A 56,002-nucleotide genomic window follows, 5' to 3' on the forward strand; every position below is an offset into this window, starting at 1 on the left:
AAGGGCGCGAAGGACAAGGTGATCACCGTGAACCTCATCCCCGGACAAACCACGGCGTTCAAGGTCGCGATGCAGACCGAAGCCGAGCGCACCGTGATCCCCGCGAAGGCGCCAGCCCCGCAGCAGCCGCGGCGCTGATCTTCATCCCCTGTCGAGCAGCGCTTCGAGCGCCGTCACGTCCGACACGGGCGCCGAGCAGGTTCGATTCCGACAAACATACGCCACGACGTCGTCGCCCCGCGCGCCCTTGCCCTCGGCGAGCACCTTCACCGCCTCGGCCGTCTCCGGCCGGCGCGGATCCACCCACACCACGTTCCTGTGCGGCAAGTAGCGGCGGAACACGGCCGCCGCGAACGCTCGCGCTCGCTCGCTCGACGGATCTCCCACGAGCACCACGTCCACCGTCCCGCGCACGAGCCGATCGAGCACGGCGACGGCCTTGCCGAGGCCGAGCGGGTTGTCGATCGCGGTGGGGCCGATCGGCTCGATCTGCCGCCGTCCGTGCTCCGTGTACCGTTCGTCCGCGAGCTCGCCGAGCCGCAGGCAAAGCTCCGCGGCCATGGACGCGCCGGACGGCACGGCCTGATCGAAGACGTCCTTCGTGCGAGCGATGAGCGCGTCGCCGTCATCGGGCGCGAAGAAGAAGCCGCCCTCGCGTTTGTCCTCGTGGTGCGCGATCATCGCGTCGGCGATCGCGCGCGCCACCGCCACGTACCGCGGGTTGCCCGTGACCTCGTACAGGTCGAGCGCAGCGCTGCCGACGTAGGCTTGATCGTCGAGGAAGCCGCGCCTCGCCTCCGGCGCCTCGTTCTCGCCCGGCATGTAGTACCGGCGCACGCGGCCGTTCTTCACGAGCCGCTCTTCGATCGCCGCGAACGCGACCTCCGCCGCGCCGATCCACGAAGGCTCGTCGAGCGCGCGGCCGGCCTCGGCGAGCGCGCCGATGAGCAGCGCGTTCCAGCTCGCGAGGATCTTGTCGTCGCGCGTGGGCCGCGGCCGCGTCTCCCGCGCTGCGAGCATCTTCGCCCGCGCCCGTTCGAGCGCGTGTTTCGCCGCATCCGGCGCGAGATCCACGATCGCCGCCGTCCGTTCGATCGAGCGCACCTCCGAGAGCACCGTCGCGCCGGTCTCCTCGAAGTTGCCTTCCTCCGTGATGCCGAAGTGGACGCGCGCGACCTCGTACGCCTCGTGATCGTCGCCCACGGCCGCGCGCAGATCGCCGAGCTTCCACACGAAAAACTTTCCTTCTTGGCCCTCGGAGTCCGCGTCTTGCGTCGCGTAGAACGCGCCCGACGCGTCGCGCATCTCGGCGAAGAGGTAGCCGACGAGCGCGCGCGCCGTGTCTGCGAACCGCGGATTTCCGAGCGCGCGGAAGCCGTCCACGTAGAGGCGGAGCAAGAGCGCGTTGTCGTAGAGCATCTTCTCGAAGTGCGGCACGAGCCAGCGCGCGTCCGTCGAGTAGCGGTGGAAGCCGCCGCGCAGGTGATCCCAGATCCCGCCCTTCTGCATCTTGTCGAGCGCGAGCTCCACGCTCTCCTTCGAGACCGCGTCGCCCTCCAGCGCGCCGCGCAGGAGCAGCACGTCGAGCGACATCGTGTTCGGGAACTTGGGCCGCGCGCCGAAGCCGCCGTTGTGGCTGTCGAAGCGCGCGAGCAGACGCCGGCACGCCTTGCGCAAGAGGTCTTGCCCGAGCGCGACCTCGCCCGCGGGCAGCGCGCCCACCCGCGCGATCTCCTGCGTGATCTCGCCGGCCTGCGCGAGCACCTCGCCGCGGCGTCGCTTGTACGCATCCGCGACCGCTTCGAGGATCGCCGGGAAGCCGGGGACGCCGTACTTGTCCGCCGGCGGGAAGTACGTTCCCGCGAAGAACGGCTTTTGATCCGGCGTCAGGAACACCGTGAGCGGCCAGCCGCCGCTCCGGCCCATGAGCTGCACGACGAGCTGGTAGACCTGATCGAGATCCGGCCGCTCCTCGCGATCGACCTTCACGTTGACGAAGAGATCGTTCATGCGCGCAGCGATCGCGTCGTTCTCGAACGACTCGCGCTCCATCACGTGGCACCAGTGGCAGGCGGCGTAGCCGATCGAGAGCAGGATGGGTTTGTCCTCCCGCTTCGCTCGTTCGAGCGCCTCGGCGCCCCACGGATACCAGTCGACCGGGTTTCGCGCGTGCTGCAGGAGGTACGGCGACTTCTCCTTCGCGAGCCTGTTCTCGTGGGCGCTCATGCGAGAGCACCTAGGGCATCGCGCACCCGGCGGGAAGGCGAATTCCCGGCATTCCCTGACGCCTGGTTTCAGGCCTTGCCGAGCACGAGCGCGCAGTTGTGCCCGCCGAAGCCCGCCGAGCACTTCGCCGCCCAGCCGACGGGCGCGGGCCTTCTGTCCCGCACGACGTCGAGCGAGCCGAGCTCCGGATCGAGCTCGTCGATGTTGATCGACGGATGCAGCACTTGATCCCGCAGCGAACACACGACCGCGATCGTCTCGGCCGCGCCCGCGCCCCCGAGCAGGTGGCCGATCATCGATTTCGTCGCCGAGATCGGGATCCGCGCGAGCCGCTCGCCGAAGACGCGGCGGAACGCGAGGATCTCGGCCATGTCGCCCTGCGGCGTCGAGGTCGCGTGCGGGTTGATGTAATCGATCGCCTCGGGGCCGATGCCGGCGCGCTGGAGCGCGCGTTCGAGCGCGAGCGCGAGGCCGAGGCCCTCGGGGTGCGGGCGCGTGAGGTGCTCGGCGTCCGTCGTCATGCCGAAGCCGCCGACGACCGCGAGCGGCTTCGCCCCGCGCCGCTTGGCGTGTTCTTCCTCTTCGAGCACGAGCGCGCCGGCGCCTTCGCCCATGACGAACCCCTGGCGCCGCTTGTCGAACGGCCGGCTCGCGCGGGTCGGATCGCCCTCGAACGCCTTCGAGAGCGCGCGCGCATTGCCGAAGCCGGCCACGGTGTTCTGACGCGTCGCCGCCTCCGCGCCGCCGGCGATCATCACGTCGGCCTCGCCGGCCTCGATGAGCAGCGCGCTCGTCGCGATCGAATGCGTGCCCGTCGCGCATGCGCTCGCCAGGCTGTAGGACGGGCCCATGAAGCCATAACGCATCGAAATGAGCGCAGCCGCGCCGTTCGGCATGACGCCCGGCACGAAATACGGCGACACCGCGCGCGGGCCGCGCTCGTTGCTTCGAGCGATCTGCTCCTCGAAGATGTCGACTGATCCCATGCCCGTCGACATCAAGCAGCCGACGCGCTGCCGCAGGGCGGCGGGCTCCTTGTCGAGCCCGGCCATGAGCACGGCCTCGACGGCCGCGCCGAGGCTGAAATGCGTCACGCGGCCGTAGACCTCGGCCTCCTTCGGGGACATGAACCGCGACACGTCGAAATCGCCCACGCTCGCGGCGATGTCGCTGCGGAGTTTGTCCGTGGGGAACTCGCGGATGTACGAGACGCCCGAGCGCCCGGCGAGCAAGCTCTCCCAGAAGGTCGGGACGTCGGAGCCGACGGGGCTCACGACGCCCATTCCGGTGACGACGACGCGGCGGGGCATGGGGGAGGGATCAGCCGCCGGCGGCGAGCCGGGCCTCCACCTTCTTGCAGAGATCACCGACCGTGATGAGCTCGACGAGGTCCTCGTCCGGGATCACGATCCCAAGCTCGGTCTCGAGCTCCCCGATGATCTGCATCACGGAGAGCGAGTCGATGCCGAGCTCGCTGATCTTCGACGCAGACGTCACGTTCGGGAAGGGGCGCTTGTCGACGCGCGCGGCCACGGTCTTGAACATCTCGAGCAGATCGCGCTTCTCACTCATGTCTCAGCCAATCCTCTCGAGCTCCATCTGGACGAGGGAGCTGTAGTGGATGTCGAATGCGCGGACGCAGGTGGAGAGGTACCGGTCGTAATCCTCGAAGACCTTGTCGCCCCACTTCGTCCGGATCGTCGTCTCGTTCAGGCGGAGGCGCCGGAGCCACTCCGCCGTCGTGCGCTGGTAATGCTCGCGCCGCGTGTGGAGCGTCTTGACCTCCCACCAGGGATTGATGGCCTGGATGAGCTCGTCGAGCCGCGGGTTCAGACCGTTCGGGAAGATCTCCTTCGACGAGAACGAGAAATCCTCGAGGTCCTTTCGCGTATCGGCGGCGAGCCCGCCCCAGGGCCGCATCTTCGGCGTGCGATTGCGCAGGATCGCCTGGAAGCCGAACGACGAGCCCGGCTTCGTGATCTTCCAGCACTTCTCGAAATAACGCCGGTAGATGTCGACGGCCTTGCCCTGCCGCGCTTCCTCGAGCGAGCAGAGATGGTCGATCATGCAGATCGAGATGAGGCCGTCGAACGTCTCGGTCGTCTCCCATTGCATGAAATCGGCCGCGACACACTCGACGCCCGGGATGCTCCGGCGATTCACCTCCGCGGCCATCGCGCGCGAGAGCGTGATCCCCACGGCCCGGTCGACCTTGCGCGTCGTCGCGAGGTACTCGACACACGCGCCCCAGCCGCAGCCGATGTCGAGCACGGATTTGCCCGGGCCGGCTTTCGCGTACTCGCTGAGGATCCGCAGCTTGTTGAGCTGCGCGGCCTCGAGCGATTGATCGGGCGACTCGAAGACCGCGCACGTGTAGTTCATGCGCTCGTCGAGCCAGAGGCGGAAGAACTCGTTGGAGACGTCGTAGCTGATCTCGACGTCCGCTTGGCTGGATCCCATCAGAGAGCTCCTCGGGTTTCGGTCTCCCGGGCCGGCGCGCGGGGAGAAGGAACGGAAGGGGAATCAAAGGGCGCGCCCGTGTCCTCGCTCGCCTCCGCCGCGAGCTCGAGCTGCCCGTTTTCGAGGCGCATCTTCGTCTCGCGGCGGCGCACCTTGCCGCTCGACGTCTTCGGCAGCGTGCCGCGCTTGATCAGCACGACCTCGGCGAGCTGCACGCCGAGCTCGGCCCGCACCGCGTGCGTGACCGCCTCGACGAGCGCGCGTTTCGCGTCACCGAGCCGTCGCGACTCGGCCACGAGCACGGCCTCCTCCGCGCCGCTCGCGCCGCGCCGCGCGAAGGCCACGCATTGCCCGTCGCGAATGCCGTCGACGGTGCAGGCCACACGCTCGATGTCCTGCGGGTAGTGGTTTTTCCCGTTCAGGATGATGAGGTCCTTCGAGCGGCCGCAGATGTAGACGTTGCCATCGGCGCGGTATCCGAGGTCGCCCGTGCGCAAAGCGCCGCCGCCGAACGTCTCGGCCGTCGCCTCGGCGTCGCCGAAATACCCCGCGGTCACGCTCGGCCCACGCAGCCAGATCTCGCCGACCTGACGCTCGCCGAGCGGCGCGCCGTCCGGGCCGACGATCGAGATCTCGTGTCCGGGGAAGGCACGCCCGCACGAGACGAGCTCGAGCGAAGGCGCCTCGTCCTTCGCCGGCTCAGCCTTGCCGCTCTTCATCGTGGCGAGGTCGATCCGATCCGTCGTGAGGGGCTTGCCGAGATCGTGGAACGTCACGGCGAGCGTCGCCTCGGCCATGCCGTAGCAGGGCAGGATGCTCTCGGGCGAGAGCCCGTTTTTCGCGAACCGCGCGAGGAAGGCGCGCAGCACGTCGGCCTGGATCGGCTCGGCGCCGCAGCCGAGCGCGCGCATGCACGAGAGATCCCAGCCGCCGGCCTGGCCCTCCGTCACGGCGCGTGTCGCCAGCGCGTACGCGAAGTTTGGCGCGAACGTGATCGTGCCGCGGAAGCGGTGGATCGATTCGAGCCAGAGCGAGGGCCTGCGGATGAAGGACATCGTCGGCAGGAACATCACCTGCACGAGCGCGTAGACCGGCGCGACCACGAAGCCGATGAGGCCCATGTCGTGGTAGAGCGGCAGCCACGAGACGCCGCGATCCTCGGGCGTCGAGCGCAGCCCGTCGAACATGATCGCGTGGCTGTTCACGCTCAGGTTCTCGTGCGTCACCATCACGCCCTTCGGGCGCGAGGTCGATCCCGAGGTGAACTGGAGGAACGCGAGATCCTCGCCGCGGACGTCGGGCAGCTCCGCGTGCGCGGAGCCCGGATCGATCGAGGCGAGGTCGCGCTCGAGCACGAGGCGGCTCCCTTCGCTCTGCGAGCCGAGCAGGTGCTCCTGGATGAGCGGGCGCAGCGCGTCGTTCGTCACGACCACGCGCGCGCCCGAGGCCGCGAGCACGTGACGCACGGTGTCGCCGTAGGCTTCGAGCTTGGCGAGGGTCGCGGGCGGATACATCGGCACGGCGACGAGGCCTGCCGTGAGCGCGCCGATGAAGGAGAGGACGAACTCGTCCGGCTCCGGGAGGATCAGCGCGACGCGATCGCCTTTCGACAGACCGAGCGCCAGGAACGCGCGGGCGCGGCGGCTCGCCTCGGCCCAGAGATCCGGATACGCGATACGGCGCTCCTGGCCGTTCGTGCGCACGAAAGTGACCGCCCGGTCAGCATGGACCGTGTTGTCGCGGAGAACATCGATGAACGTGCGCATGGCCCGGAGGTACGTCCTGGCCACCCGGTCAGAAAACGCCGGAAAGCCGAGACGCAGGCATAAGCGAATCCCGGACCAAATCAACCAGAAACGATAAATGCTGGAAACCGAAGGGGAATCCGTCGGTCGTTTCGGGTGGGTGTGTCTGATTTTCGACAGGTGCGTTGCGTCAGAGAAAAGCTGTTCGCGTATGCAGGCGCACCGATTCAGGGGGCCCAGACGTAGGTGCCGGGCTGGCCGTCGATGGCTTCGGGCACCTTGGCCCCAGGATCGAAGCGGCAGGTCATGGGGCGGTGCTCGATCGCGAGGGTCTGCGGCGGCGCGGGCTTGCCGGGCGCAGGGGGCGGCGGCGGCTTCGGGGTTGCGAGGCGGAAGGCCCAGCTCTGCGCGAGGTTGCCCCCGAGGACCGCGACCATCGGGCCGATGCCGATCGCCTCCCAGGCGGCGACACAAGGCGCTTCTTTCGTCCCGTGGAGGACGACGCCGGCCGTGAGAAAGGTCATGGGCTCGGTGAGCGGGGGTTTTCGTTCGGGCGACTCGCTGACGAGGACCGGGTGGCCGCGACCGGGGTACATGCTCTCGCGCCCGACGAAGGCGTGCGCGGCGAAGCGAGGCGTCGCGCGGCGCTCGTCGGGTCTGCAGGCGCGAGGCGGGTCGGGCAGGTCGAGCGGCGTCGGAACGGTGACGGCCGGGCCGAAGGTTCCGTCGCCGCGGAACGGGTGGAACGAAGCCGCGGCGAAGCCCGCGTGCGGTTCGCTGTAGACCACGAGGTCGCCGAGCGTCGTGCTGCCGATGTAGCTCCAGTCGCTCCGCGCGAGTCGCTCGCCGCTCGATGTCGGGCCGGGCGCGAGGGTCATCGCGTTCGCGGACCAGGCGCCGTTTTCACCCTGGCGCGCGAGGAGGAAGGTGAACGGATCGGCGTCGTCCGCGAACGTGGCGACGGCGATGGGCTTGCCGTCGGCGAGCACGGCATCCACGCGGAAATCGACGACGCCCTTCGGCAAGAACGTCGACCACTTGGGGTAGGGGAACGTCTTCTGTTTGCCCTTCGGATCAAGGAGGAACGTGAGGTCCTCGCGCGACTCGGGGGCGTGCGGCCGGAGGAACAACGCGCCCGGCGTGACGGAGATGAGCGCCGTGTCGAGCAGCCAGCGCGCGCCGTCCGCCTTGACGTCGCCGCTCGTGAAGGCGCCGGCGTCGGGGAGACGAACCTTGGCGGTCGTGCCCTCCATGAAGTTCTCCCACGCGAGCTCGACGTCCCGCATGGGTCCCGTCGCGCGCGGGCCGTCCGGCGATTTCTGCGGCGGCAATCGCACGCGAGCGGCGGCGTATCCTTCCGTCTGATGCGAGACCTCGATCGCGACCTCGGCGCCCTGGGGCGCGGGTCCGAGGAGCGAGCGCGTGATCACGCGCGCCTCACCGTCGCCTCGCTCGGGGCCGAGCGCGGCCGTCACGCGCACGGCGCTCGTGTGAGGATCGAACGAGAGCACGGACCAGATCGCGCGGCCCCGCGCGAGCTGATCCACGGTGGGGAGACCGAGCGGGTGGATCGGATCGACGTCTTCGATGCGGGTCCAGTCCACGCGTGGATCGAGCTCGCAGACGATGGGCGTGCGCGGCGAAGGGACGCGGCGCGGCTCGGGCGGGCCCGCGGGCGGCGCGAGGAAGGGCTCGGCCTGCCCGTTCCAACCGACGCGGCTCATCGTGTCGCCGACGAGGCAACCGGCGTCGCTGCACACGATCGTCAGCGGACCCGCGGCGATCTCGTGCGTGAGGCTCTGCGTGGCGGGGATCTGGGCCCACGTCGCGCCGCCGTCGAGCGACTCCCACGCATCCATCGGGTGTTCCGTGTTCGGCCTCTCCGGGGCGACCAGGAAGGCGACGGCATGGCGGCCTGCGCCGGCGACGAGCACCGGCTCCACCGGCGGGCGCGCCACGCCGAGCATGCGGCCGTCGTCGTCCGTCGTCACGTACACGAGCCCGCGCGGCGTGAGGAGCGTGAGCCCGACGGTGCCGTCGTCGCCCGGCCTGAGCGCGGCCTGATCCCGCGGCTCGATGTCCGCGTCGGCCTCCTCCGCGGGGATCTCCTGACCGTTCTCGAACATCAGGAAGTCGTCTCGACGCACGCGCGACGGGTCGAGCGCGCGTTCGCTGAAGGTCTCGCCGCCGTCGTGCGACACGTAGAGCGCGAGCCTGTCGTCTTTGCCGCGGCGCGCCAGGAAGTACGCCGAGCGGCCGTCGAGGGAGAACGCCGGCGAGACCGGCGCGCCGGAGAGCGGAGGCGTCTCTGCGACCGTGGCCGTGAGTTTGCCGCCTTCGCGGCGCACGAGGAGCAGCGCGGCGCCGCCGCATCCGCTGGATTTGGTGGCGGCGCCGTGGGCCTTGCAGGCGCCCGTGACGAGCGCGCTCCCCTCGCTCGACACCGTGATGGCGGGGAGGAGCTGATCGACCGTCCGGAGCACGAGCGGCTCGCTGAAGTGCTCGCCTTCGTCGCTGCTCGCGCGGACCTCGAGGATGGCGTCGTCGTCGTTTTGCATGCCGCAACCGACCATGACGTGACGGCCGCGCGCGCCGAGCTTCAGGCCGATGCATCCGCTCGTGCCGGGCAGGGGCTTCCTCGCGAGCGGCCCATCGAACCGGCCCGTGTACAAGGCCGGCTCCTCGCCGTCCTCGGGCAGCCTCACCTCGAGGTATCGATCGCCGTCGAGCACGGCGCGGCCGTCGAGCACCGAGCTCGCCGAGGGCGCGTACGAGGCCTCGAGCGTGATCGAACCCGGACCCGCGAGGACGACCTCGTCACGCCGCGCGAACGGCGGGCTCGCCTGCGGATCCCACACGATCGTCCCGATCATCCCTTGCACGGCGAGCTTTCCCTCGGCCGTGCGTCCGACGCGACGCGCGCCGATCGGCAGGACGCCGCTCGCTCGCGTCCACGTCTTGCCGTCGTCGCTCGTGAGCAGCGCCTCGGGTAGAGCGAGCGCGAGCGCGCGACCGTCGTCCGACACGGCGACGTCGAACACGCGCTCCGGGATCGCCACGCGCTTCCACGCAGGGCCCTCGTCGAGGTGGAAGAGCTCTCCGCTCGCCGTCGCGCCGAGCACCGTGCGACCTCCGCTCACGACCTGCACGAACCGCGCGGGCGCGGCGATCGTGCGCCGGAGCGGCGCGAGCGGGCCTTCGGCTTCGTAGATCCGCCCGCTCTGTCCCACGAAGATCCACGACGACGCGCCTTGCGACGTGATGCCCACGATCGCCTCCGGGGCCGCGTCTGGCGCTGCTTCGGCGCGCCCACTGCACGTCGTCGCGGCCCCGTCTTTCGTGGCGCGCGCGGCGCGGAAGCGGTGCCCTTCGGCGGTCGCGACGAGGCAGGTGCCGTCGCTCGTCGCGAGCGTCGCCGTGGCCGACGCGGGGGTCGGCGGATGAAAGGACCAGCGCGCGGGGGAGACGAAGGGCGAGAGCGCTTCGGCGGCGGGGGGTGCGGGCTTCGGGCGCGCGGCGGGCGGGGGCTCGCCGGCTCCGCATCCCGCGGCGAGGAGGCTTCCGCCGAGGAACGTGAACGCGCGCGAGCGGACGGTCATTTTGCGTCGTCGACCCAGCGGGCCACGAACACGTTCGTCTCACCGGGCGTCGTGCCGAAGCGGTTCGAGGCGAAGACGAGGTACTTGCCGTCGGGCGAGAACATCGGGAAGCCGTCGAACCCGTCGTAGAACGTGATCCGGTCGCTCGCGGGCGCGCCCGTCGCGGTCACGGGCCCCTCGGAGTCGACCACGTAGAGCTCGAAGTTCGGCGCGCCGCGCAGGTCCGGAGGCGAGTCCAGGTTCGACGAGAAGATCACGCGGCGCGAGTCCGGCAGGAAGTACGGCCCGAAGTTCGCGCGACCGTTCTTCGTGATGGCCCGCGCGTTCTGCCCCTCGAGGCTGCCGACGTAGATCTCGAGCTTCGTCGGCCGCACGAGCCCCTTCGCGAGCAGCGCGCGGAAGTCTTCGAGCTCCTTGCCTTCGGGCCGGCTCGCGCGCCAGACGAGCTTCGTCGAGTCCGGCGAGAAGAACGCGCCGCCGTCGTAGCCGGGCGTGTTGGTGATCCTGCGGATGTCGGTCCCATCCGGCTTCATCGTGTAGAGCTCGAGATCGTTATCGCGGCTCGACGTGAACACGATGCGCGAGCCGTCGAACGCCATCGTCGCTTCGGCGTCGTAGCCCGGGCCGCCGACGAGCAGCTTCAGATCGGAGCCGTCGGGGTTCGCGGTGTAGATGTCGTACGGATCGAGCGGCCACACGTAGCCGAGCGAGCGATCGGGCTTCGGCGGGCACGCGGCGCCGGCGGCCTCCGTCGAGCTGTAGAGGATCTTGTCGCCCTTCGGATAGAAGAAGTAGCCGCAGGTCGTCCGGCCCTTGCCGCTCGACACGCGCTTCGTCTCGCCCGACTCGAGGTCGAGCACGAACTCCTGATCGCAGGCCGCGCCGTCGCGCGTCGACTGCAGGATCAGCTTCTTGCCGTCGGGCGACCAGTACGCCTCGGCGTTCTCGCCGCCGAACGTGAGCTGCCGCAGGTCGGTGAGGTGTTTTTCGCGCGGATCGCCCTCCACGGGTTTGCCTGCGCGGATCGCGAAGGGGATCCACTCGGGCTTGGCCGTCGTGGTCGCGCTCGGGATCTGGCCGAGCGGCTCCTTCGGCTGCGGCTCGGGCCCGCAGCCAGCGGTGAACGCGAGGGTGGAAGCGAGGAGGGGGAGGAAGGATCGGATCGTCGGGGTCACGGCGGGGCGCACTCTAGCGCGCTTTCGTGACGAGGGTATGCGCGGATTCGACGAGGCGCGCCTCGTCACGCGTGCGTCTGGACCTTCTGCCTCGCCGTGTCCACGGCAAACCGGATCTGCTGGGTGCTCAGGTCCGGCGCGATCCACGCGGCGGCCACGTCGACCGAATGGAACACGCGGTGGGGGAACGGGAGCTTCGCCATCAGTTGCAAACCCGTCGCCACGCCGCGCACGAGCGAGCTTCGGAAACCACCACCTTCGAAGATCACGGCCGAACGCCGGAGCCGTTTGCCCCCGGCGCCCGTGGCCAGCGCGGCCAGCGCGTCGCGCGCCTCCTGCGAGGGCAGCGGCGCGTTCTCCGCCACGATCGTCAGGCACGCGATCCCCTCGGGGTATTTTCGCTCCATCAAATCGAGCGCGCGCCGGCAGGCAGCCACGGCCGAGAGCGTCGTCTCGCGCTCGAAGACGAGGATGAGGACCCGGTTGAAGACGGCGACCACGTGATTCTTCGTCGCCTCGACCGTGAGGAGGGCCAGCGCGTCCGGCATCGGGTTTGTCTAAGGGTGCCCCCTGCGCGCGGCAACTGGAACCGCGATTGCCGCCTCGGATCGCCCACGAGGCACGATTTCGTCCGTGGAAACTCCTCGCACCAGGCTCCGCTCGGCTGGCGTTTTCCCTCACCTTCGAGCAAGATCCAGGAACCCAACATGCCCCGAGCTTCCCTTCCGGGCGAAACGACCGCCGCCCTCTCCCATGAGCGAGCCTATGCGCGCCGGGCGCGCATGGAGAGAGCTCCGCACTTCGTGGACGGACGCTTCATGAACCCGGCCGTCCAGCGCTCGCCGCGCGTCGAGTTCGGCGTCCTGCGCGAATTCCTCGCCCCTCGCGTCTCCCGCAGGCCTCCGGCGCCTCTGCCCATGGTCTCGCCGCTCGATGGCTGGCGTGACCCTTCGCGGACGGGCCTCCGTGCCGCGTGGCTCGGCCATTCCACCGTCATGCTCGAAATCGACGGCGCGCGTATCCTCACCGATCCCGTCTGGGCCGATCGCGCCTCGCCCACGCGCCTCGCCGGCCCCAAGCGCTTCCACGAGCCGCCCGTCGCCATTGCGTCCCTCCCGCCGCTCGACGCCGTCCTCGTCAGCCACGACCATTACGACCACCTCGACGCGGCCGCCGTCCGCCTCCTCGCGACCACCACCCGCGCTCATTTCGTCACCGCGCTCGGCGTCGGCGCCCGCCTCGAAGGGTTTGGCGTGCCACACGATCGCATCACCGAGCTCGACTGGTGGGAAGAGGCTTCGATCCCCGGCACCGACGTCGTCGTCGCCGCGACCCCCGCGCAGCACTTCTCGGGCCGCGGCCCCTTCGATCGCAATGCCACCCTCTGGGCCAGCTACGTCTTCCGTGGCCCTCGCCACCGCGTCTTCTTCTCCGGCGACACCGGCCCCGAGCCCACGCTTCCGCTCATTCGCCAGAAATTCGGCCCGTTCGACCTCATTCTCCTCGAAGTCGGTGCTTTCCACCCTGCGTGGGGCGACATCCACCTCGGGCCCTGGCAGGCCATGGAGGCGCATCGCGCGCTCGGCGGCGGGCCTCTCCTGCCTGTCCACTGGAGCACGTTCGATCTCGCGCTGCATACGTGGGACGAGCCCATTGTGGTCCTCGAAGAGGGCGCGCGCGGCGGCGGCTTCGACCTTCCGCTCCTCGCGCCGCGTATCGGCGAGGTCCGTGATGTCCTCGACGTAGACGACATCCGCCGCTCGCTCGCGCGCCTCGATGCTTGGTGGCGCGAGGTACGCTAGACCCCGCGAATCCGCTTGCTTGCCCGCGCCCCCTCGTCGCACCATCCCGCGCATGGAGCGCCCCTTCGAGATCCCCGAAGACCTCAACATGGCCGACTGGTTCCTCCGCGCGCGCTTGCGCGAGGGCCACGGCGATCGTGTCGCCCTCCTCGCGGGGGATCGGCGCTTCACGTACGCCGACGTCGATCGCCTCGCGGCCCGCTTCGGCCACGTCCTCCGGGGGCTCGGCGTTCATCCCGAAGAGCGCGTCATCGTCGCCCTTCCCGACATCCCCGAGTTCGCGGGCGCCTTCTTCGGCACGCTCGCCATCGGCGGCGTCGTCGTCATGGTGAATTGCCACCTCAAGACGGACGAAATCGCCTATTTCTACGAATACTCCCGCGCCCCCGTCGCGATCGTCCACGCCGAGCACCTCGAGGCGTTCGTCGAGGCCTCGAAGGGCGCGCGGCACCTCCGCCGCATCCTCGTCGTCGGCGCGGAAAACCCCGCCCCGCATGCCTCGTTCGAGACCCTCGCCGCGGGTGTCCCGGAGACGATCGACCTCTTCCCGAGCCACCGCGACGACGCCGCGATATGGATCTTCTCCGGCGGCACCACCGGCAGGCCCAAGGCCGCTGTCCAGACGCACGCCTCGTTCGTCAACACGACCGAGCTCTTTGGCAAGCGCGTCCTCGGGTATGGCCCGGACGACCGCACCCTCTCCGTCCCCAAGCTTTATTTCGGTTATGCCACCGGCTGCAACCTCCTCTTTCCGTTCTCCGTCGGCGGCAGCACCATTCTGTTCCCCGAGCGCTGCACGGCCGAGGCGCTCTTCCAGCAGATCCAGAAGCACCGCCCGACCATTTTGATCAACGTCCCCACCATGATCAACCACATGGTCTCGCACCCCGACGCCGCCGCGCAGGACCTCTCCTGCCTGCGCGTCGCGACCTCCGCGGGCGAGGCGCTCCCGGTCGAGCTCTACGATCGCTGGAAAAAGGCCTTCGGCGTCGAGCTCTGCGACGGCCTCGGCACCGCCGAGATGTGGCACATCTTCCTGACGAACCGCCCCGGCGACGTTCGTCCGGGCACGCTCGGCAAGGTCGTCCCCGGGTTCGAGGTCAAGGTCGCCGACGACGACGGCCGCGCATTGCCGGACGGCGAGGTCGGCTGGCTCTGGGTGCGCGGAAATTCCCGCGCGATCGGCTACTGGCACGAGATGGAGAAGACCAAGCGCGCCTTCCGCGGCGAGTGGTACGTCTCCGGCGACATGCTCCGCAAGGACGCGGACGGATATTTCACGTACTGCGGCCGCGGCGACGACATGCTCAAGGTCGGCGGCAAATGGCTCGCGCCCGCCGAGGTGGAGAACTGCCTGCTCCGCCACCCGGCCGTCGCGGAGTGCGCCGTCGTCGGCGTCACGGACGACAATGGGCTCATGAAGCCGCACGCCTATGTCCTCCCGCGGGAAAACCGGCCTGGCCTCGCCGAGGAGCTCAAAGCGTTCGTGAGGGAAAAACTCGAACCGTACAAGGCCCCGCGCGAGGTCTTCCTCGTCGACGCCTTGCCCCGCACGCACCTCGGCAAGATCGATCGCGGCAAGCTCCGCCGCGCCTGAACCGCGCCGTTTCCTTCGCTATCGGGGTGTGTTACACCACGTGGCGCCCCGATGACGCTCCTCTCGTCCGCGTACAGCCGAAGGCTGGATCCCCGCTTCGCGCCGCTTGCCTCGCGCGAGGCCTTCGAATCACTCGCGCCCGAGGCCCGGTTTGCCCTCGCGTCCGAGATCGCGCAGGCCCTCGGACCTGCCTTCGCGCCGGTCTCGGAGCTCATCGGCGCCGCGGGCCTGCCCTCCCTGGTCCACCGCCCCACGAAGATGTTTTTCGTGGTCATTCCAGGCGGCACGTTCGTGATGGGTTTGTCCGACGACGAGGTGGACGAGATCGCCGCCCTCTATGCCCCCCTCGGCCGCGCGGACGAGGCGCGCGCATTCGTGCGCTGGTCGACCCAGCCCCCGCGCCGCGTCCGCGTCCTGCCCTTTCTTTGCGCGCGCACGCCCGTCACCGAGCGCCTGGCCCACGAGCGGCTTGCCGACCTTTACCCCGGCGACGGCGAAGGATACGTCCCCTCGGACGCGCCCGTCCCCTTCGCGCCGCGCCTCGCGGCCGAGCTTCGCGGCGTCGTGGGCTTCCGGCTGCTCGCCGAGGCCGAATGGGAATGGATCGCGCGCGAGGGAGGCGCCCGATCCTGGCTCGGACAGCCCCCGACATCCATTTCGCTCACGCTCGATCCGGCGCGTGATCCCTCGCCGCGCCCCAATGCCTTCGGCATCGACCTCTTGCGCGCCGGCCTCGAATTCGTCGCCGACGCCTGGCACGAGGGGTATACCGGCGCGCCCGCGGACGCGATCGCCTGGCATCCGCGCGCCATCCCTGACAACACCCGCGGCTGCCATGGCGGATTTATGGATGAAATCGAGGCCGTCCGCCTGCACGCCGGCGTCCGCGAGGGCCGGCACGGCGACGACCCGGCCGCCGTGCGTTTCGCGCTCGACCTCCCCTGACGCTCAGGGCTTCACTTCGCAGCGGGCTGTTCACCCAGGCTCGGATGGAGCGGCCAGCGATAGAGACGCACGGCTCCGTCCGCCGACGCGGAGGCGACATATCGGCCGTCTTGCGTCGTGCTCACGCAGGTGATCGTCGTGGTGCCGGTGCCCACCGTCCTTTGCATTCTGCCGGTGGCGACATCCCATACGCGTAACGTCCCATCCTCCGAGCCTGTGACGAGCGCGCCAGCCGTGCCTGCGCCATGAACAAATGCGAGTGAGTTGATACGCTTCGTGTGTCCCGTGAGCCTCTTGTCGAATTCCCAGCGTGGGGGCGTCATCCACAAGATCAGAGACCCGTCGCTGTATCCCGCTGCGAGATGACGACCGTCGGCGGCGAATGCCACGCAGTTCACGACACCGCCACGTAGGACCTGGGTTTGACGGAAGGAGGCGTCCCAGACGCGCACCGTGGTATCACGCGAGCCTGAAGCCCAGAGCCCGTTTCTCCCGTCGAACGCGAGGGCGCGAACCTCGTCCGCGTGTTCCTGCGCGACCTGAAGGCATTCGCCCGTCGAGACGCTCCAGAACGTAACACGGTGGCCTTCGCCGGTAACACGGTAGCCTTCGCCGCTCACCGCGAGCGTCTTTGCGCCCTCGTCGAGGGCCAGTGCTCGCACCGGTGTCGCATCGATATGGAGGGTGCTCTGCACGAGTCCGCGGCTCGCGTCGAAGAGACGGACCCTGCCATCCGCACAGCCGACCGCGAGATGACCCGCGCCCGTATCCAGGCAAAGGGGGCTCACGCGCAGCCGCGTGGACCAATTCACCCGCCTCGCCTGGAGATCGAAGCTGACGACCTCCCCCTTCGAGAACCCGATGAAGAGCGATTCGCCCCGTTTGTCAAAGGCCAGCGCACGTCCGAACCTCCCCGCGAGCGACAAGGTCAAAACCCCCCGCGACGGATCCTCGACGATATCGAGCCGTGGCCCTTCACCTGCTTGCGGAAGGTCCTGCGCCAAGGCGTTGGTCGGGCGCTTCGGCGCTGCCTTGAAGAGGTCGCCGACCTTTCCTGAAACGGGCTTCGAGGGTGGAGGTATTTGCGGTTTTTCCGGAGACGATGGCTTGGTCTCGGCGTACGCGAGATCCGGGGCCGTCGTCGGCGGGCTCGTCGTGCCGGCCCGTCCCGCGGGCGGCTTTGTTGCTGCCGCGAGCGTCTCCGCCATCTCCATCGTCGAGCCGAACCGAGCCTCGACGTCGAGCGAGAGCGCCCGCGCCATCCAGCCATCGAGGGTCCTCGGCAAATCCTGCCGCAGCGCGCTCGGCGGCTGGAATTCGCCCCTCGCGATGGAGAACGCCATCGCCGGCAAGGAGGAGCCTGTGAAGGGCGTTTTCCCCGTGAGCGCCTCGTAGGCGACGATCCCGAGCGACCATAGATCCGTCCGGTGATCGACCCGCTTCGTGTCATCGTATTGCTCCGGGCTCATGTACGCGGGCGTCCCCAGCATCGCGCCGGTCGACGTCAGCTCCGACGACGCGTCGAGGTCCTTTGCGATACCGAAATCGAGCACCTTCACGAAGGGCTCGCCCTCGTCGTCGATCACGAACAGGTTGGCGGGCTTGATGTCGCGATGCACGACGCCCATTTTGTGCGCGGCTGCGAGGCCTCTCGCCATTTGTCCGAACAGGCGCACCACCTCTTCGATGGGCAAGGGTCCGAGGCGCCGAAGCCGGTCTCGCAGGGTCTCGCCGTCCAGGAGCTCCATCGTGATGAACGGCTGCCCGTCGTCCGTCACGCCATGGCCGAAGATCGTCGCGACGTAGGGACTTCGAATGCGGGCCGCGGCTTGTGCTTCTTTCCGAAACCGCTCCTTCGAGGGGTCGTCGTTCGCATACCCCGGGGACATGACCTTGACGGCGACTTGCCTGCCGAGTCCGATTTCCTCGGCGGCCCAGACCGTGCCCATCGCGCCTGCGCCGAGGCGGCGAATGAGCCTGAGCGTCGATGTGAGGTGTTGTCCTCCTTGGGCGGGCGGCATCGCGGCCGTATCCTACCGCGATTTGTTTTCGGGTGGGCGGCCTCGTGCCATGATGCGCCGCGCATGGACGACCCGACCGAGGACGGGCGAGCGCGCTTCGCGCCGCTGCTCGACGAGCTCGCTCGCTTGCGGCAAGTCATCGCCGCGCGTGAGGGGGAGATGTCCTGCCTCCAAGCGCTGTACGAGCTCTCGCGCGGCACGCAACGGGTCTCCGAGGAGCAGCTCCAGCGGATGGTCGACCTCGTGCCGTACGGCTTCCTTTCGCCCGAGCAAGTGAGCGCTCAGGTCCGGATTTTCGATGATTTCTCCTTTTCGACGCACGGCTTCCGAGACGCACCGGGAGTCCACGCAACGCGCATCTTCTGGGATGAACAGGAGATCGGTGCGCTGAGCGTGCGGGTGACGGGACCCGCGGGGGAAGCTTTGCCCATATCCCTGGAGCATCAGCGATTCCTTTCGATCGTCGCCGATCGATTCGGTGAGTGCATTCGACTCTGGTCTGCCGAGATGGAAGAGGAGCGCTCCAAGCAGCGCCTCGTGGAGAACGATGCTTTGCGTCGAGACCTCGATGCGTCACGCGACCGGATGAGCCGGTTGCAACTCGCCGTGAGCGAGCTCTCCGTCTCCATCACGCAGATCTGGGATGGGGTGCTGTTCATTCCGCTCGCTGGCGTCCTCGACTCCGTGCGGGCGGCGCGCTTCATGGAGAAGTCATTCAACAGGGTGTTCGAGAAAGAGCCCTACTTCGTGATCGTCGACATCGATGGGGTGGATGTGATCGACCAGATGACCGCGGACTATCTCGTCCGGGTCGTCCATGGGTTTCGCTTTTTCGGCGCGACGGGCATTCTCACAGGGATCCAGCCCGAGGTCGCGAAGATGACCGAGGAGAAGAACATCCGGATGGACTCGATCATCATTCGTCGAGATTTGCGCGAGGGCCTCCGATACTGTGTACAGCGGATGAGGGCCATCCGACGCAGGGAGAAACCTCGATGAAAGCCACGCACGCGCGCGAGGCACGCTCTCAGGGCTTCACTTCGAGCGCCTGCACCATCCCGTCGAAGAACCGCTCCTGCGTGCACTCCATCCCGGTGTAGAAATCGACGAACGTCGTCTTCACGTGGTGGATCTTCCAGTCCCCCACCTGCGTCGTCCCGCCGCTCGGGATCTGCTCCTCGTCATTGCCGGCGACGGCGTTGATCGAAAAGAGCGTCCGGTACTCCGTCTCCGGACAACTCTTCTTCTGCTGATTCACGCATTCGACCACGAGCGACAGCGAAGGCCCGCCGCCCGGAATCGCCGGTAACATCGCCGGGATCTCCGCGTTCGCATACCGCATCGCCACGGCTTGCCCTTTCGCGCCGCTCACGAGGTACGATTGATTGTCCTGCTTCGCCGTCACCACGTCCCCCACGGCGAACACCTCCCCGAGGTTCGCGCCTTCCCAGGCGAACCGCGCGGGCATGCCTCCCGCATCGAATGCGAGATCCATTCCGAGCGCGTCCACCGCCGCCACCGTCGCCTGCGCGCCGCCCGTCAGATCCGGCGTCGGGTCCTCGAATCCGAGCCACGGCCACGACCCCAGCACGAGCGCGTCCTCTGCCGCCGTGCACGCGGGCCCCGGCCCCCCGCCCGCGCCGCCGACCCCGCCTGCGCCGCCGTTCCCGCCCGCGCCGCCGCTTCCGTCTCCGCCCGCGCCGCCGCTTCCGCCTGCGCCGCCGCTCCCGCCGCCGCCTCCGCCTCCGCACGCCGCGATGCACGCCGCCACCGCAATCACGAGCCCTGCCGCCCAAGGAAATCGTCGTTCCATGACCCATGAAGGGCATGCAATACAATCGGCGTCAATCCCTCAAACCTCCACCGAACCGCCACCGTCTCTCCCCCCGACCTCCCGCCGCGCGTGCTCTCCTCGGCGCATGCACACAGCCCCCGCCGGCCGCGGCCTCCATTACTCTGCTGCGCGTGGGGTCGTGGAATCGGCGCTCCGTGTCCTCTTCCGCGGCGATTGGCCCGCGCGCGCCTGGGGCCGCTTGCCCGTCGCCTCCTCCGTGCGCGTCGTCCACCGGCGCATCCCGCTCCCCGCGCCTCGAACGTCTCCCCTGCGCATCGCATTCGCCTCCGATCTCCACCTCGGCCCCACCACCTCGCCGCGCACCCTCGACGAGGCCTTTCGCCTCCTCTGCGACGCTCGGCCCGACGTCCTCGTCCTCGGCGGTGATTACGTCTTCCTCGACGCCACGCCCGCCCGCGCCCGCGAGCTCGAGGCCCGCGTCCGCGACGTCCCCGCGCGCCTCAAGGTCGCTGTCCTCGGCAATCACGACCTCTGGACCCACCATTGCCTCCTCGAAGACGCCCTCGCGCGCGCCGGCGCCACGGTCCTCGTCAATGCGGCGGCCCGCCTCGACGACCTCGCCGTCGTCGGCCTCGACGACCCCTGGACCGGCACGCCGGACGGCGAACGCGCCTTTGCCGCGGCCGACGGCGCCGCGCTCATCATTACCGTTTGCCATGCGCCCGGCGGCTTCCGCCATGCCCGCGGCCGCGGCGCCCGGCTTTTCCTCTGCGGCCATACCCACGGCGGCCAGGTCGCGCTCCCCGGCGGCATTCCCGTCGTCGTCCCGGGCGGCCCCCTCGCGCGCCGATTCCCGCACGGCGTCCACCAGATCGAAGACACGACCCTCTTCGTCTCCCGCGGCCTCGGCGGCGTCGAGATCCCTTTCCGTGCGTTCGCGCCTCCCGACATCGGCCTCTTCGACCTCGGCTGATTCTCCTTCGGAGCGACCTGCATTTCGTTTACGATGTCGCCATGCGCCTCGCTCGCGCTTCGGCCCTCGCAAGCTCCTCGCTCCTCGCCCTCACGATCGGCTGCGGTGGAGCCGTCGCCCCGCCGGAATCGAAGCCCCCGCGCCCCGCGCTCTCCTGGTCCACCTGCCCGGACGCGCGCGAGCTCGAATGCGCGACCTTCTCCGTCCCGCGTGATCATGCGCGCCCCACCTCCGGCGAAGTCTTCACCCTCCCTGTCGCCCGCCGCACCGCCGCGAAGCCTTCCGAGCGTATCGGCTCCTTGATCGTCAATCCGGGGGGGCCCGGCCTCTCGGCCATCACCTTCTTGCAGACCTCCCATTTCCTCTTCCCGTGGTCCATCCGTGACCACTTCGACATCGTCGCCTTCGATCCGCGCGGCCTCTCCACCACCACGCCCAAGCTCGATTGCGTCGACGACCTCGAACCGCTCGTCTCCATCGACCCGACCCCCGACGACGCCGCCGAGCTCGCGCAGATCCAGGCCGCCGCGGACGCGGTGGTGTCCGGCTGCAAGCGGCGCAGCGGGGGCATTCTTTCGCTCGTGGGCACGCAGAACGTCGCCCGCGACATGGACCTCTTGCGTAAGGCGCTCGGCGACGAATCGCTCACCTACCTCGGGCTCTCCTACGGCACCTTCCTCGGCGCCGTGTACGCCGACCTGTACCCGCAAAACATCCGCGCCATGGTCCTCGATTCGGCCCGGGATCCCAAGATCACCGCCGCCGAATGGCTCCGCGGCCAGGCCCTCGGCTTCGAGGCCCAGCTCGAAGCGTTCCTCGCCGATTGCAAGGAAAACCCGCGCTGCCCCTTCCATTCCGACGGCGACCCGCACCGGGCCTACGACGCGCTGCTCGCGAAGGTCGAATCGTCGCCCATCCCCGCGGGTTCCACGGGCCGCTCGCTCGGGCCTGGACAATGGCTCTGGGCCGTCGCGGCCGCGCTGTATTCGCCCGACGCCTGGCCCGTCCTCGGGATGGCGCTCCTCTCCGCGGCGAACGGCGACGCCACCCGCATGCTCGAGCTCGCCGATGGATACCTCGAACGCGCCCCGGACGGCACCTACTCGGACGCGCAGGAGCTCTTTTACGCGGTGCACGCCCTCGACATGCCCTTCTCCGTCGACATGTACGAGCCGCTCGTCCGCGAGCTGCGCAAAAAGGCGCCCCGCCTCGGCGCTTATTTGCCGTATACCACGGCCGTGTCCGCGCGCTGGCCCGCGCCGCCCACGCGAAAGCCGGGGCCCATCGTCGCCAAGGGCGCGCCTCCCATTCTCGTCGTCGGCGTCGCCGAGGACGCCGCGACGCCGTTTGCCTCGTCCGCCTCGCTCGCTGCAGAGCTCTCCTCGGGCGTCCTCCTCGCGCGGGAAGGAAAGGGGCACATCGCTTTTTTGCGGGGCAACCGATGCATCGACGACGCCGTCGCCGCCTACCTCGTGAACCTCACGGTCCCGGCGAACGGCACGCGCTGCAAATGAACGACCTCACCAGCCCCCACGCGCCCCGCCGCCCCCCGAACGACCTCCGCCGCCGGAAAACCCGCCACCGTCCCCACCGCCGCCCCCACCGCCGCGGCCTCCGCGCATGATGAACCACAGAATGGTGAGCGCGAGCGACGGATTCACGGCGAACAGCACCAAAAAAGCCATGACCGCCACGCCGATCCAGACGAGCTCGTGCCCGCGCCTCGCCTCCGGCTGCGCCGTCTGTCCCGGCCCGGGCGCGGGCACGAACGCGTGGCCCTCGATGGCTTGCAGCAATGCCGAAACGCCCGCGTCGACGGCTCCGTTCGGATCGCCCGCCTGGAGCCGCGGCGCCATCACCTCCCGGATGACCCGCGACGCGATCGCGTCCGGCACCCGATCTTCCAGGCCATACCCGACTTCGATATCAATCTTCCGATCCTTGGCCAGCACGAACATCACGAGCCCGTCGTCGAGACCCTTTTGCCCGACCCCCCACGCCGCGAATGTCCGCACCGCCCAATCGTCGAGCGCCGCGTCCCCGATCGTATCGCCGATCCACACGACGACCTGGTGCCCCGTCTGCCGCTCGTATTGCGCGAGCCGATCGTCGAGCCGCTCCCTCGTCTCGGGCGAGAGCAATCCCACGGTATCCGTGACGTGGCGGGTGGGCGCCGGGGGGAGGGGCGCGACCGCGCCCTGGCCGTGCGCGAGCCCGACGAACGTCAGCCACGCGGCGAGGACGAGGAAGGTGAATGCGCGAATCATGTGCGCCGATCAGAACTGCACGGCGGGCGCTCGCTCGGCGCCGCCCGCGGCGCGGAAATACGTCTTCTCGGCGAAGCGCTCCCCGAACATGTCGGCGACGAGGCTCGTCGGGAAGCGATTGCGCGCGGTATTGTACTCCCGCGCCGCCTCGTTGTAGCGCATCCGCTCGACCGCGATCCGGTTCTCCGTCCCCTCGAGCTGTGCCTGGAGATCACGGTAGTTCTGCGTCGCCGAAAGCTCCGGGTATCGCTCGACGACCACGAACATGCGGCCCAGCGCCGAGGAGAGCTGATCCTGCGCGGCCTGGAATCGCTCCATCGCGACTGGATCCTGCGGCGCGTTCGCGGTCCCGGGGCCTGCCTGCGTGCCGCTGCCCGTCACCGCCGCGGCGCGGCTCCTCGCCTCGGCCACCTGGACGAACGTGTCCCGCTCGAAATTCGCCGCGCCGCGGACGGTCTCGACGAGGTTCGGCACCAGATCGAGGCGCCGCTGGTAGACGTTCTCGACCTGCGCCCATTGCTGATCGACGGCTTGATCGAGCGTGACGAGCCGATTGTACGTGCTGATCCCTGCACCCGCGACGACGAGCAAAAGGATGAGGACGCCTGCGAGGACGAAGAGCGCCTGCTTCATCGATACCCCCGTGCACACGGCGGATGCCGCGCCGCGCGGGGGGATGCACGGACCGTGCTGGCCGCTCTCGTCGAAGGGCCCGGTCAGCCCCTCCGCTTGCGCCGACGGCCCGCCATCACCGCCATGGCCGCGAGGACCCCGAGCCCGCCCGCCGCGCCCGCGTCGCGCCCGACGGCCCGGCAACCGCAGCCGTCCTCGCCCGGCGCCTCCACGGGCGCTCCGCCGCCTCCGCCTGCGCCGCCAAGGCCGCCTTCGCCACCGCTCCCGCCCGCGCCGCCGCTCCCGCCGCTCCCGCCAGCGCCTCCGGTCCCGCCAGCGCCTCCGCTCCCGCCTGCGCCGCCGCTCCCGCAATCGGGGATCGGCACGTACTGGCAGCCCGCCTGCGGATCACACGAATCGACGGTGCACGGATCGCCGTCCACGCAGACCCTCTGTCTGCCCGCGCAGACCCCGAACGCGCAGGAATCGTCGAGCGTGCAGGCATTCCCGTCCTCGCAAGGCGCCGCGTTCGCCGTGTGCGTGCATCCGAGCTGCGGATCACACGCGTCGTTCGTGCAAAGATTCCCGTCGTCGCAGCCCGTCGGCATTCCGCCCGCGCACGCGCCTGCCGCGCACGCCTCGCCCGTCGTGCACGCGTCGCCGTCGGCGCAGGGCATTCCGTCGCTCGCGCCGGCGTCCTGACAGACGTCCTTCACCACGACCTCGGCCCGCGTCATCTCGATCGGCGCGGCGCCCGGCACGTCCTTGTTGTGCTCCCAGAGTTGCCAGATCGTGTCGCCCCAGGCCCGGAGCTGTCCGAAGAACGGGTCCGTCTGTGCGATGTACGCTTTCTGTTCTCCCGAAGGCGTCGGGCTCGTGAGCGACGTCGCCGTCCCGAGGATCTCGTCGCGCAAGAACTCCACGTATTCGCGGCTCGTCGTCTGGTAATAGAGCCGCACCTCCACGCGGCTCCCGCCGGCCGGCAAGGTCAAGCTCACGTCGTCGTAGCCGCCCGTGTACTCCTCCGCCGAGAACAGGTTTGGCGCGACCGACCCGTCCCAGACCGGCTCGGACAGGCGCTTTCCGGCCTCGGCGATCCGGAATCCCTTCGGCGGGATGCGGTTGTCCTTCGAGCGCTCTGTCCCGAGCAGGAAGTGGAACGATTTGGTTTGTCCCGTCAAGGAGCTCGCCATCTTCACCTCGTAGACGAGCCCCTCGTCGTGCGCCTCGTTCGGCCCGAGCGGCGGGCTCGACGGCGCGTAGGTGGGATCGAGCCCTCGCAGCGTGCTCGCGGTCATGTCGTACGGGTTCACTTCATGGATCCGCGTGTCGCCGTCAAACACCCGCACGTTGAGGAACATGCGCCGGCCCTCGGGATAGCCCGTGATGAGCTTGTGCCCCGTGTTGTTCCGGACCCGGAACGACGTCGCGCCGCTCAGCGGATCGTACGAGAGCGAAAGGATCGTCGCCGCGCGTCGCAGCGTCCATGTCGCGCGGTTCGACCCCGCGAGCAGCGCCGCCGCGTCGAGCTTCGTCCCCTCGTCGAGCGAGAGCGTCAGTGCCGCCGCGCCTTGCCCGAGCAGCGCCGCGTTCGTCGCGTCGTAGTTCGGCGACGACGGCACCGTGCTCGCGAGCAACCACGGCACGAACGCATTGCCGCCCGTGAGATCGTGCACGGGTTGCCCGCTCGACGGGTGCTCCACGCTCTCCGTCGGCCGGATGACCGACCCGACGATCGACGCGCCCGCGCCCACGCCGTCCGGCATGTGGCAATCCTGGCACGACGCGATCGCATTGCCCGGCTGCCCCGTCTCGAACGTGCCCGGCGCATACGGCCCCACGCCGGCCGCGCCGCCGGGCAACCCGTAATCGCTCAGCATGAACTCCGACCACGTCCGCTCGACGTGCGAATACTCGGACGGCGATTGCGTCTCCGTGGGCAGCACCGTCGTCCCGTCGTTCGGCATCGTGCCCTTCGCCGCCATGTTCGCGAGCACCGGGTTCGACACGTCGTGGCACGTCCCGCAGTAATACTTGCTCTTGTGGTAGCGGCTGTACTGCATCGGGTGGAACGCCTGCGCGTCCGCGAACGAGCCGCGCCGCTCCGCCTTGTCGCTCACGTAATACTGCCCCGCCCCGTTCTCCCGGTACGTCGCGCTCACGGGCCTGTGATCCGCGCCGTACATCGGATTGCCGTTGAACAGCGTGTGCGACTGCGATTGCACGATGTCCGCCTCGCGCGTCTTCTCCGCCGCGGCGGACGACATCGACCCGCTCATGTTCGTCTCGTCCCAGTACCCCGGCCAGTCATTGCCCTCGCGGGTCCCCTGGAACGTGTCCTCGAAGAACGGATCCACCATGCGGTGGCAGAAATCGCATTGCACGCCGTCGAAATCGGCGTCGCCCATCGCCTGGCCGTTCGTCGGATCGCTCCTGAGCTCCAGCCACCCCTTCGGCATGTGGCAACGCAGGCAGGTGTCGGTCCCGTTCGGGTTGCCGAGCGCCCATATCGAGTCCTGCGCGGCGACCGTCAGCGCGGCCCAGAAGAACGGGTCGCGCGCGGCCTGCCCCATCATCGACCCTTTCCAGCCGAACCCCGGCTCGATCGCCGGCGTATACCCCGCGTGACAGCCGAGGCACTGCGAGGGCGGCTCGATCGCATTCTCCGCCCGCGGCTGCGTCCCTGGCATGCGGATCAGCGGATCGTATTGCACGATCATGGGCTCCCACGCCCACGCGAGGGCGGGCGCGGCGGCGAGCGCGAAGGCGAGGAGGGCAGGGGTCTTGATCCGGGGGCGAGCGCGTTTCGTCATGGCCAAGCTCCGACGCCGGCCATGCTCGCACGACGCCGCCCCCTTCCGCTACCGTGAAGGCTTGCGCCGCCGCTCCACGTAGAACGCGAGGTTCTGCCGGAGGCGCGCGTCGTTCGGCCGCGCCTTCACGGCTTTCTGCGCGGCCGCTTCGCCCACGGCGAGCTCCCCGAGGAAGTAGGCGGACGAGGCCACGAGATCGGCCATCTTCCACGTGTACACCTCTTCGTCCACGAAGAGCCGGTCCCCCGCGGGCAGCGGCAGCTCGTCGCCGCGGCGCGCGTAGAGGAACGTGAGCGCGTGCTCCTTGCGTGTGTCGTGGTGCAGCGCGATCGCATAGAGCGGCTCGGCCCGGTGCGGCGCCGCGAGGTGCGCGTCGAGCCAGCGCGAGAGCACGCGCGGCCAGGGCAAATTCAGCCCCACCCCGCACCGCGCGATCCCCATTTTCGACTCGAAGACCTCCTCCGCCCATCCCCCCATCGCGATGCGGCGCGAGAATGCGGCCTCGGCCTCCTGGAATCGGCCGAGCCAGAGCAGCGTCTCGGCGAGGTAAAACGCCGCGCGCGTGTCCGCCTTGTCCTCGGCGAGCGCCCGTTCGAGCAGCCCCACGTCGCGCTCCCAGCGCTTCCTGCTCCGCTCCGCCGACACCTCGTCCCGGTGGTGCCGGATCAAGACGTCCGGCACGCGGAGGCTCGGCGGAGGCCTTTCGTCGTGCACCAGCACCTCGTGCACCACGCCGCGGAACCGCCAGCCCGCGCGGCTGCGCACGACGCGCGGCGAATCGAACTGGATCCCGAGCGCGACGCGCACGTAATACGCCTCTTGTTCGGGCCCGTGCGCCGCGCGCTGCCGTTCCAGGAACGCGCGCAGCGCCTTGCCATTCTCGATCTCGTCATCTGCGTCGAGCCAGAGGACGAACTCCGTCGCATCGCCCGCGAGGGCGAGCGCGCGATTCCGTGTCGTCGCGAAATCGACGAACGGCTCCTCGAAGAGCTCGCCGGGGACCCCTTCCATTGCGCGACGCACCACCTCCTGCGTGCCGTCCGTCGAGCCCGTGTCGAGGATCACCCAGCGATCGACGAACGGCTTCACGCTTTGCAGCGTGCGCGCGATCGTCGCCGCCTCGTCCTTCACGATCATCGACAGCGTGAGCAGGCTCCCGGGCTTGTTCGGCATGGCCGGCCCATGAAACGCCCTGGAGCGGGGGGCTTGTCAAGCGTGGAGGGGCCGTGCGCCTCCGAACGTGAGCACGGGACGCCTCAGGCCCGCGTGGAAAATGAGGGAGCCACGCTTCACCCATCACGTCTTCCGATCGAAAATCAGCCGCATGCCCTCCCTGACCTCCTGGCGCTCGAGTTGCTGCTCGTGCAGGGTCCTCGACTGGCCACACAGGAGCCCTTCATGCCTCGCCTCTCCCGAATGTTCTCTTTGCTCCTCCTCCCCCTTGCCTTGATCGCGTGTTCGGACGACGAAGGGCCGCCGGCTTCTCCGACGTACACGCCGGATTTCATCCAGATGTCCTACGAGGCCATGCCCGGCGTGGGCTTCATGGTCGATTCCACCGACGATCCCTACGGCGAGCGCGAAGCATTCACCGCCGAGCTCGAATCCGCGTTCGTCGCGGATATCCTCGCGGCCGTGAACGTCGACGACCTGGCCTCCGAGGAAGCGCCGGGCGGATACCAGAGCGACACGAATCCCTCGATCCAGACGCGCCTCCCCGAGGCGTGGGCCGACGCGACGCGCGCCGCCGCCGCGATCGGCGTGGTCATGCTGCAATGGAGCGTGCTGCTCACCGATTTCACGCCCGAGGCGGGCGGCGAGACGAGGTTCGGCGTCGTCACCTTCCCCGAAGGCAAGCTCGACGAAGCGCTCGCCGCCGATTTCTTCGCGCACGCGGCGAAGGTCGATCCGGGCCTCGGCGGTGGCTTCTTCGCGTTCGCCGATTCGATGTACTTCCTGAACATCGGCGATTCGCAGGGCGCCCCGTTCTCGGGCCTCGACGACGACGCGTTCGTCGCGAAGCTCGGCGAGGCGGCGGAGAGCTTCGCCCCCGTCCCGGCCGAGATCACGCAATCCGGCCTATGCGACGCGCGCTTCGTGGACAACGATTGGAACGCGCTCCCCGACGGAGATTCGTACTGGGAGGCGCTCGGCGTCGACGAAGCCGGCAAGGCGGAGCTCCTCGCGCTCCAGGACGAGTATCGTACGCTCTTCCAGCAGGCCGTGACCGAGTATGGATGGGACATGGCCCCGGACCCGATGCCGAAGACGTCCCCGCCCCGCGGATTCTGGGGCGGCCATCGGTTCGGCCTCGCCGCGTCCCGTTGACCTCTCGCCGCGCGAGCGAGACCCGTGCGCGGCTCTTGTCGTCCGGGGCGGTTTCTGCTTTCCTGCCCACATGCGTAAATTCTTGTTTGTCCTGGGTATCCTCGCGCCTCTCGCTCTCTCCCTGCCGGCCAGCGCCGACCTGCCCCCCGCGACCTCGACCGGAAGCGGCGGTGCGGGTGGCACCGGTGGCATCGGCGGCAGCGGCGGGACGGCCGGCGGCGGTGGGACGGCCGGCGGCGGCGGGACCGCTGGCGCCTCGAGCTCGACGGGCGGCTCCACGGACTTGCCGGCAGACGAAGGCTGCTCCATCGCGGCCCCCGGCGCCGTGACCTATGGCGCCACGGGCGCGTGGGTCCTCGGCCTCGGCGCGCTGCTGTACAGCCGCCGGGCCCGCCGCGCCGCACCTCGCCGCCGCTCGTGAGGGTCCTCTTCTATCTCGCCTTTCGCACGCTCGTCCGCAGCCGGATCTCGTTCGTCCTCCTGCTCGCTGCGGTGACGGCCGGGCTCGGCTTTCAGATCCCGAACACGGCCAACATCGAAGGCTACACCGCAGAGCTCCGCGAAAAGGGCCTCGCGCGTGACACGGGCCATGTCCGCGTCACCGCGAGGTCCGGCGGCACGTTCGAGGGCGCCGAGGCCCTCGCCGCGCGGATCACCGAGGAGCCTTTCGTCCGCGCCGCCACGATCCGGCTCGTCCACGTGGGCTCCTTCTTTCACGGCGAACGCACGACCTCCGCGAGCATCGCGGGCATCGATCCTGTCGCGGAAGATCGCGCCGCCGGATTTTGTCAGGAGCTCGCGGAGGGCCGCTGCATGGCCGCGGGCGACGATCGGCCCGCGGTCATCGGGTCGAAGCTCGCCGAACAGCTCGACGCGCGCGTCGGCTCCTCGATCAAGGTCGCCTTGCCTTTTTCGGTCGGCGACGACGTTCGAATGGTCTCCGCCGTCTTCCGTGTCGTCGGCGTCCTGCGCGGCTCGGGCGGATTCCGCGCCGATTACGAGCTCTTCGTCCCCCTCGGCGCGCTGCGCGACCTCTTCGGCAAGGGCTCCGTTTCCAGCGAGATCCGCGTCTTCTCGACGGACGACGCCCGCGCCGGCGAATGGGCCAAGCGCATCGCCGAGCTCGCGCCCGCGCAGAAGGTCGAGACCTGGTGGGAGGCCCAGTCGTTCGTCAAGAACGCCATCGACGGCAACCGCGCCCTCTCCGCCATTTCGACCACGATGGTCATCGTCGCGGTCATGATCCCCGTCCTCGCGCTGCTCTACATTCACGTCCTGCACGAGCGCCGCCGCATCGCCACCATCGCCGCGCTTGGCTTCAGCCGGCGCGAAATCTTCCTCATTCACCTCTTCGAGGCCTTGCTCGTCGGCGGGATTGGCACCGTCCTCGGCAGCGGCCTCGGATATGCCCTCTGTCGGTATTTCCAGGACAACCCCATTTTCTCCCACCAGGGGTTCGTCGTCCTCCCCAGCATCACGCTCCGCTCCTTTTCGATCCCGGCCCTCGTCCTCTTCGCCACCACGCTCCTCGCGGGTATCGTCCCGGCGATCCTCGCCTCGCGCGCGGAGCCTGCCGTCGAGCTCCGGAGGGAATGACTGTGCCCGACGCGCCCGCGCTCTACGAGCTCGCCTCGGTCACACGGTCCTTTCGCACGCCGGCGCTCGAGGTCCGCGCCCTCGACGACGTCTCGTTCACGCTCGCCGAGGGCGAGCTCGCCGCCATTGCCGGCCCGAGCGGCTCGGGCAAGAGCACCCTGCTCGCCGTCCTCGGCCTGCTCGACGCGGACGTCTCCGGGGAGGTCACGATGCGCGGCCGCAGCGTCCGGCGCATGTCGAGGCGCGAGCGGGCCCGCGCGCGCCTCGAAGGCATTGGCCTCGTCTTCCAGACCTTTCACCTGCTGCCGGCGCTCGACGTGCGCAACAACGTCGCGCTCCCGCACTGGAAGCTCCACGGCCATCACGGCCGGGCCCTCGCGCGAGCCGAGGCGCTCCTCGCCGAGCTCGGCCTCGAATCGCGCATCCGACACGACGTCACGCGCCTCTCCGGCGGCGAAATGCAGCGCGTCGCCATCGCCCGCGCGCTCGTCAACGACCCGGCCGTCGTGCTCGCGGACGAGCCCACGGCGAACCTCGACGAGGCCAGCGCCGCGGCTGTCGTCTCGCTCCTTCGCCGCGCGAACGCCCGCGGCGCGGCCGTCGTCGTCTGCACGCACGACACGGAGCTGCTCGCCTCGTTCCCGCGCGTCCTCCGCCTCCGGCATGGTAGAATGGTCCCGTGAAGGCCGGTTTCATCGGGGGTCGTCGCTTCGACCTCGCGTTTTTCTTCGGCAGCGCGCTCCTCGCCGCGCTCGTCGGGGCCTTCGCGCTCGCCGTCCCGCGGGCGACCGTACCGCTCTTCGTGGCCTTCCTCGTCCTCGTCGACGGCCCGCACCTCGCGGCCACGTGGACGCGCACCTACCTCGACCCGGGCTTCCGCGCGCGCCGCGGACGTTTGCTCGTATCGAGCCTCGCGTGGCTCCTGCCCGGCCTCGCCGCGTGGTCGATCACCCATGCGACGGGCCTGCGCGCCCCGATGGATCTTTTCCTCCTCGTCGCGGCGCTCTGGAGCTTTCACCATGCCGTCCGGCAATCGTATGGCGTCCTCGCCATCTACCAGCACCACGCGCGCACGGCGCTCCCTGCGCGCAGGACGGATCGCCTCTTCTTGCACGGCGCCCTCTGGCTCGCGTTTGGCCTCTTTTCGTTCGGCCACCCGCAAAATCGTGTCTTCCTCGGTTTGCCCGCGGATCCGCCGCGTCTCCTCGCGATGCTCGGCCTCGGCCTCCTCGGCCTGCTCCTCGTCGCGACGGTCGTGTATGGCGTCTATCGTCGAATTCGCTTCCGGGGCGAGGACGAACGCCCGCTCCTGTATTTGCTCGGCCCCACGCTCGGCCTCCAGCTCTTCGCGCTGTTCGTCGTGGGCTCGTTCGAGCCGCTCGTCCCGCGCCCCGAGGACCCCGAGCAAGCGTTCATGGCGTCCACGGTCGTCGGGGGAATCGTGCACGGCGTGAATTACATCGGCATCGTCGCGGCCGTCTCCCGGCGCCGCTTCGCGGGGAGCGACGAGCGCTCGCTCGGGGCTCTCTTCGGCCGCCGCCCGCTCGCCGCGTATGCCGCGTTCGTCTTCGTCTCGCTCGGATACCTCGCGCTCAATGCGGCGCGCGGCGTCCTCCCGAGCCTCGCGCCTCTCCCGCGCGGCGCCGCGGTCCCGGAGCTTTTCCTCGTGCTCTACTGGGGCATCTTCTTCCACCATTACTACATCGATCAAAAGATCTGGCACGTGCGCGAGGATCAGACGCTGAGGTTCGAACTCGGCCTGGAGGCGTCCTCGTGACCGACGCTCGGCGCGCGCTCGTGCTCGGGGGCAGCGGTTACGTGGGCCGCGAGGTCGTACGCGCGCTCGCGGCCGCCGGCGCCCGCGTCGCCTTCACGTACCAGCGCGCAGCCGCGATGGCGGAGACCCTCGCCGCCGAGACCGGCGCGCGGTCTTTCCGGACGAACCTCGCCGAACCAGCGCAGATCCGTGGGCTTTTCGAAGCGCTCGACGCCGAGGAAGCCGCGCCCGATCTGCTCGTGCATGCCGCCGTCGTCTCGGACGCGCGCGCGCTCGCGGACGTCACGGACGCGCTCTGGGACGAGATGCACGCGGTCAACGTCCGCTCCGTGTACGTGGCCATGCAATCGTTCGCCGCGCGGCTTTCGGGCCGGCCCGGGGACGTGGTCCTCACGGCGGCGCTCGACGGCATCGCGAAGATCCCATCCTCCGTGCATTTCGCCGCGACCCAGTCCGCGCGGCTCGGCATGACGCAGGCCCTCGCGAAGGAGCTTGGCCCGAAGGACGTTCGGGTGAACCTCGTCCTCCTCGGCGCGCTCGGCGGCGGCATCTCCGAGCGCCTCGATCCGGCGCGGCTCGCCGATTACAAGCGGTACAGCGCGCTTCAGCGCGTGGGCACGCCGGTCGAGGCCGCGCGCGCCATCACCCGCCTCGCGCTCCACAATCGATGGATGACGGGCTCCGTCCTGCCCATCACGGGGGGCCTGTGACGCCGCGCTGGGTCGGGCTCCTGCTCTTCGTCGTCCTCGTCCTGCACGCGGTCATCGAGAAAATGCCGAACGGGCTCTTGCCCGAGATGCTCTACGCCTGCCACGTGGCGACCGCCGTCCTTGCCCTCGGCGTCCTCCTCCGCAAGCCCGCGCTCGTCCTCTTTGGTTTTTCCTTCCATATCGGCGCCGGCCTCTGGGGGTACCTCTTCGACCTCTGCGAGACGCACACGACCTCGTGGACCTCGGTCCTCGTGCACGTCGCGCCGCTCCTCGTCGGCGCGCTCGAGGTCCGCCGCTCGGGCCTGCCGCGCTGGGCTCCGTGGGCCTCGTTCGCCTTCCTCGCGGCGATGGTCGTGCTCGCGTATTACGCGACGCCGCCCACGCTCAACGTGAACCTCGCGCACCGGCCGTTCCCGCCCGTCGCGCGGCTCACCCCGGCCCTCTGGGCCACCTGGGTGACGAACCTCGTCTTCGGGTTTTTCCTCATCCACACGACCGATTTTGCGGTCCGGAAATGGCTGAAGCGGCAATGGCAGACGGAACAGACGAAGGCGTGATCCTCGGCGCCACGACGGGCCTCTGCGGGACGTGCAAGCGCGCGGTCCCCGCCGAGACCGTGCGCGTCTCGGGCAAGATCGTCCTGCGCAAGCGCTGCGAGCTGCATGGACTGGAAGAGGTGCTCGTATCGAGCTCCGCGGACTGGTACGAGGACACCGTACGGCACGCGTCCGTCCTCGAACGCCCCGCCTCGCCGCGCCCTGTCTCCGCCGGCTGCCCCTACGATTGCGGCCCTTGCGAGCAGCACGAGCAACGCAATCACCTCCCGGTCGTGCCGATCACCTCGAAATGCGACCTCGATTGCCCGATCTGCTACACGCATAACAAGAACGAGGGCGCCTACCACATGTCCGAGGGAGAGCTCGGAGCGATCCTGCGGCACCTCGACCACGTCGCGCCGGATCGGCGGATCATCAACCTCACGGGCGGCGAACCCACGCAGCACCCTGATTTCGAGCGCCTCGTCGAGATGTGCGTCTCGGCCGGCGTCCGCCGCGTGACCATCTCGACGCACGGCCTGCGCTTCCTCCGCGACGAGGCGCTCCTCGAACGGCTCGCCGGCATCGACACGCGCGTCATTCTCTCGTTCGACTCCTTCGAGGCCGAGGCCAACAAAAAAATGCTCGGGGGCCACCACCTGAACGCCAAGCTCAAGATCCTCGATCTTCTGGAGAAACACGGCGTGGCCACGACGCTCTTGCCCGTGCTCGCGCGCGGCGTGAACGACCACGAGGTCTCGGCGTTCATCGACCTCGCGCTCTCGAAGGATTTCATCCGCTCCGTCGAGTTCCACCCGATGACGTTCACGGGCCAGAGCGGCGTGAGCTTCGAGCGCAGCGCCCGCTACACCGCGTTCGACGCGCTGTCCGACATCGAGCGCCAATCGAGCGGCCGGATCGCGGTCCGTGATTTCGTCCCTTCGCCGCTCGCGCACCCGCTCTGCTACCAGATCGCCTATTTGCTCCGCCTGAAGGACGGCCGCTGGCTCCCGTTCACCCGCTTCATGAGCCGCGACGATCTTCGCAGCCTCCTCTCGCAAGAGCTCTACATCGTGCCGGGGCCCGAGATGGAGCAGATCCTCGCGGACGTGCTCAATCGGCTCTGGGCGGGCGACATCGAATGCGAGGAGACGGATGCTGTGCTCTCCGCGCTCAAGGACCTCGTCGAGCGCATGTTCGCGCCGGGCACGGACGAGGCCATCCGCATGCGAATCGCCGAGATGCACACGAAAGCCATCTACGTGCACACCCACATGGACGAGGAGACCTTCGATACGGATCGCATTCGCCGCTGCTGCGTCGGCATGCCCGGCCCCGACGGATCGAATGTCCCGTCCTGCGCCTACAACGTCCTCTACCGCGAGCGCGACGCGCGTTTCTCCCCGCGTCCCGCGACGCCGCTCGTGCAGCTCGGCCGCGGGAGGATCCGGTGAGCGCGCGCCTCTCGGGAAAACGTTGCCTCGTGACGGGCGGTTCGAGGAACCTCGGCCGCGCGATAGCCTTGGCGTTCGCGCGGGAAGGCGCGCGCGTGGCGTTCACGTACCGCGAGCGCGACGACGCGGCCGAGGAGACGCGGGCGCTGCTCGAAGCCGCGGGCGCCTCGCCGCTCGTGCTCAAGGGATCGGTCTCGGACGCCGCGCACGTGGCGGCTGCGGTGAAGGCCGTCGAATCCGCGTACGGCGGCATCGATGTCCTCGTGAACAACGCGGCGCTCACGCAGGTCCTCCCGATTGCGCTCCTGGAGGAAGCGGAGTGGGACGCGGCGATGAATACGAACGTGAAGGGCCCGTATCTTTTTTCGCGCGCGGCGCTCAAATCGATGATCCGAGCCAAAAAAGGCCACATCCTGAACGTGGGCTCGTTCGGCGCGGACCGGGTCCTCGACGCGCCGGTTCATTACGCGGCCTCGAAGGCGGCGCTCGTCGGGTTCTCCCTGGCGCTCGCGAAGGAGATCGGCCGGTATGGAATCGCGGTGAATTGCCTGGTCCCGGGCCTGCTCGAAACGGGTTTGTCGGCGCGGCTGCCGAAGCACCGCGTCGACAGCTACGTCGCGCAATCGGCGCTCGGCAGGCTCGGCACGGTGGAGGAGGTCGCGGATCTCGCGGCGTGGCTCGTCTCGGACGAGAACTCGTTCATGACGGGCGGGCAGGTGGTGATCGACGGCGGGCTTTGACTTGCCCCGCGCGTCAAACCACCACCCCCCGCTTCTTCGCTTCCACCATGTTCACGAACGTCTGCACGGAGAACAGCCCCAGGATCTGCACGGGCCTGAGGCCTGGAACGATGCGGTCCTTCGCCTCCGGCATCAGCTCGCGCAGCCGTTCGAGGCCTTTTTCGCTGACGACGCCGCCCGGCGCGAACTCGTCCTCGCTCATGTCTCCGCGCGCGGCCTTTTGCATCTCGCCCCGCGTGATCTGGATGCCGAACGTCCGCTCGATCTTGAACACGATATCGAGGTAATCGAGCGACTCGGCACCGAGGTCGGCCATCAGGAGCGACTCGTTCTTCACCGTGGCCGGATCGAGGGCGAGCGCCTCGGCGACGATGTGGCGGACCTTCTCGGCGATCTCGGGGTCGTTGGCTTCGGACATCGAGCGTGATCCTACAAGATCACCAGTCCCACATCAATCCGGCCGGCAGCGAGTCCGACACCGCCCGCCCGATCCGGTCGATCTCCGCCAGATCCGCCGCGCCGAGCGTGACATCGCCCGCGCGCGCATTCTCCTTCGCCTGCGCCCTGTTCCGCGCGCCGGCGATCGCGCACACGCCTTCTTGCGCGACGAGCCACGCGAGCGCCAGGTTCGTCAGGGTCACGCTGTTTCTCTTGGCGATCGGCCGGAGCTCATCGAGCGCTGCGAGCGCCTTTTCGAAGGTCTCACCCTTGAAGAGACGGTTGTCCTTGCGGTTGTCGCCCGGGGCGAACATGTGCCTGCGCTTGAACTTGCCCGTGAGCAATCCCTGGGCGAGCGGCGAATACGCGAGCACCGAGATCCCGTTCTCCTGGCAATACGCGAGCGTGTCGTCCACCGCCTTCCGGAAAAACAGCGAATAACAGGGCTGCAGGCTGTCCACCCGGCCCACGCGGCTCGCGGCCTCGATCTGCGCTCGATCGAAGTTCGATACGCCGATCGCCCGGATCTTCCCCTGCGCCTTCAGATCCAGGAGCGCGCCCATCGTCTCCTCGATGGGCACGACCTTGCTACCGAAGCTCCCGGCAGGCCAGTGGATCTGGTAGAGGTCGATTCTATCCGTTCCGAGGTTTTCGAGCGAGCCCTCGCATGCCCGGATCACTTGCTCCCGACGCAGGTTGGTCCAGGATACCTTCGTCAAGATCACGATCCGCTCGCGCTTGCCGGCGAGCGCCTTCGCGAGGATTCGCTCGCTGTGCCCGCCCCCGTAGTTCTCGGCCGTGTCGAACGTCGTCACGCCCGCGTCGAGGGCCGCCCGGTGCGCGGCGATCTGCGCGTCGTCGTCGATGCCGGCCCATGAATCTTTGCCCGCCTGCCAGCCCCCGAAAATGACGGCGCTCAGCTCAATCGATGTCGTCCCGAGCTTCTTGTACCTCATCGCTCCCTTGCTCCGGCATGCTCGTGTTCTCGTCGATCCAGGCGAGGAACTCCGGCAGGCCCAGGGCGATCGGCGTCGCGACGATCTGCGGGAGCTCGTAGGAATGGTTCGCCCGGACGAACGCGACGATCGCGTCCCAGAGCGCCGCGCGCGAAAAGAGCGTCACGCGGTGCTCGGGGTGGGCGTGCGTCGCGTTGTTCCAGCGGTAATGGGTGGTCGTGATCGGCTCGACCTGGGCCGAGGCGGCGAGCCTCCGCGCGACCGCGGCCGCGCCGAGCGCCTCGGCCTCCTCGGCCGAGCGTGTCGTGACGTGGACGAGGATGTGCCCGGATTGCATGGCTCAGCCCCCGAAGCCCGGATCGAAGCAGATCCCTTGAAGGCAATAGTTCGTGGCGCAGTCGGTCGGAACCACGCACGGCGAACCGACCCCGCAGCCGGGGCAGCCGCCGCCGCAATCCAGGCCCGTCTCGCCGTGGTTCTGCTGTGCGTCCGTGCAATGGTTCACGCAGGTCGTGCCCACGCAGACCATCGTCCCGCCGCCGCAATGCGCGGTCTCCAGGCAACCGACACAATTGCCGCTCCCGTCGCAGACGCCGCCCATGCAGGCGGTCCCTGCATTGCGCGGCGCGCTCTGCGGCTCGCCCTCCATGCACGCGGTCGCGATGCACGGGGACGGGGGCGCAGGCGGATCGGCCGCGAACACCGTCGTGGCCACGCCATTCGCGCCGCAGGCCGGCGCCCTGCAATCGCCCGGGGTCGGGTCGGGCAAGGGCGTGCCGGGCGGCGCCGTGTTCGTCACGCAAATCCCCTGCTGGCACGTGATCGGCGCGCACGGCTGGGCGGGGCCGCCCTGGCACGTCGTATCGTCCATGCAGCCCAGGCATTTTCCCGCGCCGTCGCACCGGAGCAGGCCATCGAGTCCACACGCCGCATCCGCGGGCCGCGGTGTATTCACGGGCGTCGTGCCCTCGCAGACGTCCTCCGTGCATTCGTTCACGTCGTTCCGCACGTCGTCCGGATCCAGCTCCGTCACGAGCTCGCCGTCCTTGCAGACCTCGCGCTGGCAATCGGCGGGCGTCGCATCGTACGTTTCACCCTCCTCGCACGTCGCGAGGCGCAATTCCGGCTCGAGGCCGAGCACGACCTGACAGCCGCCGAGCAAGCCGAGGGCGACGAGGGGCGTGACGCGGACGAGGCTCGGCTTCATGCTCATGCCTTGAAATACGAGTATTCGTCGGCCCGCGGCGCGAGCCTCCGCTCGAGCGCCGCGAGCGCCTCTTTCGCCTGCGGCGCGAGCGCTCGGCCGATGGCGAGGTTCTGCCGCACCTCGGCCGGGCTCCGCATGCCCACGATGACCGTGTCCGCGAAATGGGCACCGTACCCGATGAGCTCCTCGGGCGTCGCCGCGCCGTCCGCGAGAATCTTGCCCGCGGCCATCACCTTCATTCCGATCACGCCCATTCCGCGCCGCCGCGCCTCGCGCACCACCGTGGTCAGGAACGGCAAACGCGCCGGATCGGACGGGTTGATCGCGCAGAGCACCGTGTCGAAATCGTAGCGCTGCATCGCCTCGACCAGGATGGCCGGATCGTGATGCCCGGTGATTCCGACGAACCGGATCCGGCCGTCCTTCCGGGCCGCCTCGACGGCCTGGATCGCGCCGCCCTTGCCGAAGATCTCGTCGAGATCCTCCCGGGTGCGCAGATCGTGGAGCTGCCAGAGATCGAGGCGATTCGTCCCGAGGCGCTTCAGGCTCTCGTCGAGCAGGCGCAAGCTGCCGTCGCGGCTCCGCTCGTGCGTCTTCGAGGCGAGAAAAACCTGATCGCGCGCCCCCGGCGGCGCCTGCCGGAACGCCTCGCCGTAATAATCGAGCGAGCCCGCGTAGGCCGGCGCCGTGTCGCAATAACGCACCCCGAGCCGCAGGGCTTCGAGGATCATCGGCACGGCCTCGCGCTCGCGGTTCCACGTCCGCAAGATGCCCTCGCCGCCGAGCGACACGGGCTCGACGGGCGCGCCCGTGCGTCCGAGCGTCCGCGTGGCCGAAGATGCCGCCGCCGCGGAGGCCGCCGGCGCCGTGCTCGTCTCGCTGGCCCCTGCCGTGGTCCCGCTGCTCGTGGTCTTGCAACCCGCGACCGCCGCCGCGGCGGCCACGACCTTGAGCACGCCCCGCCTCGAAAGCTCGTCCGCCATCGTGTCTCGCTCCGCGAAAAAGGATGGACCGGAAAAGCTGCTGTGGGAAGACCTTCTCGACCGCCTTTCGCGCGCGAGGCAAGATGCCCGTCATGACGTTCGAGACGTCGAGGCTCCTCGCGCGGCCGCTCGAGCCGAGCGATCACGAGGCATTCCACCGTATCTGGGGCGACCTCCGCGTGATCTGGTGGGGCGCGACGCCGGACGCCGCCGCGAGCGCGCGCAAGCTCGACGAGATCCTCGAGCGCGTGCGGCACATGCCCGCGGGGCAGGGGTGGTTCGCCGTCGTCGAGAAGGCCTCCGGGGTCATCGTCGGCGACGTCGTTTTGGCCCCGTACGTGGCCGAGCCCGACCTCGAGCTCGGCTGGCATTTCGTCTTCGATGGCTGGGGCCACGGATATGCGACGGAGGCCTCGCGTGCCCTCGTGCGCTACGCCTTCGAGCGGGTCGCCGCCGTCCGTCTCGTGGCCGATATCGTCCCCGAGAATGTTCGCTCGATGCGCCTCGCGGCGCGGCTCGGCATGCACCCGATCGGCGACCGCGTCCGCGCGAGCCTGCCGCACGTGGTGCTCGCGCTCGAACGCGCCGAGGCCGAGGCCGCGCCGTGGTGGCCGGACGCGCTCGTCTCGTCTTGAGTTTTACAGGCAAAACCTGCGCACGACGTCGAAGAGGACCTCGGTCCCCCATTTCAACCCGTCGACCGGGATGCGCTCGTCGTGGCCGTGGAAGAGATCGGCGAAGCGCAGGCCCTTCGGCATCTTCACGGGGGAAAACCCGTACCATTTCGCGCCGAGCTGCGTGAAGTACTTCGCGTCCGTGAAGCCCGGGATCATGTAGGGCACGACCGTGGCCCCGGGCTCGCGGTCGAGGATCGCGGCGCGGATCGTGTCGTAAAGCGGAGAATCGACGGGGTCGGTCGTGGTGGGCGGCGCGCTCTTCACGATCTCCAGCGAGACCTCGGGCCCGAGCACCGCGCCGAGCTCGCGCAGGAAATCGGCCTCGGTTTGTCCGGGCAGCGTGCGCCCGTCGATCTCGGCCTCGGCGAAGCCGGGGATGACGTTGACCTTCGTGCCCGCGCGCAGGATCGTCGGCGACGCCGTGTTCGAGAGCATCGCGCCGAAGCTCCGCGCGATCGAGCGATCGGGCAAGGCGCGCAGGACGTGCGGCGCGATCGCGGGGTGCAGGAGCCGGCGCAGGAGGGCGCGCAGCGGCGCGGGCTGCTTCGCCGCGAGGCCGTCCACGAAATCGCGGACATAAGGCGTCACGTGCACGGGCAGGGGCTTCTCGCCGAGCCGCGCGATGGCGTCCGCGAGCTTGATGACGGCCGAATCCTCGCGGGGCATCGAGCCGTGCCCCGGCTCGCCGCGGACGCGCGCGCGCACCCAGCAGAGGCCCTTCTCCGCGACCTGGATCGGATAAAACGTGGCCTTGCCGAGGTGCAGCGTGTAGCCGCCGCTCTCGCCGATCGCGTACTCGGCGCGCACGAGATCGGGGTGGTTTTCCACGAGGAAACGCGAGCCGAAATCGCACCCCGCCTCCTCGTCCGCGACGGCCGCGAAGATCACGTCGCGGCGCAGGCGCGGTTTTTCCCGGGCGAGGCGCGCGAGGATCGCGACCGACATCGCGGCCATGTTCTTCATGTCGATCGCGCCGCGCCCCCAGAGGCAGCCGTCCGCGACGACGCCCGAGAACGGCGGGTGTTTCCACGACGAGGCCTCGGCCTCGACGACGTCGAGGTGCGCGGTGAGCAGGATCGGAGGCAGCTCGCCCGTGCCGCGCAGGCGCGCGACCACGTTCGCGCGCTCGGGCGCGCTCTCGAGCGTGATCGGATCGAGCCCCGCGGCGGCGAGCTCGCCAGCCACGACCTCGGCCGCGGCGCGCTCGCGGCCCGGCGGGTTCGTGGTATCGATGCGTAGGAGCGTCTGGCAAAGTCGGAACGCGTGCTCGCCAAGCTCACGATCGGATGTTTTCGGGGAGGGATCCTCTACGGAAACGGACGTCATGGCGGGGCGCATCCTAGCAACCACGCGGCGCGCGAGGGTAGGCATTTTGCGGAGCCTTGCGGAAAGCTCGCGAGAGCGCGTATCCTCGAACGGCACGAGGCGCGAGGTCATGCACGGCAAGAAATGGCGCATCAGCACGCTCTCGGACGTCGTATGGATCGTGCCGCGCCTCGGCGCCGGCGCCGTGCCCGAGGGCGCGTCGCCCGTCGCCCGGAGCCTCGCTGCGTGGCTCGTCGACGGCTGGTTCCCGGACGAACCCCGCTTCCATCCGCTCGTCGCCGACATCGCGGCCTTCCTCGCAGGGCCGCTCGGCGCGCGGGAGGGCGCGTCGTTCGCGGCGCAGCGGGCGAGTCTCCGGCGGGCGCTCGAGGCGGGCGAGCTGCGCGCGTTCAAGATGGAGATGCAGTTCGTCCTCGCGGCGGGCGGCCGCAAGGAAGAGCCGAAGGGCGAGAAGGTCGCAGCCCGGGAGGAAAAAACCTGGTTCGGCATCGAGCTCGTGGACGACGACGATCCGCCGAAGCCCGTGCCGTTCAAGCGATACCGCGTCGAGCTGCCGGACGGCGCGACGCGCGAGGGCATGCTCGACGAAAGCGGACGGGCGCGCATCACGGGCATCGACCCGGGGAGCTGCACGGTCACGTTTCCCGATTTCCACGGCGAGGATTGGCGCCGGCTCTAGCCGGCAACGGAGACATGGCGTGGGCAAAGAGCTCGTGCAGGTCGTGGAATTCGTGCGTGGGCGCGCCCGCGGCAATGCCGTGGTGGAGCTTGCGCGGCTGAATTTGCTCGTGGGGCGCGCCTTGTCGCGCAACGCCGAGTCGATCCCGGACGACCCGGAGCTCGTCGCGCGCGCGTGGGCCTGCGCGCGAGAGATCCTGGAACACGAAAGGAAGGCAAAACGATGAGCTCTCACCTCGCTCCGACGGCGGACCTCGAGCGCGGCATCACCACGCTCGGCGGGCGCCGCCTCGTGTTCCATTGCCACCATTACAACGTCTTTCTCCAGCGCACGATCGAGGACGCCCTGCAGGAGCGGGCCCCGAGGCTGCTCGTGGCCGCGGGGATGGAGGCGTCGCGCTCGATGCTGCAGAAGCTCGAAGCCGAGGCGGAGAGCGCCTCGGCGGCGGACGCGCTCCGTCGCGCGGCGGACATGTTCGCCGCGCAGGGGTTTGGCCGGGTCGACGTCGGCGAGCTCGGCGAGAGCGGCGGGCGGGCGACGCTCGATCATTCGCATTATGCCGTCGGCTGGGTCTCGCGCTGGGGCAAGCGGCCCTCGCCGGGTTGTTTCTTCGTCGCGGGGTTCCTCGCCGGCGCGCTCGCGGCCGCCCATCGCCTTTCGCCCGAGCGCATCACGAGCCGCGAGGTCGAGTGCGTCGCCGCCGGGGACGAGCGGTGCTCCTTCCGCGTGGAGGTGTGGTGATGGCCATCGACGAGCGTGTCATCGTCGAGACCGTCGTCGGCATGGGCCTCGCCGGCAACGAGGAGGGCCTCATCCCGGCGTTCGGTCTGTACCTGACGAACCATTACGCGGATTTCTACAACCGGATCTCGTTCGGCGTCCTCGGCGCGCTCGTCCGGGAGAACCCCGAGCTCACGGAGGACGCGATCGCGCTCCTCACGGAGGCGGCGCACGTCTGCGCGTTCCACACGTTCGGCGGCATCATGGCCTCCGTCGAGTGGGACGCGCTCGTGCAGCCCATGATCGAGAGCCGCGAGGACTGGGTCTTCGGCATGATGGCGGTGGTGAACGCCTTCGGCTGGGGCCGCTTCCGCGTCGCGGAGCTCTCGCCCGGCGAGCGGCTCGTCGTCGAGCTGCGGGACAGCTACGAGTCGTCCGGGTATCTCGAATCGTATCCGCGGGCCGACGGGCCACGTTGCTTTCTGGCGAACGGCGGCATGGCGGGGCTCATGAACCTCGTCTACCAGGGCGACATCACGCGCAGGCCCGCGCTCACGGAGGAGCTTTATCGCGAGGTATTCAGCCACCCGCGATCCTTCCGCTCCCGCGAGCGTCTTTGCGCAGCGCAGGGGGATTCGCACTGCGAGTTCGTCGTGGAGCGAATGCCGCAATGACGCTGGACGCCGGGCAAGACCGGCGGAGCTTCGCTTCGTACGGGCAGGTCCTCGACGTGGTCGATGTCGGCCGCGTGCGGATCACGCGGCGCTACAGCTGCATCCGGCGTGATCAGTACGAGATCGTGACGAACGAGCCCTTTCCGCCCGCGTTTCGAGATTGGCTCGCGTCGCGCGGCGAGGTGCGCGAGCGGCCCTCGTTCTACGTGATCGACGTGCCGGGGGCTTTTCAGCTCACGGTCGCTCCGCGCGCGGGCCGCGCGATTTTGATGCCTCGCCTTGCAACGGACCTCACGGGGCAGGCGAAGGCCGCGCGCGAGATCGCGGAGACGCTCGACCACGCGTTGGACCAGGGCTCCTGCCTGGCGATCACGCCACAAGCGGGGTAGAAGTGCCAGCGTGGACGTCGTGGACATGCAGTCGCGGATCGCGGCGCTCGAAGCGCGGCTCGCCGAGGAGATACAGGCCCGGCTGGCGCTCACCGAGGAGCTCGACCTGCTGCGGGCGGTGATCGACGAGATGCCCGTGGGCCTGATCGTCGAGGACGCGTCGGGCCGGCGCCGCATGTACAACGCGCATATGCGGGCCATCGCGGGCGAGCCCGGGGCGCGGCGTATATTCGTCTCGGATGGCGTCTCGCCGGCGCCGCTGGAGCGTGATCCGACGCTGCGGGCGCTCGGCGGCGAGGTGGTCGACAATCTCGAGAGCATGCTCGGCGCGCCCGACGGAGAGGGCCCCGGCACGTGGATCTCGCAGTCTTCGCGCCCGCTCCGCGGCGCGGACGGCGTGGTGCGCGGGGCGGTGACCGTGACGCGCGACGTGACGGAGCACAAGGACATCCTGCGCGAGCTCGACGAGGCGATCGTGGCGAGCGACGACGAGAAGCGCGCGCTCATCGATCGGCTGGAGGCGGGGATCGACGCGCTCTCGACGCCCATCATCGAGGTATGGGAGGACGTGCTCGCGCTCCCCGTCATCGGCGCCGTGGACGATCGGCGCGGCGCGGAGATCACGTCGCGGCTGCTCGACGCGGTCGTATCGAGGGGCTCGCGCTTCGTGATCATCGACTGGACCGGCGTCGATACGATGGACACGAACAGCGCGCGCCATTTGCTGGACCTCGTCCGCGCCGTGGAGCTCGTGGGCGCCGAGTGCATCCTCACCGGCATTCGCCCGGCCGTCGCCGTCTCCTTGCTGCACCTCGACGTGCGGTTCGAGCACCTCCGCCTCCTGCGGAGCGTGAAATACGGCCTGCGGCATTGCTTCGCGCGGCTCGGCCGGGGCGCTGGAATGCCGAAGCGCGGCGCGGGGTGACGATCAGCGCGGCCGCGTCGACGGCCGCGACGTCATGGACGCGGTGGGCAAACGCATGACGAAGGCGGCTCCCTTGCCGCTCCCCTCGCTGTGCGCGGTGATCGTGCCGCCGTGCAGCTCGACGAGGTGCTTGACGATGGCCAGGCCGAGGCCGAGGCCGCCATGCGAGCGGGTCATTCCGCTGTCGGCCTGCTTGAACTTGTCGAACACGTGCGGCAGGAATGCCGGCGTGATGCCTTGGCCGTTATCGGTGACGGAGAGCTCGAGCGACCCGTCCAGGCGGCGCAGATGCACCCGCACCCAGCCGGCCTTCGGCGTGAATTTGATCGCGTTGCCGAGCAGGTTCGTCACGATCTGGAGCAGCCGGCCCGGGTCCCCCGGGACGCGCTCCTGCGTTTCGAGCAGGCCCTCGATGCAGATCGACTTGGCCTCCGCCGCCGGGCGGACTGCTTCGATCGCCGATTCGACGATGCTCGAGAGCTCGAGCGGCTGGATGCTGTTCAGCTGGAGCTTGCCCGCGACGATGCGCGAGACGTCGAGCAAATCCTCGATCAGCGCGACTTGCGCGCGGATGTTCCGCTCGACCGTGGCGAGCGCGCGCTCGCGTTTCTCGGCGGGGAGGATGTTGTCGCGGAGCATCGTGGTCCAGCCGAGCGAGGCATTGAGGGGGCTGCGCAGCTCGTGGCTCAGGAGGGCGAGAAATTCGTCTTTCGCGCGGTTCGCGCTCTCCGCCTCGGCGCGCGCCCTGGCTTCGGCCTCGTAGAGGCGCGCTCGTTCCATGGCCTGCGCGCAGAGGCGCGCGAGCGTCGTGAGCAGCGCCCGATCCGCCTCGCTGAATCCTCGCGCCGCGTCGAACGACAGGACCAGGGCCCCGAGCCCGCGCTCCTCGAACAGCATGGGTACGGCCGCCAGGGCCTCGTCGCCGGGGGAGCGCAAGGGCGCGATTTCGGGATATCGCTCGGCCACCGCGGCCGCCGTCTCGAAGAAGAGCGGGCGCTGCTCCCGGATCGCGTCCGTCATCGGCAGCGGGTAATCGAGCGGCACGCTCGACCATGGCGCAATGCGCGCCTCGTCGTACCCGACCGTTTGCAAGAGCGTGGTCGTCGTATTTCCCTCCGTGAGCACGCTCAGGGCGGCCCGCTCGGCGCCGAGGATCGCCCGGCCCTGGCTCACCGCGACCACGGCCACCTGCAGGCTCGTTTGCGCCTCCGACAGGGCCGCGGCCACGCTCATCAGCCGGTGCAGGTTCTGGCGCTTGGTGGCGGCGCGCGCCTCGGCCATGCGGAGCTCCGTCACGTCGACCTCCGTCATGGCCACCCGCGCGACGCGCCCCTCCACGCGCACGGGAAAGTAGCTCGTGAGCGCGTATCGATGGCGCGACCGCCCGGGGAGGGGACGGGCGACCTCGAGGTTGAGGAGCGGCTCGCCCGTGGCGAAGACGCGCTCGAGGCGCTCGATCGTGGCGGTCGTCTCCGGGCCTTCGGGGAGCGCCTCGTCGAGTGTGCGCCCGACGTGCTCCTCGGCGGGCGCGCCGTGCATCGCTGCGAGCGCCGGGTTGATACGCTCGCAGCGCAGGTGCGCGTCGAAGATGGCGATGCCGATGGGCGCGCCCGCGACGACGGCGTCGAGCACGGCGGCGCTGCTCGCGGCCTCGGCCTGGGCGCGTCGTTCGCGGGCGAGCAGCGCGGCCCGCTCCCGTTCGAAGAGCTCGGCCTCGCGGACGCGCAGGTGCTCGGCGCGACGCCAGAGCTCGGCGAACGCGGCGACCTTCGCCCGCAGCACGTCCGGGTTGAAGGGCTTGGGCAGGTAGTCGACCGCGCCGTGCGCATACCCTTTGGCTTGATAGGCGTCGTCGCGGTGAAACGCGGAGATGAAAATGATCGGGATGTCCCGCGTGCGTTCGAGCCTGCGGACGAGGGCCGCGGTCTCGAACCCGTCCATGTCGGGCATGTTGACGTCGAGCACGATGACCGCGAAGTCGTTGCTCAAGAGCTGCCGGAGCGCGTCTCGACCCGAGCTCGCGCGCATCAGATGCAGGCCCAAGGGCTCCAGCACGACCTCCAGGGCGAGCAGGTTCGCCGGGTGGTCGTCGACGAGGAGCACGCAGGGGACAGCGGACGGGGTGGACGGCGGGCAGATGTCCTGGCTCATGAGGTCAGGGTCGGCACACAGGGTGGGCGTCGTCGCGGCGCGGAGTGTAAAACATCTTCGAATTGGAAAAGGGGACGGATTCGAAAAAATCTTCGTTCTCCCCACGGTTGTCGTGAAGAATAGTATGCCAATACGATGTTTCGGACGTTTCGTCCAAGACGAAGGAACCGCGATTGAGGGGGGACTCACCCAGCGTCTGAATGGCCGCGGGAGAATCCTTACGCACGACTGGGGTACGGTCCGCATGGATCGGCCGTGCGTCCATGGCCTATCGTCCTTCTTAAAATGAAGGTGCTTCCCGTTGGCGACGGGTCTCTGACGACCTTCCTCATGCGCGTCATCGAGGCGTCGCTCCGGGGGCCGCTCGTGAATGCCTTTCGCAACGCGCGTGTACCCGATCCCGTGGTGCTGGTGCTTTGCAAGGAGGATGGATCGGACGCGGGGAGCATCGAATGCGCCGTCGAGTCGACGGAGCGCGCCGCCAAGGTGCTCGTCGATATGGCCGCCGTGCGTGGGGATGACCGGCCTGCGCGGGTCGCTCGGGCGCTCCGCACGATGGACAGGCCCATCGGCTTCATTCCCTGCGTCGCGGGCGCCGACGATAAGATCGTGCTCGTGCTGCTGGAGCAAGCCGCCCTGGAGAGCACATGCGCGAGCGATGACGCGCGGTGAGCGGCCTCCTCGAACGCACGACCCGAAAGGTCGTCCACGAGCAAGGGACCGAGACTCCCTGATACCGCGCTGACCGTGATCGCGACGAGCCGCGCCGCGGATGGGGGCTCGTCAGTCCTCCACCCATTGCACGACGCGATCGATGGGCTTTCGCCCGGGCGGCGGCGCGTCGCCGAGGGGGTATCCGATCGCCACGGCGCCCACCATCCGGAACGGCTCCCGGATGCCGAGCAGCGCCTCGATCTCGGGCTTCGCGATCATCGGGCCCGCCATCCAGCAGGCGCCGAGGCCCTCGGCGTGCGCCTGGAGCAGCATCGCCATCACGGCCGCGCTCGTCGAGCAGAGCTCGGCCTGCATGCTGCGAGCCGTGTGATACTGCGCCGGATCCCCGCCGCCCGAGGTGATGAGGTCGGCGATGAGATCGGGATACTCGCGCCATTGCGGCACCACGATCGCCGCGGCGCTCTCGAGCGGCTCGTGGAAGAAATCACCATAATTGGCGAAATCCTCGGCGTGGTGGCCGCGGTGGATGATCGCCTTGATCTCCTCGGCCCGGGCCCGCACGGCCGCGGCGATTTGTTTGCGTTTGTCCGCGGCCGTGACGACCGTGAAGCGCCAGGGCTGCCGGTTCGTGTTCGAGGGCGCGGTGATCGCGGCTTGCACGAGCCGCGCGAGCACCTCCTTCGGCACGGGCCTGTCCTCGAATTCGCGGCGCGACCGCCGCGTCTCGAGCCACGCCAGCGTCCCCGGGCCCCCGACCCCGCCCGGGCCGCTCATTCCAGCTTGAATCCGCCGTCCACGTTCCATATCTGTCCCGTCACGTAGCTCGCCTCGTCCGAGACGAGGAAGGCGACCACGGCCGCGATTTCCTCGGGGCGGCCGACGCGCTTGAGCAGGATGCGTTTCGCGAGCTCGTCGGGCGCGAGGGCCCGGAGCTCGGCCGTCATGTCGGTCTCGACGAGGCCCGGCGCGACGGCGTTCACGCGCACGCCGCGCGGCGCGAGCTCGACCGCGAGCGCGCGGGTGAACGACTCGACGGCGCCCTTCGACGCGGCATACAGCGATTGCCCGCGGCCCGGGCGCTGCGCGGCCGCGCTGGAGACGTTGACGATCGCGCCACGACGCCGCGAAATGAAGCGCCGCGCGGCTTCACGGCAGCAAGACACGACGCCCGCGGCGTTCGTGTCGAAGACGTGATCGTAATCGTCGTCCGTGCTCGCGCCGAGGAGGCCGTCGCGGGTGACGCCGGCATTGCAGACGAGCGCGTCGAGCGGCCCGAGCGCGGCCTCGGCCTGCTCGAAGAGGGACGCGACCTCCGCGGCGCGCGACACGTCGGCGCGGAGAGCGACGGCCCGCGCCCCGAGCGCCTCCACCGCGGCCACGGTCTTTTCCGCAGCGTCCTCGTCGTGGCGATAATCGACGGCGACGGCGTATCCACGCCGCCCGAGCGCCTCCGCGATGGCGCGCCCGATCCCGCGCGAGGCGCCCGTGACGAGCGCGACGCGGGATCGTTCCTTGGTTTCGCTCATGGAACCTCCACGCGCACGGCGCCCGCGAGCCCCGGCATGCCGGCCGAGAGGCCGAGGGCCGAGCGAGCGCGTGTCTCCTCGGCGCGGACGAGCGGGCGGAGCGGGCCAACGGCCGGACGATCGAGGCCCGCGATGGGCGGAAGCGCGCCCGCGCGGAGCGCCTCGGCGAGCAGGATCGCCTGCACGACCGCGGTCGCGCCGCCGAGGTGGCCCGTCGAAGCCGTCAAGGCGAGCAGCGTGGCCGAGGGGCCGAGGACACCGGCGAGCGCCGCGCGTTCGGCCGCGTCGCGCGTTGGCGAGGCGAGCGCGGCTCCGTCGACGATCGTGTCGTCCGCGGAGAGAGCGGATGCGAGCGAGGCGAGCGCGCGCGGCGAGGGAAAGTCGACGGCCCCGTCCGCGGTCGCCGCGGCCGAGACGAACGAGATCGCTCGCTCGCCTGCGTCTTCGGGCCGCTCCAGCACGACCGCCGCGGCCGCCTCGCCGGGCACGATCCCCGCCGCGCGCTCGTCGTACGGGGCGACGATTGCCGCGGGCGTCGCGGCTGCCGTCGCGGCGCCGGACGTGCCGAGCGAGAGGAGCGTCTCCGGCTCGACGAGCGAGTCGTACGCGAAGACGAGCGCCGCATCGACGCGGTCCGTGGCGAGAGCGACGATCGCCGCCTGGAGCGCCTGCGCCCCCGCGTTCGAGCCCGCCGTGGTCGTGCCGTCACCCTTGGCGCCGAGGTCGATCGAGAGCAGCGCGTGCGCGTTGTTCGACAGGTGGAACAGCATCCAGAACGGGTGCAGCAGGGAAAAACCTTGCCCCCATGCGCCCGTCGCGCGCTCGTCGCCCGTTTGTCGTTCGAGTACGGGCATCAAATCGTCCCAGTGCGCGCGCAGGCCGCCATACCCGCAAAAAAGCCCGAGCCGCGCGCCTTTCGCGGGAGCGCCCGAGCGGGCGAGGGCCTCGGCCCCGACCTCCATGCCGAAGAGCCCCATCCGCTTGACGAATTTGCGGTGCTTCGTCGGCCGGGGCGCGCTCGGGATCGTGGCGGCGAGGCGGCAGGCGTAGGTGCTCGCGTCGAAATGGGCATTCGGGGCCGCCGCGCGCTCGCCCGCGAGGAGCCTCCGGAGCACGGTCGCGGCGTCATCACCGAGCGGGGTGCGCAGGGAACATCCCGTCACGGCCATCCGGCCCGCGTGCGTCACCGGGGTCTCCCGAGGAGGACGCTCACGTTTTGCCCGCCAAACCCGAAGGAGTTCGAGAGGACGTAGTCGACGCGTTTGGCGAGGGGCCGAGGGCCGATCACGTGGATGGGGCACTCCGGATCCGGCTCCTCGAAATGCGCCGTCCCGGGCAAGAGATCCCGCGTGAACGCGAGCAGGCACGCGGCAAGCTCGATCGCGCCGGCGGCGGCCATCAGGTGACCGACGGCGCCCTTGATGCTCGAGGTGGGCACGTCGCCGAAGAGCGCGCGGATCGCCTTCGCCTCGGCGATGTCGTTCAGCTGCGTCCCCGTGCCGTGGGCATTGACGTACCCGACGTCGGCCGGGCGCAGGTTGGCGCGACGAACGGCTCGCTCCATGGCCGCGAGCGCGCGCGAGCCGTCGGGGCGGGGCGCCGTCGCGCGGTAGGCGTCCTGCGTGGTCGCATGGCCGGCGATGACCGCGAAGATCTCCGCGCCGCGCGCGCGCGCCCGGGACTCCTCCTCGACCACGAACATCGCCGCGCCCTCGCCGACGACGAGCCCGTCGCGGCGCCGATCGAACGGCCTGCACGCCGAGGGCTCGGCCCGCGGCGACGGCGCGCCGAGGCGGGACATGCCGCCGATGCCGAGCGGGTTGACCATCGAGTCGGCCGCGCCGCAGAGGACGACGTCGGCCGCGCCCCGCTCGATCCACGAGGCCGCGTGCGCGACGGCCATGCCGCCCGCCGCGCAAGCCGAGACGTGCACGGCGACGCGGCCCGAGAGGCCGATCACAGCGCGGATCTTCTCGGCGGTGAGGTCGACGCGCGAGCGGAACCGGACGCCCTCGGGGCCCGCGAGATCCCCCGCGCCGATGCGGATCTCGTCGCCGTCGAGCTGCTCGGCGAGGTCCTCCAGGAACGCCTGTTCGAGCCCGAGCCCGATGGAGAGTGATGCCTTGCGCTCGGCCCCCCCGCACCGCGCGTGGCGCCACGCCTCGGCCGCCGCGACGAGGCCGAAACACACCTTGCGGTCGCGCAGGAGGCCCGCGTCCTCCCACGCCGTGGCCTCGCCGACGTGGAGCAGCATGCCGCGGTGTTTTTCCAGGAACGAGGCGCCCGTCTTGTCGAGCGGCACCTCGCCTGCGACGCGCGTGGGGAAGGTGCGCGCGTCGAAGCTGCGGATCGGGCCGACGGCGCTCTTGCCCGCGGCGAGGCCGTTCGCGAGCGCGTCGTAGCCGACGCCGAACGCGCTGACGGCGCCGACGCCCGTGATCACCGCGCGTCGCGCGCCCATCACGCGCCCCCTTTCGTGAGCACGACGGCCCCGAGATCCCCGTCCGGGCCCGCGGAGAGGACGAGCGCGCGGTGTTTGTCGAGGTGCACGAGCAGATCGAGCGCGAGCACCCAGGCGAGCGCTGGCGTCGCGGCGAGCGACTCGCCGAGGGAGAGCGAGGCGTCCACCGAGAGCTCCGCTTCGAGCATCTCGGGCAGATCCACGAGCGCCTCACGCGCGGGCGCGCCCCAGGGCGCGAGCACGACCACGTCGCAAGGCTGGTCTTCGAGCGCGTCGAGCGCGGCGGGCACGGCCGCGTCGCGCAGCACGCCCGTGCGCGGGACGAGCGCGCCGCGAGGGCGATCGACCGGAAAAAACCGCACCGCTTCCACGTACCCGAGGGGCGCTTCGGCCTCGCTCGTGATCGCGAGCGCTGCGGCGCCCTCGGCTGGCATGAGCCCTTGCCGCAGGAAACCTTCGCGCTCGAGCTCGGCCATCGTGACCGGGTGCAGGGCCGTGTCTGCGCCGCCGACGAGCGCGCGCTCGCACGCGCCCGACGTGATCGCGGCGCACGCCTCTTCGAGCGCGGTCAGCGTGCCCGCGCCGCGCGAGAAAAACGCGGCGTTCGGGCCCGCGAGGCCTTCGAGGATCGCCCCGTGGCAGAGCGTGAAGTTGTTCATGATCTGGAACGCGAACAGGGGATTGCAGGCGTCGAGCCCCTCACGGCCGCAGCGCGCGAGCGAGAACTGGCCCTCCACCATGCTCGCCGCGACGAGCCGCGCGACCTCGTCCATCTCCGCGCCCGAGGCGCCGACGCCGAAGAACGCGCCGATCTCGTCGCGCCCTTCGTCCCAGCGCGCCTCGGCGAGCGCGCCGCGCATCACGAGCGCGGAGAACCACGCGGCGCGCGACATGAGCTTCCTTTGCCGGATGTCCTCGGGCCGCGACGGCGCGGGCGCGGCGAGCTCACGCGGGGAAGGGATGCCGTCTTCGAGCACGCGACGGGCGAGCCCGGGGCCCGAGAGGCCCGCTGCCGTCAGGGTCGAGACGGCGACGACAGGGAGGCCTTTTCCGTCTAGGCGCATCGGCTCACCACGAGGCTCGCGTTCGCGCCGCCGAACGCGAAGGCGTTGACGAGCGCCGCTTCCACGGGTTTTCGCAGGGCCGCGCCTGCGACGTGCGGCAAGGCGCACGCGGGATCCGGCGCATCGAGGCCCGCCGTCGGCAGGCAGAGCCCTTCCTCGACCGCTTCGAGCGCGCACAAAAAGCCGATCGCCCCCGCGCCCGCGATCCAGTGCCCGACCGCGCCTTTCACCGCGCCGACGTGCGCGTCCGGGAGCGCGTCGCCGAGGACCCGCCGGATCGCCGCGGCTTCGACGGCGTCGTTGAGCTGCGTGCTCGTGCCGTGCGCTTGCACGTACCCGATCTTCACGTGGCCCGCGTCCTCGATCGCGCCGCGCATGGCCCGCTCGGCCCCGTCGCCCGTCGGATCGGGCGCCGTGAGGTGGTGCGCGTCGAGCGTGCGCGCGGCCCCTCGGATCTCGGCGCGCGGCGCGTCGCCGGCGTCCGCCGCGAGCACCACGAACGCCGCGCCTTCGCCCACGACGAACCCGTCGCGCCGCACGTCGAACGGGCACGAGACGCCGCGCGCGCTGAGCGCGCCGAGCAGGCCGAATCCTACGAGCATGAACGGATCGACGTCCGCGCCGACGCCGCCCGCGAGCGCGACGTCGCAGAGCCCGAGCCGGATCGCCTGCGTGGCCGAGACGATCGCCGCCGCGCCCGACGCGCAGGCGAGCGAGATCGTCTCGACGGGCCCCTCGGCGCCGATCCGCGCCGCGAGCGCCGAGGCGACCGCGGCGGGCGAGACCGCGGCCGCGTGCACGGACGTCGCGAGCCGCCGCGCGTCCTCGCCGAAGCGCGCGTGATCGAAGCGCGCGCCGCCGCCCGCCGCGCGCGAGAGCGCGAAGATCGTCCCGTACGTGGCCCGGCCGCTCTCGGCGCCGACGAACACGCCGATCCGCGAGGGCGCGGCGCTCACGCGGGCCTCGGCCCACGCCTCGTCCGCGGCGCGCCGCGCGAGCGCGAGGCGGCGATCTTCGGCTTCGTCGAGGGGGGGTTTGGGGGCGTAGCTCGGCTTGTCCGAGCGTAGCCCCCGAGCGTCGAGTGCGAAGGGGACCGTCGCCGCGACCTGCGAGGGATATCCTTCGACGTCAAAATGCTTGACGGGCTCGACCGCGGATCGACCTTCCGCGAGCGCATCTCTCGACGCGGGCCACGTCTCGCCGAGCGGCGTGATCGCGCCTCGACCGCGCACGAAGACCTGTCGCTTCAAGGCTCCTCCGCGGCTCCCGTGAGCCATATGTCGAGGACCTCGCGCCGCCGCGCGAGCACCTTCGGGTTCGTCACGCGTGCGAATGCGAAGCCGAGCTCGGCCGTCGCCACGACCTCACCGTCGACCCGGGCTTTGCCTTTCACCTGCCCACCTTCTTCTCGTGCGAGGATCGTCTCCGCTTCGAGCTCGAGTTTGTCTCCGGGCCTGACGATGCGCCGGAAGCGGGCGCGATCGATCATCGTGAGCAGCGCGTGCACGTCCTCGTGCCCCTCGGCGCGCCGGCTCGCTTCGAGCAGCACGCCGCCGAGCTGCGCGAGCGCCTCGATCACGAGCGCGCCGGGCATCACGGGGTGGCCAGGGAAGTGGTCCGCGAAGGTGTCGTCCGAGAGCGACACGCACTTGACACCGGTCGCGAGGCGCGGCGGTTCGAGCCGCGTGATCCGATCGAGCAGCAGGTAACGCACGTGCGGCGAGAATAGCAGTACGAATTGACGGCCAAGGTGCCGAGAGTGGAAGATACGTCCACACGAGGGGAGCGCCATGGATTGCGTTAGCTGCATCACTCCGACCCGACAGGACCGGCCGCATACGTTCTTTCATCACGAGCGGGCGGCGTGTCCGACGTGCCGCGAAACGCACGAGGGGCGCGTCGTGCTGCGCGGCGATAGCCCCGTGCGGCTCCTGCTTTGCCCCACGTGTGGGCCTTCGGAAGAAATTCTTCCTGGCACTGCAACGGAGTATGTCGACCGCTTCCTCGCGCGCGGCGAGGTGCCCGAGGGGTTCGAGGGGGAGATCGAGTTCAAGGAGACGACGTCCACCTGCCCGAGCTGCCTGACGCTCTTGCCCGCGAAGGTCGTGATCCGCGACGGCCGCGTGTATTTCAAGAAAAACTGCGCGGCATGCGGGCCCTCGGAGGCGCTCGTCTCGGAGGACGCGAAGTATTACGTGCGCGCCTATGCGTTCGCGCGTGCCGGCACCGAGCCGCTCAAGTTCGCCACGAAGGTCGAGCACGGCTGCCCCACCGATTGTGGGACCTGCAATGATCACGAGCAGCACACCTGCCTGCCGATCATCGAGGTCACCGACCACTGCAACCTCGAGTGCCCGATCTGCATCGTCGACAACCAGTACTCGAACCACATCGATCTCGACACATTTACGCGCATGATCGATACCCTCGTCGTGAACGAGGGCCAGTGCGAGTCCGTGGCGCTTTCCGGCGGCGAACCGACGAGCCACCCGCAGATTCTCGACCTCGTGCGGATCGCGAGCCGCCCCGAGATCGGCCGCGTCGTGGTGATCACGAACGGCATTCGGCTCGGCAAGGACCGGGCGTTCGCGAAGGCGCTCAAGGAGAGCGGCGCGTACGTCGGCCTGCAGCTCGACGGCTTCACCGCCGATACGCACGAGAAGATCCGCGGGCGTGACCTCGTGAAGGAGAAGGAGGCAGCGCTCGCGGTGCTGCGCGAGCTCCAGATCCCGACGCAGATCATCTTCGTGGCGACGCGCGGCGTGAACGACGATCAGATCGGAAAGGTCGTCGAGCTCTTCCTGTCGGAGGACCATTTCCTCTCGCTGAACTTCCAGCCCGCCGCGTACACGGGCCACGGCGGCGGCCTCTTCGGCCACGATCCGATGGATCGGCTCACGATCCCGGGCGTCGTGCGGCGCGTGGACGAGCAGACGGGCGGCAAGCTCAAGGTGGAGGATTTCTTCCCGCTGCCCTGCTCGCACCCGCAATGCGTGTCGCTCACGTACCTGCTCCGCCTCGAAGACGGCACGTTCCTGCCGTTCTCGCGGTTCGTCGATTTCACGAAGCACGGCTCGCTCCTCCGTTCGAGCGCGACGCTCCCCGCGACGCCGGAGATGGAGCAGACGCTCCAGGACGTGCTCTACGACGTCTACGCGCGGCAGGACGAGATCGAGCGCGGGCCGGAGATCCTCGCGGCGCTGAAGCGTACGCTGAAGGTGATGTTCCCGGATCGGGCGATGACGCAGAAGGAGAGCCTGCTCATCGGCGAGCAGCAGGCGAAATCGATCTTCCTGCACCATTACATGGACCGTCACGATTTCGATCTCGAGCGGCTGCGCAAGTGCTGCCACCATTACCCGCAGACGGACGGGCGGATCATGCCGGCGTGCGGCTTCAACATGTTCCACCGCGGCGCGGCGAAGGGGCCGGGGACAGAGACGCCGTCCTGGGGCAAGAAGCCCTGGGTGAAGGAAAATGGGACGACGCGCCTCTCGATCGTGAATTCATGACGAAGCTTTGCGAAGGGCACATCGCCCTGGTGACGGGCGGATCCAAGGGGCTCGGGCGGGCGATCGCCGTGACGCTCGCCCGCGAAGGGGCGCACGTCGGGTTCAACTGGACGAAATCGGAGGCCGAGGCGAAGGAGACGCTCGCCGAGATCGAGGCGCACGGGGTGCGGGGATTTTCGTTCCGAACGAGCGTCCTCGACAAACAGGGCCTCGCCGCGGCCGTGAAGGAGATGGAGGGCGCGGTGGGGACGGTGGACGTGCTCGTGAACAACGCGGGCGTGTCCGACGTGGTTCCGCTCGCCTTGATGGACGAGGACGACTGGGACCGCGTGATGGATACGAACGTGAAAGGCACGTTCCTCGCCACGCAGGCCGTCCTGCGGGGCATGGTGAAGCTGCGGCGCGGGCGTATCCTCAACATCGGCTCGCTCGCCGGCGTGAAGATGATGCAAGCGCCGGTGCATTACT

General features: G+C 69.7%; 54 protein-coding genes (2 of these 54 only partly in view). 26 read left to right on the top strand and 28 right to left on the bottom strand.

All coding sequences use genetic code 11. The annotated features are described in order from the left end of the window. Positions 1–138, top strand: the 3' end of a protein-coding gene (locus QHF85_RS23915; protein WP_281329600.1) for a PEGA domain-containing protein. Its footprint begins 519 nt before the window's first position; only the last 138 of its 657 coding nucleotides appear in the window; the start codon falls outside the window, past its left edge; it ends in the stop codon at positions 136–138. A 3-nt stretch (positions 139–141) separates the two neighbouring features. Here QHF85_RS23915 and QHF85_RS23920 read toward each other — a convergent pair whose 3' ends face one another. The 8 genes from QHF85_RS23920 to QHF85_RS23955 all read right to left on the bottom strand — a co-directional run bounded on the left by QHF85_RS23920 (position 142) and on the right by QHF85_RS23955 (position 11,753). Beyond that, the gene (locus QHF85_RS23920) at positions 142–2,226 is read right to left on the bottom strand and encodes a thioredoxin domain-containing protein (RefSeq protein ID WP_281329601.1); all 2,085 of its coding nucleotides are present in this window, start codon (positions 2,224–2,226) and stop codon (positions 142–144) included. A 68-nt stretch (positions 2,227–2,294) separates the two neighbouring features. Continuing rightward, positions 2,295–3,536, bottom strand: coding sequence for a beta-ketoacyl-[acyl-carrier-protein] synthase family protein (locus tag QHF85_RS23925; RefSeq protein ID WP_281329602.1), 1,242 nt, complete (start codon positions 3,534–3,536; stop codon positions 2,295–2,297). A 10-nt stretch (positions 3,537–3,546) separates the two neighbouring features. Beyond that, complete coding sequence (locus QHF85_RS23930; protein WP_281329603.1) at positions 3,547–3,798, bottom strand: acyl carrier protein; 252 nt, start codon at positions 3,796–3,798, stop codon at positions 3,547–3,549. 3 nt (positions 3,799–3,801) lie between these two features. After that, the gene (locus QHF85_RS23935; RefSeq protein WP_281329604.1) at positions 3,802–4,686 is read right to left on the bottom strand and encodes a class I SAM-dependent methyltransferase; all 885 of its coding nucleotides are present in this window, start codon (positions 4,684–4,686) and stop codon (positions 3,802–3,804) included. Continuing rightward, positions 4,686–6,452: a fatty acyl-AMP ligase gene (locus QHF85_RS23940; protein ID WP_281329605.1), complete on the bottom strand. Its 1,767-nt coding sequence runs from the start codon at positions 6,450–6,452 to the stop codon at positions 4,686–4,688. The genes QHF85_RS23935 and QHF85_RS23940 overlap by 1 nt, the downstream gene beginning before the upstream one ends. Positions 6,453–6,658: 206 nt before the next feature. After that, entirely contained in the window at positions 6,659–10,030 is a 3,372-nt protein-coding gene (locus QHF85_RS23945) for a hypothetical protein (protein ID WP_281329606.1), read from the bottom strand. Beyond that, the gene (locus tag QHF85_RS23950; RefSeq protein WP_281329607.1) at positions 10,027–11,205 is read right to left on the bottom strand and encodes a hypothetical protein; all 1,179 of its coding nucleotides are present in this window, start codon (positions 11,203–11,205) and stop codon (positions 10,027–10,029) included. The genes QHF85_RS23945 and QHF85_RS23950 overlap by 4 nt, the downstream gene beginning before the upstream one ends. A 65-nt stretch (positions 11,206–11,270) precedes the next feature. Beyond that, complete coding sequence (locus tag QHF85_RS23955; RefSeq protein ID WP_281329608.1) at positions 11,271–11,753, bottom strand: hypothetical protein; 483 nt, start codon at positions 11,751–11,753, stop codon at positions 11,271–11,273. 270 nt (positions 11,754–12,023) lie between these two features. On the opposite strand from QHF85_RS23955, the gene QHF85_RS23960 reads away from it, so the two are divergent. Genes QHF85_RS23960 through QHF85_RS23970 form a run of 3 tightly spaced genes read left to right on the top strand, consistent with a single transcriptional unit; the run spans position 12,024 to position 15,549 of the window. Continuing rightward, a complete protein-coding gene (locus QHF85_RS23960) occupies positions 12,024–13,007 on the top strand; it encodes an MBL fold metallo-hydrolase (RefSeq protein ID WP_281329609.1) in 984 nt (327 codons plus the stop codon). A 52-nt stretch (positions 13,008–13,059) separates the two neighbouring features. Then, positions 13,060–14,604 (top strand): benzoate-CoA ligase family protein, encoded by a 1,545-nt coding sequence (locus tag QHF85_RS23965; RefSeq protein ID WP_281329610.1) that lies wholly within the window; start codon positions 13,060–13,062, stop codon positions 14,602–14,604. A gap of 51 nt (positions 14,605–14,655) precedes the next feature. Beyond that, positions 14,656–15,549 (top strand): hypothetical protein, encoded by an 894-nt coding sequence (locus QHF85_RS23970; protein WP_281329611.1) that lies wholly within the window; start codon positions 14,656–14,658, stop codon positions 15,547–15,549. An 11-nt stretch (positions 15,550–15,560) separates the two neighbouring features. Here QHF85_RS23970 and QHF85_RS23975 read toward each other — a convergent pair whose 3' ends face one another. Beyond that, positions 15,561–17,570: a serine/threonine-protein kinase gene (locus QHF85_RS23975; RefSeq protein ID WP_281329612.1), complete on the bottom strand. Its 2,010-nt coding sequence runs from the start codon at positions 17,568–17,570 to the stop codon at positions 15,561–15,563. A gap of 231 nt (positions 17,571–17,801) precedes the next feature. Between QHF85_RS23975 and QHF85_RS23980 the strand changes: the two genes are divergently transcribed. Then, the gene (locus tag QHF85_RS23980; RefSeq protein WP_281329613.1) at positions 17,802–18,569 is read left to right on the top strand and encodes an STAS domain-containing protein; all 768 of its coding nucleotides are present in this window, start codon (positions 17,802–17,804) and stop codon (positions 18,567–18,569) included. Between the two features lie 28 nt (positions 18,570–18,597). Here the strand turns inward: QHF85_RS23980 and QHF85_RS23985 are convergent, their stop codons facing one another. Beyond that, a complete protein-coding gene (locus QHF85_RS23985) occupies positions 18,598–19,383 on the bottom strand; it encodes a hypothetical protein (protein ID WP_281329614.1) in 786 nt (261 codons plus the stop codon). A 106-nt stretch (positions 19,384–19,489) separates the two neighbouring features. Here QHF85_RS23985 and QHF85_RS23990 point away from each other — a divergent pair, with 106 nt between their 5' ends. Continuing rightward, positions 19,490–20,338, top strand: coding sequence for a metallophosphoesterase (locus QHF85_RS23990; protein ID WP_281329615.1), 849 nt, complete (start codon positions 19,490–19,492; stop codon positions 20,336–20,338). 41 nt (positions 20,339–20,379) lie between these two features. Further along, a complete protein-coding gene (locus QHF85_RS23995) occupies positions 20,380–21,852 on the top strand; it encodes an alpha/beta hydrolase (RefSeq protein ID WP_281329616.1) in 1,473 nt (490 codons plus the stop codon). Positions 21,853–21,858: 6 nt separating this feature from the next. Here the strand turns inward: QHF85_RS23995 and QHF85_RS24000 are convergent, their stop codons facing one another. The 4 genes from QHF85_RS24000 to QHF85_RS24015 all read right to left on the bottom strand — a co-directional run bounded on the left by QHF85_RS24000 (position 21,859) and on the right by QHF85_RS24015 (position 27,203). Continuing rightward, a complete protein-coding gene (locus QHF85_RS24000; RefSeq protein ID WP_281329617.1) occupies positions 21,859–22,605 on the bottom strand; it encodes a TPM domain-containing protein in 747 nt (248 codons plus the stop codon). A 9-nt stretch (positions 22,606–22,614) separates the two neighbouring features. Beyond that, positions 22,615–23,238, bottom strand: coding sequence for a LemA family protein (locus QHF85_RS24005; protein ID WP_281329618.1), 624 nt, complete (start codon positions 23,236–23,238; stop codon positions 22,615–22,617). Between the two features lie 83 nt (positions 23,239–23,321). Further along, entirely contained in the window at positions 23,322–26,030 is a 2,709-nt protein-coding gene (locus tag QHF85_RS24010; protein WP_281329619.1) for a hypothetical protein, read from the bottom strand. A gap of 48 nt (positions 26,031–26,078) precedes the next feature. Further along, on the bottom strand, positions 26,079–27,203 hold the full coding sequence (locus tag QHF85_RS24015; RefSeq protein ID WP_281329620.1) for a glycosyltransferase: 1,125 nt from the start codon (positions 27,201–27,203) through the stop codon (positions 26,079–26,081). Between the two features lie 243 nt (positions 27,204–27,446). On the opposite strand from QHF85_RS24015, the gene QHF85_RS24020 reads away from it, so the two are divergent. From QHF85_RS24020 to QHF85_RS24060, 9 genes are all read left to right on the top strand, one after another. After that, positions 27,447–28,358, top strand: a complete 912-nt coding sequence (locus QHF85_RS24020) for a hypothetical protein (RefSeq protein ID WP_281329621.1) — start codon at positions 27,447–27,449, stop codon at positions 28,356–28,358. A gap of 70 nt (positions 28,359–28,428) precedes the next feature. Further along, entirely contained in the window at positions 28,429–28,779 is a 351-nt protein-coding gene (locus tag QHF85_RS24025) for a hypothetical protein (RefSeq protein ID WP_281329622.1), read from the top strand. Further along, entirely contained in the window at positions 28,776–29,954 is a 1,179-nt protein-coding gene (locus tag QHF85_RS24030; protein WP_281329623.1) for an ABC transporter permease, read from the top strand. Before QHF85_RS24025 ends, QHF85_RS24030 begins: the two co-directional genes overlap by 4 nt. 2 nt (positions 29,955–29,956) lie before the next feature. Beyond that, positions 29,957–30,637 carry an ATP-binding cassette domain-containing protein gene (locus QHF85_RS24035; RefSeq protein ID WP_281329624.1) on the top strand — a complete coding sequence of 227 codons (681 nt, stop codon included), beginning with the start codon at positions 29,957–29,959 and terminating at the stop codon, positions 30,635–30,637. After that, complete coding sequence (locus tag QHF85_RS24040) at positions 30,634–31,731, top strand: hypothetical protein (RefSeq protein WP_281329625.1); 1,098 nt, start codon at positions 30,634–30,636, stop codon at positions 31,729–31,731. The genes QHF85_RS24035 and QHF85_RS24040 overlap by 4 nt, the downstream gene beginning before the upstream one ends. Then, positions 31,728–32,441: an SDR family oxidoreductase gene (locus tag QHF85_RS24045; RefSeq protein ID WP_281329626.1), complete on the top strand. Its 714-nt coding sequence runs from the start codon at positions 31,728–31,730 to the stop codon at positions 32,439–32,441. Before QHF85_RS24040 ends, QHF85_RS24045 begins: the two co-directional genes overlap by 4 nt. Next, a complete protein-coding gene (locus tag QHF85_RS24050; RefSeq protein WP_281329627.1) occupies positions 32,438–32,998 on the top strand; it encodes a hypothetical protein in 561 nt (186 codons plus the stop codon). The genes QHF85_RS24045 and QHF85_RS24050 overlap by 4 nt, the downstream gene beginning before the upstream one ends. Next, positions 32,971–34,431 (top strand): radical SAM protein, encoded by a 1,461-nt coding sequence (locus QHF85_RS24055; protein WP_281329628.1) that lies wholly within the window; start codon positions 32,971–32,973, stop codon positions 34,429–34,431. Before QHF85_RS24050 ends, QHF85_RS24055 begins: the two co-directional genes overlap by 28 nt. Beyond that, positions 34,428–35,171, top strand: coding sequence for an SDR family oxidoreductase (locus QHF85_RS24060; protein ID WP_281329629.1), 744 nt, complete (start codon positions 34,428–34,430; stop codon positions 35,169–35,171). The genes QHF85_RS24055 and QHF85_RS24060 overlap by 4 nt, the downstream gene beginning before the upstream one ends. A gap of 13 nt (positions 35,172–35,184) precedes the next feature. On the opposite strand, the gene QHF85_RS24065 is transcribed toward QHF85_RS24060, so the two are convergent. The 5 genes from QHF85_RS24065 to QHF85_RS24085 are packed head-to-tail and all read right to left on the bottom strand — an operon-like array spanning position 35,185 to position 38,755. Next, on the bottom strand, positions 35,185–35,589 hold the full coding sequence (locus tag QHF85_RS24065; protein ID WP_281329630.1) for a phosphopantetheine-binding protein: 405 nt from the start codon (positions 35,587–35,589) through the stop codon (positions 35,185–35,187). Positions 35,590–35,608: 19 nt separating this feature from the next. After that, positions 35,609–36,565 (bottom strand): aldo/keto reductase, encoded by a 957-nt coding sequence (locus QHF85_RS24070; RefSeq protein ID WP_281329631.1) that lies wholly within the window; start codon positions 36,563–36,565, stop codon positions 35,609–35,611. Further along, on the bottom strand, positions 36,531–36,902 hold the full coding sequence (gene cutA / locus QHF85_RS24075) for a divalent cation tolerance protein CutA (RefSeq protein ID WP_281329632.1): 372 nt from the start codon (positions 36,900–36,902) through the stop codon (positions 36,531–36,533). Before cutA ends, QHF85_RS24070 begins: the two co-directional genes overlap by 35 nt. 3 nt (positions 36,903–36,905) lie before the next feature. Beyond that, positions 36,906–37,772 (bottom strand): hypothetical protein, encoded by an 867-nt coding sequence (locus tag QHF85_RS24080; RefSeq protein WP_281329633.1) that lies wholly within the window; start codon positions 37,770–37,772, stop codon positions 36,906–36,908. A 2-nt stretch (positions 37,773–37,774) separates the two neighbouring features. Beyond that, a complete protein-coding gene (locus QHF85_RS24085) occupies positions 37,775–38,755 on the bottom strand; it encodes an aldo/keto reductase (RefSeq protein WP_281329634.1) in 981 nt (326 codons plus the stop codon). A 92-nt stretch (positions 38,756–38,847) separates the two neighbouring features. Here QHF85_RS24085 and QHF85_RS24090 point away from each other — a divergent pair, with 92 nt between their 5' ends. After that, positions 38,848–39,390, top strand: coding sequence for a GNAT family N-acetyltransferase (locus QHF85_RS24090; RefSeq protein ID WP_281329635.1), 543 nt, complete (start codon positions 38,848–38,850; stop codon positions 39,388–39,390). A gap of 3 nt (positions 39,391–39,393) precedes the next feature. On the opposite strand, the gene QHF85_RS24095 is transcribed toward QHF85_RS24090, so the two are convergent. Then, positions 39,394–40,758 (bottom strand): M20/M25/M40 family metallo-hydrolase, encoded by a 1,365-nt coding sequence (locus QHF85_RS24095; RefSeq protein WP_281329636.1) that lies wholly within the window; start codon positions 40,756–40,758, stop codon positions 39,394–39,396. A 109-nt stretch (positions 40,759–40,867) separates the two neighbouring features. Here QHF85_RS24095 and QHF85_RS24100 point away from each other — a divergent pair, with 109 nt between their 5' ends. Genes QHF85_RS24100 through QHF85_RS24125 form a run of 6 tightly spaced genes read left to right on the top strand, consistent with a single transcriptional unit; the run spans position 40,868 to position 44,145 of the window. Further along, positions 40,868–41,437 (top strand): hypothetical protein, encoded by a 570-nt coding sequence (locus tag QHF85_RS24100; protein ID WP_281329637.1) that lies wholly within the window; start codon positions 40,868–40,870, stop codon positions 41,435–41,437. A gap of 19 nt (positions 41,438–41,456) precedes the next feature. Then, positions 41,457–41,663, top strand: coding sequence for a hypothetical protein (locus tag QHF85_RS24105; RefSeq protein ID WP_281329638.1), 207 nt, complete (start codon positions 41,457–41,459; stop codon positions 41,661–41,663). Beyond that, entirely contained in the window at positions 41,660–42,178 is a 519-nt protein-coding gene (locus QHF85_RS24110; protein ID WP_281329639.1) for a V4R domain-containing protein, read from the top strand. The genes QHF85_RS24105 and QHF85_RS24110 overlap by 4 nt, the downstream gene beginning before the upstream one ends. After that, positions 42,178–42,831: a V4R domain-containing protein gene (locus tag QHF85_RS24115; protein WP_281329640.1), complete on the top strand. Its 654-nt coding sequence runs from the start codon at positions 42,178–42,180 to the stop codon at positions 42,829–42,831. Before QHF85_RS24110 ends, QHF85_RS24115 begins: the two co-directional genes overlap by 1 nt. Further along, positions 42,828–43,220 carry a hypothetical protein gene (locus QHF85_RS24120; RefSeq protein WP_281329641.1) on the top strand — a complete coding sequence of 131 codons (393 nt, stop codon included), beginning with the start codon at positions 42,828–42,830 and terminating at the stop codon, positions 43,218–43,220. The genes QHF85_RS24115 and QHF85_RS24120 overlap by 4 nt, the downstream gene beginning before the upstream one ends. A gap of 10 nt (positions 43,221–43,230) precedes the next feature. Then, positions 43,231–44,145 carry an STAS domain-containing protein gene (locus QHF85_RS24125; RefSeq protein WP_281329642.1) on the top strand — a complete coding sequence of 305 codons (915 nt, stop codon included), beginning with the start codon at positions 43,231–43,233 and terminating at the stop codon, positions 44,143–44,145. Positions 44,146–44,148: 3 nt separating this feature from the next. On the opposite strand, the gene QHF85_RS24130 is transcribed toward QHF85_RS24125, so the two are convergent. Next, positions 44,149–46,296, bottom strand: a complete 2,148-nt coding sequence (locus QHF85_RS24130; protein ID WP_281329643.1) for an ATP-binding protein — start codon at positions 46,294–46,296, stop codon at positions 44,149–44,151. Positions 46,297–46,626: 330 nt separating this feature from the next. Here QHF85_RS24130 and QHF85_RS24135 point away from each other — a divergent pair, with 330 nt between their 5' ends. After that, positions 46,627–46,968, top strand: coding sequence for a hypothetical protein (locus QHF85_RS24135; RefSeq protein ID WP_281329644.1), 342 nt, complete (start codon positions 46,627–46,629; stop codon positions 46,966–46,968). A 111-nt stretch (positions 46,969–47,079) separates the two neighbouring features. On the opposite strand, the gene QHF85_RS24140 is transcribed toward QHF85_RS24135, so the two are convergent. The 7 genes from QHF85_RS24140 to fabZ are packed head-to-tail and all read right to left on the bottom strand — an operon-like array spanning position 47,080 to position 53,736. Beyond that, positions 47,080–47,745 (bottom strand): nitroreductase family protein, encoded by a 666-nt coding sequence (locus QHF85_RS24140; protein ID WP_281329645.1) that lies wholly within the window; start codon positions 47,743–47,745, stop codon positions 47,080–47,082. After that, positions 47,742–48,497, bottom strand: coding sequence for an SDR family NAD(P)-dependent oxidoreductase (locus tag QHF85_RS24145; RefSeq protein ID WP_281329646.1), 756 nt, complete (start codon positions 48,495–48,497; stop codon positions 47,742–47,744). Before QHF85_RS24145 ends, QHF85_RS24140 begins: the two co-directional genes overlap by 4 nt. Beyond that, positions 48,494–49,684, bottom strand: a complete 1,191-nt coding sequence (locus QHF85_RS24150; RefSeq protein ID WP_281329647.1) for a beta-ketoacyl synthase N-terminal-like domain-containing protein — start codon at positions 49,682–49,684, stop codon at positions 48,494–48,496. The genes QHF85_RS24145 and QHF85_RS24150 overlap by 4 nt, the downstream gene beginning before the upstream one ends. Beyond that, complete coding sequence (locus QHF85_RS24155; protein WP_281329648.1) at positions 49,681–50,958, bottom strand: beta-ketoacyl-[acyl-carrier-protein] synthase family protein; 1,278 nt, start codon at positions 50,956–50,958, stop codon at positions 49,681–49,683. Before QHF85_RS24155 ends, QHF85_RS24150 begins: the two co-directional genes overlap by 4 nt. Then, positions 50,958–52,022: a beta-ketoacyl synthase N-terminal-like domain-containing protein gene (locus tag QHF85_RS24160; protein WP_281329649.1), complete on the bottom strand. Its 1,065-nt coding sequence runs from the start codon at positions 52,020–52,022 to the stop codon at positions 50,958–50,960. The genes QHF85_RS24155 and QHF85_RS24160 overlap by 1 nt, the downstream gene beginning before the upstream one ends. Further along, the gene (locus tag QHF85_RS24165) at positions 52,013–53,272 is read right to left on the bottom strand and encodes a beta-ketoacyl-[acyl-carrier-protein] synthase family protein (protein ID WP_281329650.1); all 1,260 of its coding nucleotides are present in this window, start codon (positions 53,270–53,272) and stop codon (positions 52,013–52,015) included. The genes QHF85_RS24160 and QHF85_RS24165 overlap by 10 nt, the downstream gene beginning before the upstream one ends. Beyond that, a complete protein-coding gene (fabZ, locus tag QHF85_RS24170; protein ID WP_281329651.1) occupies positions 53,269–53,736 on the bottom strand; it encodes a 3-hydroxyacyl-ACP dehydratase FabZ in 468 nt (155 codons plus the stop codon). Before fabZ ends, QHF85_RS24165 begins: the two co-directional genes overlap by 4 nt. Before the next feature lie 187 nt (positions 53,737–53,923). Between fabZ and QHF85_RS24175 the strand changes: the two genes are divergently transcribed. Both QHF85_RS24175 and QHF85_RS24180 read left to right on the top strand, forming a co-directional pair. Then, the gene (locus QHF85_RS24175) at positions 53,924–55,534 is read left to right on the top strand and encodes a radical SAM protein (RefSeq protein ID WP_281329652.1); all 1,611 of its coding nucleotides are present in this window, start codon (positions 53,924–53,926) and stop codon (positions 55,532–55,534) included. Then, on the top strand, positions 55,531–56,002 hold the 5' portion of the coding sequence (locus QHF85_RS24180; RefSeq protein ID WP_281329653.1) for a 3-oxoacyl-ACP reductase family protein. The gene runs 272 nt beyond the window's last position; only the first 472 of its 744 coding nucleotides appear in the window; it begins with the start codon at positions 55,531–55,533; its stop codon lies beyond the right edge, outside the window. Before QHF85_RS24175 ends, QHF85_RS24180 begins: the two co-directional genes overlap by 4 nt.

Source organism: Polyangium sp. 6x1, from assembly GCF_029946515.1.
GTDB lineage: Bacteria > Myxococcota_A > Polyangia > Polyangiales > Polyangiaceae > Polyangium.

Coding starts and splice junctions, on each gene's coding strand:
- QHF85_RS24140 (WP_281329645.1), bottom strand. CDS start 47,745: ATGAGCGGCCCGGGCGGGGTCGGGGGCCCGGGGACGCTGGCGTGGCTC.
- QHF85_RS24055 (WP_281329628.1), top strand. CDS start 32,971: ATGGCAGACGGAACAGACGAAGGCGTGATCCTCGGCGCCACGACGGGC.
- QHF85_RS24085 (WP_281329634.1), bottom strand. CDS start 38,755: ATGGCGGACGAGCTTTCGAGGCGGGGCGTGCTCAAGGTCGTGGCCGCC.
- QHF85_RS23970 (WP_281329611.1), top strand. CDS start 14,656: ATGACGCTCCTCTCGTCCGCGTACAGCCGAAGGCTGGATCCCCGCTTC.
- QHF85_RS23975 (WP_281329612.1), bottom strand. CDS start 17,570: ATGCCGCCCGCCCAAGGAGGACAACACCTCACATCGACGCTCAGGCTC.
- QHF85_RS24020 (WP_281329621.1), top strand. CDS start 27,447: ATGTTCTCTTTGCTCCTCCTCCCCCTTGCCTTGATCGCGTGTTCGGAC.
- QHF85_RS24160 (WP_281329649.1), bottom strand. CDS start 52,022: ATGCGCCTAGACGGAAAAGGCCTCCCTGTCGTCGCCGTCTCGACCCTG.
- QHF85_RS24135 (WP_281329644.1), top strand. CDS start 46,627: ATGCGCGTCATCGAGGCGTCGCTCCGGGGGCCGCTCGTGAATGCCTTT.
- QHF85_RS24070 (WP_281329631.1), bottom strand. CDS start 36,565: ATGAGGTACAAGAAGCTCGGGACGACATCGATTGAGCTGAGCGCCGTC.
- QHF85_RS23945 (WP_281329606.1), bottom strand. CDS start 10,030: ATGACCGTCCGCTCGCGCGCGTTCACGTTCCTCGGCGGAAGCCTCCTC.
- QHF85_RS23990 (WP_281329615.1), top strand. CDS start 19,490: ATGCACACAGCCCCCGCCGGCCGCGGCCTCCATTACTCTGCTGCGCGT.
- QHF85_RS24115 (WP_281329640.1), top strand. CDS start 42,178: ATGGCCATCGACGAGCGTGTCATCGTCGAGACCGTCGTCGGCATGGGC.
- QHF85_RS23920 (WP_281329601.1), bottom strand. CDS start 2,226: ATGAGCGCCCACGAGAACAGGCTCGCGAAGGAGAAGTCGCCGTACCTC.
- QHF85_RS24100 (WP_281329637.1), top strand. CDS start 40,868: ATGCACGGCAAGAAATGGCGCATCAGCACGCTCTCGGACGTCGTATGG.
- QHF85_RS24110 (WP_281329639.1), top strand. CDS start 41,660: ATGAGCTCTCACCTCGCTCCGACGGCGGACCTCGAGCGCGGCATCACC.
- QHF85_RS24155 (WP_281329648.1), bottom strand. CDS start 50,958: ATGGGCGCGCGACGCGCGGTGATCACGGGCGTCGGCGCCGTCAGCGCG.
- QHF85_RS23985 (WP_281329614.1), bottom strand. CDS start 19,383: ATGGAACGACGATTTCCTTGGGCGGCAGGGCTCGTGATTGCGGTGGCG.
- QHF85_RS23995 (WP_281329616.1), top strand. CDS start 20,380: ATGCGCCTCGCTCGCGCTTCGGCCCTCGCAAGCTCCTCGCTCCTCGCC.
- cutA (WP_281329632.1), bottom strand. CDS start 36,902: ATGCAATCCGGGCACATCCTCGTCCACGTCACGACACGCTCGGCCGAG.
- QHF85_RS24015 (WP_281329620.1), bottom strand. CDS start 27,203: ATGCCGAACAAGCCCGGGAGCCTGCTCACGCTGTCGATGATCGTGAAG.
- QHF85_RS24010 (WP_281329619.1), bottom strand. CDS start 26,030: ATGACGAAACGCGCTCGCCCCCGGATCAAGACCCCTGCCCTCCTCGCC.
- QHF85_RS23965 (WP_281329610.1), top strand. CDS start 13,060: ATGGAGCGCCCCTTCGAGATCCCCGAAGACCTCAACATGGCCGACTGG.
- QHF85_RS23925 (WP_281329602.1), bottom strand. CDS start 3,536: ATGCCCCGCCGCGTCGTCGTCACCGGAATGGGCGTCGTGAGCCCCGTC.
- QHF85_RS24095 (WP_281329636.1), bottom strand. CDS start 40,758: ATGACGTCCGTTTCCGTAGAGGATCCCTCCCCGAAAACATCCGATCGT.
- QHF85_RS24130 (WP_281329643.1), bottom strand. CDS start 46,296: ATGAGCCAGGACATCTGCCCGCCGTCCACCCCGTCCGCTGTCCCCTGC.
- QHF85_RS24145 (WP_281329646.1), bottom strand. CDS start 48,497: ATGAGCGAAACCAAGGAACGATCCCGCGTCGCGCTCGTCACGGGCGCC.
- QHF85_RS23930 (WP_281329603.1), bottom strand. CDS start 3,798: ATGAGTGAGAAGCGCGATCTGCTCGAGATGTTCAAGACCGTGGCCGCG.
- QHF85_RS23980 (WP_281329613.1), top strand. CDS start 17,802: ATGGTCGACCTCGTGCCGTACGGCTTCCTTTCGCCCGAGCAAGTGAGC.
- QHF85_RS23935 (WP_281329604.1), bottom strand. CDS start 4,686: ATGGGATCCAGCCAAGCGGACGTCGAGATCAGCTACGACGTCTCCAAC.
- QHF85_RS24090 (WP_281329635.1), top strand. CDS start 38,848: ATGACGTTCGAGACGTCGAGGCTCCTCGCGCGGCCGCTCGAGCCGAGC.
- QHF85_RS23960 (WP_281329609.1), top strand. CDS start 12,024: ATGAACCCGGCCGTCCAGCGCTCGCCGCGCGTCGAGTTCGGCGTCCTG.
- QHF85_RS24080 (WP_281329633.1), bottom strand. CDS start 37,772: ATGAAGCCGAGCCTCGTCCGCGTCACGCCCCTCGTCGCCCTCGGCTTG.
- QHF85_RS23940 (WP_281329605.1), bottom strand. CDS start 6,452: ATGCGCACGTTCATCGATGTTCTCCGCGACAACACGGTCCATGCTGAC.
- QHF85_RS24005 (WP_281329618.1), bottom strand. CDS start 23,238: ATGAAGCAGGCGCTCTTCGTCCTCGCAGGCGTCCTCATCCTTTTGCTC.
- QHF85_RS24120 (WP_281329641.1), top strand. CDS start 42,828: ATGACGCTGGACGCCGGGCAAGACCGGCGGAGCTTCGCTTCGTACGGG.
- QHF85_RS24000 (WP_281329617.1), bottom strand. CDS start 22,605: ATGATTCGCGCATTCACCTTCCTCGTCCTCGCCGCGTGGCTGACGTTC.
- QHF85_RS24025 (WP_281329622.1), top strand. CDS start 28,429: ATGCGTAAATTCTTGTTTGTCCTGGGTATCCTCGCGCCTCTCGCTCTC.
- QHF85_RS24065 (WP_281329630.1), bottom strand. CDS start 35,589: ATGTCCGAAGCCAACGACCCCGAGATCGCCGAGAAGGTCCGCCACATC.
- QHF85_RS23955 (WP_281329608.1), bottom strand. CDS start 11,753: ATGCCGGACGCGCTGGCCCTCCTCACGGTCGAGGCGACGAAGAATCAC.